A 54,657-nucleotide genomic window follows, 5' to 3' on the forward strand; every position below is an offset into this window, starting at 1 on the left:
CAACGTCGACCGCGCGACGCTGGAGGTGCTGTCGAAGATGTACGAGAACATGAAGAAGGCCCTGCAGTTTCCAGGCGCTGGAGAGGGGACATGACGAGCGAGCTGTGGGGATACTGGTCTGAGAACACAGTCCGCATGGTCGGGGACTACAGAAGCCAGTACTGGCCGGGGCTGATCGTCCGCCTCGTGCAGGGCGGTGCTGAGAAGTTCTTCCGGATCACAGATGTCTCATACGATGGGCAGTACACGTACCTGACGCTGCACGGCGGAGGGCTGTACACGCTTGGGACGGAACCGATCACGGAGCACCAGCATTCGCCGTACCTGGCGCCGAGGGGGTTCCCGATCGGGTTCGACCTGCTGCCACAGTACCTGGCCGATAGAGATCACGCATCCACCAGCCTGCATACGCCTGGCACGGTGGTGCCGGTCGTAACAAGCGTTGGTAACCCGGGCAGTGATTCGAACATCCCCTCGGAGAAGGCGGTGCGCAGCGCGGTCAACGAAAAACTCTCTGTCATTATGACGATAGAGGTCAGATCTGTAGGGCTTTCGTCGCAAGTGAACGAGTTCGGGCGCGGTATCTGGGTGAACGGGACGAGAGTTCTGGAGCAGGGGAGATCGTACGGGCTGGTTGTGATCGATCGAAACACACTTCAGGTAGTGTTCACGGGCACATATGATGTATTCGGGAGTTCGTCGAACGCGGAGGCACTTGCGAACAAGCTGGCAAGCTACGATCAGAACTATATAGTCGCAATCGGGACGTACGACGAGCCGCGAGAAAATCGCACAACGTCGCCGCTGCCATACCAGATCGCTCGGTGCGGAGGGACACGCTCGCTATTTCTATCGTCGGGCTTCAAGTATCGCAGCGCGTACGCGCTCATCGGAGTTCCAGGGTTTTGGGAGGGGGCTGGCTTCGAGGCATATTCTGGAAACACTGACGACGACACGCTCGCATATTGCTATCTCGCGGTATATGTGCTCTCGAACGGATCGCTAGTGAAGGCGGGTCCCATGCGGTAGTAAAAAGGTCAGCTTCTCCGGCACGAAGGCCATATCGCAACCTCGGTCTCCAGGTCGGAGTAGACCTCCAGGTGGTAGAATCGTGATAGGAGATCTTAAGACAAACCTGAAGCTCGAGGCGCACCTCAGGCGAGATCTCGAGGAGTCGATACCTGAGCTGAAGGACCTCGTGATCGAATCTCTGAGATGTGACCCTGATCCGCCTCAGAGAATGAAGATCTTCATGAAGGTCTCACCGTACCTGGCGCCGAGGGGGTTCCCGATCGGGTTCGACCTGCTGCCACAGTACCTGGCCGATAGCGACGCTCAGAGCACATACCTGTCGAAGACAGATGCTCAGGATACGTACCTGTCGAAGTCAGACGCTCAGGATACGTACCTGTCGAAGTCAGACGCTCAGGATACGTACCTGTCGAAGACAGATGCTCAGGATACGTACCTGTCAAAGTCCGAAGCACAGGGGACGTACCTGAAGCAGAGCGATCACGCATCTACAGCCTTGCATACACTTGGGAGTGTCGTGCCAATCATGGTAGCAACAGGAAGCAGCACCGGTACCGGATCGTCCCAGACGATTGCACATAATCTGGGTGCAGTCCCACATATCATTTCTATAGTACCGACTGCCAGCGGTGCAAGCGTTTCCGGTCTGTATGCAAACAGCACAAACTTCTATGTGACAGTCACCCGTGGGGAGACGTATAACTGGTGCTGCGTGCTGTTTCTGTGACTGATGTAACATCATGTGGTGGTAGAATTGATAGAAGTGAAGAGCATAGAACGCATCAAGGCGGAGCTCCAGGCGATCCAGATGAAGCTCCACCCGCTGATGCGGGACTACTCGCAGTACTCCCCGAACACGGTCATAAACGAGTCGATCGCGATTCAGCTTCATATTCTGCAGAAGCTGATCGCAGAGAAGGAGAAGGAGCTGAACGTGCTCACAGCGACTGGAGCTGCGCTGGACGCGCTGGTGAAAGACAGACTGCCTTTCGGCAGGGATCAGGGGACGAAGGCCCGTGGGACTGTGAAGTTCTCATGCATCGTCCCGCCGACGAGAGATATCACGATCCCGAAGGGGACGCAGGTCGGTGCGTATGACGCCGATGGGAACATGTACCTATTCGAGACCGCGCAGGACGCCGTCCTGGAGGCCGGGATGGATCACGTATACGTCGATATCGTAGCTGTCGAGGAGGGCGCGAAGTACAACGTGGCGGCGGGGTCGATCACGCTGATCCTGACGCCCGTCTCAGGGATCGACGCAGTCACGAACGAGTACGACATGGCTGGCGGGACTGACCAGGAGGACGACGAGTCGCTGAGACAGAGATACATATACGCGCCAATAGCGACAGGCAGGGCGACAGTGCAGCTCGTGAAAGAGCACCTGGAAGCCCTGACCGACTCCGACGGGAACCGGCTCGTGAGGGAGGCAGGGGTGCAGCCGATCGGGCTCGGAGACGTGACGATCACAGTCGACCCAGTGAACGGGCCGCTGGACGATGTCGACGCCATATGCAACGAGATCAAGAAGAACATCGCGGCAGGGATCACCGCTTGCGGTGTCAAGACCGCGATCCTGAAGCCGCTGTATCAGGCATACGCCCTCGACGATTCCGCCGGCGGGTACATATGGGTCAGGTGCACCGAGCCGCTGCTGAACAATGTCACGCTCTCGCTGACGTACACCGATACGCTTGGGGCTGAGAGAACCGCGACTGTGAACATCCCCGCGCCAGTCCCGACCGGGTACTGCGTGAAAGCGACGCTTGAGAGCAGCGAGACGCTGGCGAAGGTGGTGACTGCGAGTTCGTATGATGGTGAGGGGTCGTTCGATGTCCTCATCGGCCTGGGAGATTATCCCTTCCTGTACACGACCGCCGAGCTGGTTCCCGTCTCGGTGTATCTCAAAGTCAGAGCGTTCTCAGGGGCAACGTCCGCGCTCAGATCGCAGCTTGAGAACTCGATACAGTCGCTGCTCGGCGATTACCGCATCGGGGAGAGGCTTGAGTACTCAGACGTGCTGCAGGCGGTGTTCGTCGACTACGAGACGAAGACGCCGATCACGGGCATCGACGAGGTGATATCTCTGAACGTGACGATCAAAGACACGACGCTCTACAGCGTAGGGCAGAGCTACGGTCTCGAAGCAGACGAGCGCGTGATCGCCGGGCCTGTGAACGTCGAGATCACATGAGGGTCGAGATCACATGAGGGAGGTGAGAAGGTGGACAAAGAGATGATAGATTCGCTGAAGAGCGTCCTGACCGTCGGGATTCTTGTAGCGTTCACCGCATTCATCTGCACGCTGCAGGATATCCCGACCGAGGTGAAGACATCCGCAATCACGGGAGTGTTCGCGCTGTCCTCAGCGTACATAGGCACGCACCAGATCATCCGGACGCAGCAATGACGCTGACACGGAACCAGAAGCTCGTGCTTGAGATGATACGGAGGTCGGGCGGGATGACCGCTCCAGAGCTTGAAAGAGCGCTGCTAGAGCACACTGGCGAACGATGGACTGAGACCACGATCAGGAACGCCCTGAAGAGCCTACGGAAGTACGGGTACATAGAGAGAGCGTGCCTGTTGATGCGTGGTAAGGGGAGAATGAATATATATGTGACTACAGAAAAATACTCCTACACGGATGGCACATAACCCGTATCATCTCTATCAGACTTTATGCTTGAGGTACAACATCTCTATAGACGATATGCTCGATGCACTGGCACACATCAAAGAGCATCACGAAGTCCCTGACCGGTTCAAGAAGTACACCCGCATGTGGAAGGACAACGGGATCATCCGTCGAGACCGCTCAGCAGAGAAGAGCCGGTGGATGCCTGGGACGATGTTCACAACCTTCCATGCATACCTGCTGGGAAGACGCACGGCGCGTAATGGAAAACAAGCAGCAGCAAAGGTCGCGTAATCGCTTTTTCCAGTTGGTTTTCTCACTGGAAGCAATATTCTCCTATCTGTCCTGGAGAGATCCAGAGCTATAACGCATTTTACGTGGCCGGAACGCATGTCGATTCATGGGAATAACTATATATACATTCAGGGCAATGAGTTCCTGAAAGAGCCGAGGTGGCTGGTAGTATCGAATATACAAAACTTTTTTATGGGTGCGGGTCGAATTCAGCGTGACCTGAAATGGAGGGTGGTATTTGAATAAAGATATTCAAGAACCCGTAGGGATCAAGGAAGTCATGGATTTATACAGACGCACACAGTGCTCTGAGAAGTGCCAGGCGAAGCGGCTTATAAACGCGCTTTGCGATGTGCTCATAGCGAGGGGGGTGATAAGAAGCGATGAGCTCATGACCGCTTATGATATGTGCGGTGAGGGGGTGTATGCTGCGGAGCGGGTCGAAGTTTTGAAGGATTTGATCGCAACCAATAAATAATATCCAGAACTCTCTTTTCTCATGAAGTTCAGGAAGTGGTAGCATGGAAAAAGAAACGTGCGAAACGCGCCCCCGCGAATCGCATCCGCCGGCAATAGCATATGGTGTCGTTTCTGGATATAACGCTTTCGATGATCACAGCGCCGTTCTACGTGACCTGCTGATGCGGGTTTCTGCCATCGAAGAGCAGATCAGGGAGATCCACGGTGAGCTGGAGATCAACACTGACGCGCACTGCAAAATGAGGGAGCAGATCTTCGCCCTCATGGGAAAGCACGTCGCTGAGCTCGGAAGGAGGGAGCAGAGAGTTCTTGAGCTGCTTGATGAAGCCGGAGGGCAGATGTCGTTCGGGGCGCTCGCTGCTGAGATGAACGTGTCGAGGTATACACTGAGAAGACTCCTGCAGAACCTGAAGGGATATGTGGAGACGGGGCGAGACCCGAAGAGCATGAGAAAAAAGTACGTCAGGCTGGTGGTGCCGATCTAGACGAAAACATTTCGGATTGATTACATTTTTTTTTCATAATTTCTCTTTTATTGAAAATATTTATTAGCCAGGAGATCATGAGATCATATAATATGCGGATGAAAATTGCAGATATTAAAGTCCCTGTCAGAAAGCGTGCAGTGAACCCTGAGAAGGTGCAGCAGATCGCGGACTCCATCAAGGTGATTGGGATGCTGCACCCGATTCTCGTGCGCAGGGACGGGACGCTGCTGGCTGGCGCGCACAGACTTGAAGCCTGCAAGCAGCTTGGGATGGACGAGGTGGAGGTGGAAGTGCTCGATGTCGAGCCGCTGATGCAGGAACTCGTAGAGATAGACGAGAACCTGATACGCTCTGAGCTCTCGTATGTCGAGCGCGGGGAGTTTCTGAGACGCAGAAAAGAGATCTACGAGATGCTGTTTCCGGTGGCCGCGCATGGTGGAGACAGAAAGAGCGAAGCCTTCCGGGAGGCCAGGAAGGGCGTGGAGTCGTTCGCTGAAGACACTGCGAAGAAGATCGGGGTGTCGCCGCGCACGATCCAGCAGGATATCCAGATCGCTGAAGAACTCCCTCCGGACGTGAAAGAGACGATCAAGCAGATAGACCTGCCTAAGGTCGAAGCGCTGGAGCTTGTCAAAGTCAAGAAGTCCGAAGGGCCTGAGACAGTCAGGGAGATAGTGAAGAAGCTCGCTGACCAGCCCGAAAAGGTGGGGATCGGCGCGGTGAAGACAGTGAAGCAGCACCTGACGCTGAAACGGCAGGTGGCAGAAGAGCCGACCGCGAAGATCCAGCGCGCCGACTGGCACGAAGCCCTCGCGGGGCTTGAGCATCCCGTCGATGTCGTGCTCTCGGATCTCTCAGTGCAGAGATTCAGCCGGCAGGACTTCTCCGAATTCCTGCGACTTTCCGAGAGCGCGATATCCGAGCGCGGGAGGGTTGTGATACAGGTCTCGGTGCCACAGCTCAGCGACGCGATATCCGCAACGCCACAGGGTCTCGCAGTCAGGTGGGTGTACGCGAATACTCTCGCATCGAGCGCTCAGCCGGACGTGCAGCTTGTGCCACGCTCTGTCTCGGACTTTCTGGTGGAAAAACCAGCAGCACCGCGCGTAAACAACATGTGGAAGCCGATAGTGTTTTACGCGAAGGGCGACGCCGTGCCGCCTCCGGGAGGGGACGTGATCAGCCGCTCGTATACGAGACTGTCCCGCATAGAGGACATGTCGCTGCAGGTGGTTGCCAGGTTCACGAAGCCGGGTGAGAAAGTGCTCGATCCATGCATCCCGGTGCAGAGCTCAGCAGATCCAGCGCTGATGACCGTGATGGCTGCTGTTGTCGGTCGAGATTTCATTGGAGCGACCACGGAGCAGGTCGTGAACGACGAAGTGCCACAGACGCTCTCCAGGCTGAAATACGCTGTGGCATGGGCGTAGCCAGTGCAGAGGCCGCTGCTACCGATTCTTCTCCAGTAGCACCGGTTTCTACATACTTTTTTCTTCCTTTGTGCTACCAAGGCAATTCTTCATGGTAAATTCGCTCTGAGGCGGTCGCGAATATATAAGCAAAGCACGATTTGATATGAATGATCATGATATATACCGAAACTACCATTTCTGACTTCCTAAACCGTGTATACAAAAAGGAAAACTACCATGGAATCTGAGGCATAATAGAGCTCCTTTTAGACCATGTAACACTTTAAGGTAAATATGTGCGCACATATCGCACATATTCCGGCAATCCACCACGCCCACGAGGCCATTCATGCGATGGAAATTATAATTCCAGTTTATCGAGAAAAGTATATATACTAGCTATAACTCTCTCTATCATATCTAGCGAGAGCTAGAGCTCGACTGCTTATCTCTATATCTCTATCTCTCTATCTCTCTCTTATCTCTAATATGTGCGTTATGTGCGCGCCTATCGATACGATTAACAATCAAAGTATTACTAAAGAACGAGGATCATGGCAAATCAGTGTCACGAAAGACATACAGAAATCAAAATCGCTATCAGTAAAGCCTAAGAAAAATCGCTATCAATAAAAACAGTCTCAACCACAGTGTAAAATCGATATCAGAAGGATCTCTCACCTCCTAAACACGGCGCACATATCGATACGATTTTTCAGAATCGTAACACCTTGATTTTAGCACATTAAACCGCATCCATAAACACATATCTATCTCAAAATACTTCTAACGAATCTCTAAATAACCGTTAATTCCATGAAATAAGGTATAAGAATGTTCATTTTCATGAAACGAACGATCTAATACGTCATTTTCGAGGTAGTTTCATGACCGTAACCTGACAAAATAGTGATGGAACTTAAAAAACAGCATCTAGAGACGATGCAAGGAATCGACATCAGTAAATGGTGCCTCATAAAAACGATATGCTCTAACGGTGCACATATCGATACGATTTTGCGCAAATTTCATACCGGCGTGGACGACACAAATGTAAACATGCTTACAACAGAGAAATTCACAAAAACTATATATACTATCTAGGCAGAGAAACTATCATGCAGGATGGACAGATCGAAGCGCTGCTCGACCGATACCGTGGAAGGCTGCTCGATGCAGCAGGAAAAGGGCTGCCGCTAGTGTTCGATGTCGTGGAGCTTGAGAAATACGATATCGACGTTGCGGATTACGCTATCGAGCATCCAGACGATTTTATCACGATGCTCGCTGCTGCGGCGAACAGCTACGATTTTCCCTTCGATCTCGAAGGGGCTGTCAGGGTCAGGATCAGAAACTCCCGTGATGTCCGCCGAATCGGGGGCATTCGCAGCACAGATGTAGGGAGACTGATCGCGGTCGAGGGCGTTGTGAGGTCTGCCAGTGTGGTTTACACTTCGCTGACAGAAGTCTATCTCATATGCAGAAGATGTGGGGCCGGGATGTACGCCCCTGCGGGACAGGTGAAGAGAAACGAAGGGCTGATCTGCCTGGGATGCGACAGGGCAGGGCCTTTCAAGATCGACCGCGACAGGTCGAAGAAAGATGACAGCAGATTCATAGTGCTCCAGGAGTTTCCTGAGGGAGTCCGCGCTGGAAACCTGCCTCGCTCGATCCTCGTGATACTCACGGGCGAGCTCGTTGAGAACATAGGCGCTGGGAACAGAGTTCGCATCACTGGAATCCTGAAGCTCATGGAAGGGCCGAAGAGCAAGGCGAGCGAGACGATCGACTACGACCACTACATCGAGGCGACGCATGTGGAGCAGATCGAGCGGGACTTCGAGGATATAGTGATCACAGACGAAGATGTCGCGAGGATCAGGGAGCTGTCGCGCGATCCGCGCCTGATCGAGAAGATCAGGGACTCGATCGTGCCCTCGATCTACGGGCTGGAGGATGTCAAGCTGGCGATCGCACTGCAGCTCGCATCAGCTCCGGAAACAGTGTATCCCGACGGGACGACCAGCAGGGGAGACATACACATACTTCTCGTTGGAGATCCTGGCGTGGCGAAGTCTCAGCTACTCCGATACGTCGCTCAGATCGCCCCGCGCGCTGTGTTCACTTCTGGGAAGGGCGTGACCGTCGCGGGTCTCACAGCAGCAGCAGTGAAAGACGATGCTGGGGACGGGAAGTGGACTATAGAGGCTGGAGCCCTCCCTCTCGCCGACAAGGGCGTATGCTGCATAGACGAGCTCGACAAGATGAACGAGCGCGACAGGGAGGCCCTGCACGAAGGGCTTGAGCAGCAGATCATAGCGATCGCAAAAGCGGGGATCACCGCGACGCTCCGATGCAGGTGTGCAGTGCTCGCAGCCGCGAACCCGAAGTACGGGCGATTCGATCCTCATGAGCCCGTGGCAGACCAGATCAATCTCCCTCCGACACTTCTGAGCAGGTTCGATCTGATTTTCGTGATCCACGACCGCCCGGAGCCGACGCGGGACAGCGACCTGGCGGAGCACATGCTGAACTGCGAGACCGCCGCCCCTGCGATCGAGCCGGAGCTGCTGAGGAAGTACATAGCGTATATTCGACAGCACATATCGCCGGTGATGACCGAGGACGCCAAAGCGCGACTGAAGAAGTGCTTCATGGAAATTCGCGGGCTGTGCAGATCTGCCTCGCATCCGGTGCCAGTCACCGCGCGACAGCTCCAGGCTCTTGTGCGACTGGCGAAAGCCGTCGCCCGCCTGAGGATGTCCCAGACCGTGACAGGGGAGGACGCTGAGCTCGCAACGAGAATTCTCATGAAATGTCTGGGGGGTGTCGGTATAGACCCAGAAACGGGAATGCTCGATGCAGACGCGATCGAGGTCGGGATGACGAAGACCGCGACAGATCGTAGCATCGCGCTGCAGAGGATCATCGCCGAGCTGGCGAAGAAGTCGCCCGACAGGCTGGCGTCGCATACCGATATCCTCGACGAAGCAGAGCGCATGGGAATCGACCGATACAAAGCCGAGAACCTTCTCAGGAAGATGGTGACGATTGGTGGGATCATGGAGCCGAAGGCTGGAAAATACAGGCCCGTGTGAGGTGGTATGGTGATGAGTAAAGAAGTAGCAGCAGAAATATTGAGGAAGATCCTGCGTGATGACTACACGCGCGGGAACAGATCGCGGCTGGTGGTGCTGAAGTACATGATCGAGAACCGCGCGCCCCAAACGCTCGCGGATATCCGAAAGGGCGCGCGCGTGAACATCTACGACACGGTGAACCCGATGCTGGCAGCGTTGCAGCCGCACCTGCACATCGACGCCTCAGGGCGCAGACGCAGGTACGTGCTCAAAGAAGACATCAGCACCATCGACGTGGTCGAAGCGCTGGACGAAGCCATCCGCGATGGCAGGTGCGGGTCGCTGACGAGAACTCATGCACTTTCAGCGATCGGGCTGAAGTCCACAGAGGCGATGATAGTCGACCTGCTGTGGAACGACCGGGAGCTGAATGCGTCGGAGATCTCGCTGGCGATCATGCACTGCTACACGAACGTCCTGACAACCCTGAGACGCATGATATCTGCAGGGTGGCTCCGCAAGGTCGGGACGAAGTATAGATTATCAGAAGATGCAAAAAGCAGAGTGGAGGAGCTGATGAAGAATGTCACAGCTTAGATACTATCTGTACGCCGGGTTCGGCCTGGCGTTTCTGATCGCAGCCTTCGTGCTGTTCGTGACCGGGATGTGGGTGCTCGGAATAATCGCGGGCATCCTTGGCCTGGTGAAGCTGTCGAACGCGAACGACGTATCTCGCGGGGACTACAGCCCTCCGGGGTCGCTGGTGGGACTGCCTGCGAACAAGCTGTCCGCCAGGATATGGGCGTGCGCCCTGGTCGGCGGACTGTTCATGCTGACGTTCGTCAGCCTGCTCGCTGCAGGGGATCTGATGTCAGCAGCGATCGCGTTCGTGTTTGGCGGGGCGATACTGATGTACGGCGCCGAATGCTGGTTTGTGCTCGTAGATCGCCGCGCTGTGTCTGTGGAGGTGTGAACGACGAACCGCAACGACATCGCCGCGATCGACAGGGAGCTCGACGATGCGACAGCGCGCTGGGAGCTGGCTTTCAGGCAGATGGAGACTGAGCTGCTTGAGATCCAGTTCTGGGGCGTGGTGCAGTCTCTCCCACTGATCATGTGGGTCGCCCGCCGCCATCTGCCTCCGGGAACCGAGCTCTCGATCCAGCCGAGCCGGGACACTGGCGCGCCTCCTCACTACACGATTTTCGCGCGCTTCCCGGATGGAGGGTGTGGGATCGACGCACTGCTCAGCGCGCGCGACGAACTCAGATCACTGATCCAGGGCAGGAGGTTCTACGTGCATCTCACAACAGACTTTCAACCACCTGTCATGGGCGGATGGGCCGAGGTGGAGTCTCCGTACCGCGACGTTGCAGACGAGCCCATCAGGGTCTACGTTGCAGGGCACATCACTGAGAGGATGCCTGCAGAGTCGGACGTGTTCGCAGTGCACACGCGCGGGGAGACACGTAACGCAGCCTGGTTCAAGCTGCGGGACGTCGTTAGGGAGCTAATCACGAACCCTCCAGTTCCCAGCTTCGGGGGTGAACTGCGATGGTCAGCCATCTGAAGTTTGTCAAGCAGGGATACAGACAGCGCCTGAACCGCGTCCCGATCGGGTGGCAGGACGTGCTCGACTGCCTGCCCGCCAGCGAGGACGGGGCGCTGACCCCTGCAGAGATCGCAGACATTGTAGCGAAGAAGCACAGGCTGAAGCGAGATGAGAAACTGTCGATGGCAGTCTATAATCGCCTGACGTATCTGTGCCTGCATGGGCATGCTGAGAAGAAGCTCTGCGGAAGGGCTAACCGCTACTGGCGTCGAGGTGGATCGTCAGATGCACGATGACACCACTGCAATCGTGGTCAGGGACGTACCTGTACAAGTAGCCAGATGGGAGATCAACCGATATATCGACCAGCAGCTAAAGGCTGGAACGCGCACCGTTTCTGCAGGAGAGATCGCTTGTGAACTCGCTCTCGATCTGGACGTGGTACTGAATGTCATGGAGGAGCGGGGGTTCGTCTCCCTCAGAAACCGTGGTAAGCGAACGGTCTCAGCCGACGAGCTCGAAGCCGCCATAGACGAAGCGAAGGGCATATGGGCTGGAGGATGCGAAGATGTCTCAGCATGAGCTGTCTCCACAGCGGGCAGCCGTGGTGCAGATGATGAGAAGACTCCTGAGCCCGCGCAATGGATGGGAGTGCTGGAGACTGCGATCGCAGACAGAAGCGCAGGGAAAGATCACAGTCCTGCTGTCGAGGAATGGGGCGTTCGAGCCTGGGCCAGGGCAGTCGCTTGAGTCAGTCGACAGAGACGAGATCGAGCAGTGCATCACAACCGCGAAAAGGGTATCACTCAGCGCGGTGGCGACGCTCAGAAGACCGACCGTATACGACTACGGGATCTCTCGCCACGTCGAGTTTCTGGAGCCGGAGATAGGTATCAACGTCGACGATGTCGACGCAGCAGATACGATGTGGGTCGACGCATTCATCGAGCACATGGAGATGCGACTGTATGACGAGCAGTGCATCAGGATCGTGGTGGACATTACGTGGATGTCGTAAGACGCCATGGCCATCCTCTTTTTTCAGTTCCCCTTTCATCGGGATACGCACTAGGGCATGTCTGATGTGCATTGCCTTGGTATGGCCATGGCCACTTTCAGTGGCGCACACAAAACACTTGAATCTTGCGGTTTGCGACCAGGTTCATTCCATATGATATGTGAATTTGCCCCTCCCCGCGCGTACACCCAGCCTTCACGGGCCAAAAACATATTCATCCGCTGAGATGAATTTTAATGTGCTTGTGTGACATGGAGTAGCACGGCTTCGCGGCCCTGCATGTCACAGGCGGGCTGGAAACCAGAATCCTCAAAGGTCGCATAATCTCTTTTTCCAGAAAAGTATATATATTTTCGATGCGGGCACTCTTTTGGTGGTTCTCGTGAAGAGTCTAGACCTGCTCAGATTCGTGCCGGTTGGAAGAGAGAACGCCGCCACCGCGAGGGATATCGCCAGGGCGGCGAAGCTCGCTGGATGGAAGGGAGTGAACGTCTACACACACATATACCATCTGCGAACGAAGGGTCTGGTCAATAGGGATGCTGGAACGCCCGACGAGCCGCTCTGCGTATACTGGAGGGAGCCGGGAGTCGAACCGAGCGAGTCCTCCGTTGGGATGTCGAAGCGGAAAGCGATGAGCGAGATCAGTATCGGGTGGCGCGACGTTGTGAAGTTCCTCCCTGACACCGAGGAGGGCGCGCTGACACCCGTCCAGCTCGCGGGTATCGTCGCCAGGGAGTACCATGTCAAAAACACAAGAGCTTTCAGGCGGGTAGTTTTGAAGCGTCTCCAGTACGCGCACAGGATTGGCGCGACGTGCCGCGTCCAGGGCGGGAGGATGTACAAGTATTACAGATGCAGTGATGAATCCGCTGCGAGGGCGACCCCTGCGGTGGGTCTCGAAGCGCTGAAACGAGAGATCGTAGCAGAGATATCCGGGATCGTCGACAGGGTGTTCGAGAAGATTCATGACGATCGTCGACGAGCTGCTTGGGGCCGTGAAGGAAACTCTTGACAGGAAGGAGATCGAGTACTCCACGCCTGACGAGCGGTTCCACAACTTCGATCTCGTTGCCGGGCTGCTTGGGTGCGACAGGGAGGAGGCGATCTTCGCGCTGATGTCGAAGCATATAGTGTCTCTCAGGGACGCGGCGATGAAGTGCACGCCGCTCACAGTCGAGGAGATCAGGGAGAAGGCGATCGACACGATAGCGTACACGCTACTGCTGTATGCAGCGATGTACGAGGCGCGGAAGGGCTAAAAAATATTTTGTGCTTCTCTGGATATGGTAGCAAAAACCACGCGATCGCGAAAGTCAAAGGGTCGCGCCTTCCAGGACGAGATACGCGCCGCGCTGATTGCAGAGCTGGGCGTCTCTGAGAACGACATCATCTCCACGCCTGCGAGCGTGCCTGGGTGCGACCTGAAGCTCTCAGAAGCAGTCCGGGCCAGGTTCCCGTTCGCGATAGAAGCGAAGAGACAGGAGCGGTTGAGGGTATGGGACGCGATGAAGCAGTGCGAAGCGAACGCTGCGAGGGAGGGGCTGCTCCCGCTCCTCGTATTCCGCCGGAACCGGGAGACTGCGTATGCGATGCTACGATTCTCAGATTTCTTGAGACTGTGTAAGGTGGTGGTGGATGGCGAAAAGAAAGATCAGCTTCGGGATGAGTTCAGAAGTGAAGAGCAACACGATCGAGCTTGAGGGCAGCGAATACGACAAGCTGGTCGGCGCTGGGTGGCTGGGCAAGGACGGGATATGCAGATTCCCCGACGAAGTCAGGGCGACCGTCGCTGGGGTCAAGTCTGTGCTGCCACTGACATGGTTCAAGTCGGCGACCGACGCTGATATCGAGGACGCGGTCAACCGTGGCTGGATCATGTTCGTCGACGGGGACGGTATAGCGAGAACCAGAGCTGCCTACAGAGCGAGGTATCCGGGCTATCCCGACCCGCTGCTGATGGCGAAGCTCCTGGGCAGGATTCCGGGACGTGACAAGAAGTTCTTCGAGCTCTCCAGGGCCGGCAGGTGATCGCAGTGGAGTTCCTGACGATGATATGCATCACAGCCCTCGCTGTGGGCGCGCTGATTATGGCGCTGATGGCGTGCCGGTACAACGTGCTGACGAGACAGTACGACGTTCTCATGGAGCGACACACACAGGTGGAGAAAGTCGTATCGCTGGCGATCGAGGACAACATGCGCCTGCTCCTGCTTCTGGAGAAAAAGTCTGAGCTTCAGAACGCGGCAGACATGGTTGCGAAGCTGATGAAGCTCTCAAAGGAGGAGGCCGAGAGGGAACTCCAGTCCGTCGGGCTCGATGCGCTGATAGCGAAAAAAGCAGCCTGCATAAGGGCAGCGCTGGCGACTGTTGTTGATCCTGAGCTGATCCTCAGGCTGGAGAAAGAGATAAAGTAAGCGAGGTGGCGATGATAGACCTCATCGCAGCCAGAAGGGAGTGCAGAGCGTACAAGCACATAGCGATCGCGATCGCGGTGCTGTATATTGGTCTGATCGCCGCGCTGGTGCTCACAGACGCGAACGTGATCGAGTTCCGCGCGACCGGAGAGGGTATGATCTACAGCACGCACAGCTCTGCGAACGCTGGAGAGACTGCCGGCGTCGACACTGGAGAGTTCGCATACACGTACAAAGTCGAGTGGTCGGAGGGCTTCTCAAAGGTCACATCTGTGTTCGTAGCGAAAGCTGAGGGAGGGTACGGAGACCAGTACGTGGTTACCGCTAGGGGCGCAGGGCACACGATCACGTATGAAGCCAGACAGATCGCAGGGAACTTCAGCGGAAACCGAGATTTCACGCTTTACATTCGCCCGGACGACCAGAACGAGAATCTGGATCAGCATATTCTCGTTCAGGGCAACATGACGCTGGTTGCGAAGATCCGCGCGACCGACAGGTTCGGGAGACCGCTCGACAACGAGACCGTGTTCCTGCGCGGGAAGGCGCTTGTGGACTCGTATGTGAACCTGACAAAGCCGTATCCCACGCCTGGTGACTGGCTTGGGTTGTGCACAGAGATCGAGAAGAAGTGGGGTGTCTAGATGGTCGGGCTGCTCTGCCATGACAGTATCCTCGATGAGCTCGCAGAGAGCTTTCCGGGCAGCATAATCAGGATGGACGGCGATAACATGCTCTCTCTGTACACAGAGATGCCTCCGGTGGAAGCACAGAGGGAGCTTGATCGCCTCTGCGACGAGTGGACGAAGTGCAGCAGCGGGGACGAGATGTACATCCGTCTGCTCTGTGTCAAGGTCGCAAAGCTCGTGAGGGTGTGAGAATGCGATTTACGGACATCGACTGGCGGGAGGTGCTGAACGACTGGAGCGAAGAAGACATCGAGTATCTGATGGAGATCTGCAGGGAGAAACTTGAGCAGATCTGGATGGCGCGTCTCAGAAGCGAGAGCGCCGCGCAACGTGGAAGAAACAATATATCGCGAAACAAGGCAAGGTAGAGTGGGGGTATCAGATGGTAGTACTTGAGAAAGCGCCCGCAACCGCACAGCGTGTGGGAAAGAACGTCCTCGTTGAGGGCCTGATCGACCAGCTTCAGCAGGCGATCGAGGCGGCTCAGAGCAGCCTGACAGCGCTGCAGAGCACAGTTACAGCGCTGCAGGGAGCGATCGACGATCTCGAAGAGCTTGTGGGCGAGATACCTGAGGGCGAGACCGTCGCCGACATTCTGGCGGATCATGAAACTCGCATCACCACCCTGGAGGGCGGTGGCGGCGGTGGATCGTAACCGCCCCTGACAACGACTAGCACGCGGTCAAAGCTGTCAGCAGACAGCGACCGGGCGACACACGTCGCAGACCACATCACACATTATTTTTCACAGCTCTTCTGGGAAATCGATATCAGCAAAGGTCGTGTAATCTCTTTTTCCAGCAGGTTTCTCGCCGGAAGCAATATTCTCCTATCTGCTATGGAGAGATCCTTTGCTATAACACGTTTTACGTGGCCGGAGCGTCAGGCGATTTCTCTCTCCTTATGGTCGAAACATATATATACTTTCAAGTCGTAGGGAGTATTGTAAAAACGAGAACCGAGGAGGTTCGTATGAACGCATTCGAGTTTGGTCAAAAACTTGTGAACCTGTTTGGAACCGAAGATAGAGCTGCTGAGGCTCTGAGATACGCCGCTGCTGAATACAGCGAGAAGTTCGGGATCAGGCCCGACAACCCGCTCACAGTCGACGCATCGCTCAGCGTCGAGGAGCGGGCGAGACGTGACTTCGAGCGTGTCGCCGCGATGTATGGCGACATGCTCTGGGAGATGGACGCTGCGAAACTCGCTGCGATCCGCGCCAGGGAGAGCATATATGCGAGAGATCTCTCCCTGCCAGAGAGGGTAGACTTCCAAGTAGCATGGGTAAACGAGTACAACAGGAGGGCAATGTGATGGCAGAGCTCGATCCTGTCGTAGTAGAGGCGTTCGTTGAGGCGCATGGCGCCCTCAGCGCCATTTTAAAAAATGTAGGGCAGCCTGGCGACCGCGAATATATCGCGCTGCACAGACAGCACGCGGCGCGCCGAGCCCTCCAGAAGATCTGGAAAGCAGTGATCCAGGTGGAGGGCAGCGAAGCGATCGATAAGTATGTGAAGCTGTTCGGGCTCGATGAGGTGGATGGAAATGAGTCTGGAGCCTGAAGTCAGGGAGGCGCTTGAGCTGGCGCTCAAAGTGCTGACAGAGGGGCTTGAAGACATCCCAGCGGGGATGAGAAAGACCAAATTCGCGAAGATGAGGGTGGAGGCGAAGCGCGCGATACGCCGCGTGCTTCGTGCACATTCAGAGGTGGTGTAATGAGCCAGATCAAGATGTATGCAGTCAGCAGGCTGTTCGACGCGAAAGACAGCCCGCTCTCCAGCACAAAGCTGGTGGTCGACGCGCGAGGGTTCAGGTGGACGTTCGACCGCCTGAACTCTCCCTACATCTCGCACAAGGTCTGCGAGATAGAGCCAGTCGAGAAGACTGGCTGGCTGGTGATCAGAAACGACAAGCACGCGATCGCTCTGGCGTGCGATCCGAACGCAGCCCCGCCTGCGGGCCTGCTCAGGCCAGGGCGCTCCAGAGTAGTCAAGGAATGGTATGTCATGGAGCACGTGCCTGGGTATGTCGTGCAGGACGTGCTGAACCGCGCTCGCTCTCTGATACCGGCGGGATTCGATCTCGCTGACACAGACCCCGTCAGGCTCGCGGTCGAGACGCCGAAGCTCGCATGGTTCCGCGACAGGGAGCCGGTGTACTGGGGAGCAGTGACAGAGACCATCAACAGTCCCATCGTGGTGGAACTGCCACCGAGAGAGGACTGGGAGATCGACCGCTGGGGCGATGGCATCTGCCTTGTGAACGACGATGCGGGCACGTTCACCGAGAGACTGCCCCGCGCGACCGCCATAGCGTGGCGCGGGTACAGACTTGAGCCCGTTGACGATCATTACCAGTTCGCCGAAGCACCGGTGGCGTTCAAGGTCAGGTTCAACGACAGCGTGCACGACGCCGAGGGATTCGCAGTCCCGCGCGGGAAATACAGGCTCGCCGGGAACGGAATCGATCACGAGATCCCCGACGTGGGCGAGAACCTTGTGTTTATCGGAAGGTAGACACAAGGTGTCTATTTATTTTCGAGGTGTTTATAATGTTCCGTGGAAAGATCAAGGCGCGAAAGCTCTATACCGCCATCAAGGCGCTGTACCCGCTCATGACAAGAGCGAGGGTGCATGTCAGTGATAGATTCGTTGAGCTCGCTGCTATGGATTCTCAGCACGCGGTCGCTGCTTATGTGGAGGTCGACAGCGACGAGTTCGACAGATATGACTATTCTGAGGACGTGAAGTTCGGGCTCAACCTGAATCACGCCCTCGCAGCTCTGAGCGTCGCGGAGAAAGATATTTGCATCGAGATCGAGGGAACGACCGCGAAGCTAAGCACAGGGACGTTCACCGCGACAACACAGAGCGATATGCGGGCGTTTGTGGATGGAATAGACAACACATTCAGTCTGATGCTGGGAAGCAGTATGCTGTTCAACGACTTTATATATCCTGAGGCGGCCTGGAGCTGGGCAGTCTCGATAGTCCAGCGCCAGGGCACGTCCTTCATAGACGAGGACGGGCGCAGAGCGATGCGAGTCCTCGGTCTGGGCATAGAGATCGAGAAGCCGCTTGAGGGGTGGCCCATCCGGGGGTCAGGATGGGACATGCCCGCGCTCGAAGAGTACGCGAAGCAGCTCCTCGATCCCGACCGGCGCGGGTTCTCGTACACGTATGGCGAACGCCTCTGCGGTGGCGAAGTGAACCAGATCGAGCGGGCGATCAAGCTCATGCGAGACCGCCCGACAACGCGCCGCGCCGTCGCCACGACGTGGAAGACTGTGAGGGACACGTGCACGTCCGCGCGAGGGCGTCATGCGCCGTGCCTGATCGCTCTGTGTTTCCAGGCCCGTAGGGACAGCGTCATGGAGCGTGACATGCTCGACCTGACCGCATTCTTCCGGTCGTGGGACGTGCAGCGAGCCGCGCCCGCGAACATGTACGGGCTGGCGAAGCTGCTTGAGCACGTCGCTCTGAACGTCGCCAGGACTCCTGGGAAGCTCAGGATCATGGCAGCCGACGCTCATATCTATGTGGACTGAAGACAGTCACATATGAGAAAAAGGTCGGACGAAGAGAACAGGGTGTTGAAAGAGCTCGAAGCGTGCAGCCTGCGACAGATGGAGGAGATCCGGTCGCTGAAGTTGGAGCTGGAATCAGCTCGAAAAGATTGCAGCTTGAAAGACGCCGAGATCTCCAGACTCCAGCAGGAACTCCGGGTCGCGCTCGAAGCGAACGAAGAGCTGCGACGCCTCGCGGAGGAGGTCGCGACGCTGAAGCGCGACCTTGAGCACGCGCGGGAGCTGTTGAACGTCCGCGCTGCAGAGGTGGCGTGGCTCAGAGAGCTGGTCATGCACACGACAGCAGTGCAGTCCCGTCCACAGCTCCCGGCTCCGGAACCACAGACCGCGCCGCCTCCATCCGTGGCGAGCAGGTTGCGTAAGCTGATCAGACTGTGAAAGCCGCCCCCCCAGGGCGGAGATTAAATTTTGCAGAGGTGCATAAAAATGAAGGTCGCTCGTAGCGACGGCAGTATCTCTGAATGGAACAAGAAAGCAATAATAGATCAGCTCACAGCGGACTCCGAACTCGCATCTGAGCTGTTCGGGGCTGAACCGCTCTCGAAAGATCTGATCAAGGAGATTGCAGACGAGACAGAGCGTCGGGTCAGGCAGACAGGCCTGAAGTGCGTGACCGGCGCGCTGATCCGGGAGGTCGTGAACAACGTGCTGCTCGAACGCGGGTTGATCGCCGTGAAAAATGCGAGCACGCGCGTGGGTGTGCCGCTGGCAGACGCGATCGATATCGATCTCGGTCGAGGGTTCGAGCACAACGAGAACGCGAACCTGCAGGACAACGCCGAGACTTCGCACAAGAAAAAGGCGGACAGGCTCTGCAAAGAGCAGTACCTGCTCATGCTGCCGGAGAAGCTGGCGAAAGCTCACCGCTCCGGAGATATCCACGTCCACGACCTGGAGTACTTCGGGACGAGACCTTTCTGCCAGGATCATGATCTGAGATACTTCTTTTACTACGGGTTGATGCCGGACGGGCGTGGTAATAAAGCGTCCGTCGCAGGCCCTGCGAAGCGGCCTGAGGTTGCGATCCTGCACGCTGTGAAGGCCCTGGGCAGCGCTCAGACGAACTTCGCAGGCGGACAGGGCTTCTATAACTTCCTGACCTTCGTGGCGCCGTACCTGGAGGGGCTGAGCTATGACGAGATCAAGCAGCTCATGCAGATGTTTGTGTACGAGATGACCCAGATGATGGTCGCGCGCGGCGGGCAGCTCGTGTTCTCCTCAGTCCAGCTCACTCCAGGGGTGCCGAAGATATGGAGAGACAAGCCAGTCGTTTACAAGGGCCGGGTGTGGAATGGAGAGCAGGCGCCGCTTCGCGTTTATGGAGAGTTTGAGAGAGAAGTCCGTCTCTCCTTCAAAGCTCTGATGGAGGTCATGCTGGAGGGGGATTACTGGGGCAAGCCGTTCAGTTTCCCGAAGCCGGAGATAAGCATCGAGCCTGACTTTATGAAGGAGGACGAAGCGTTTAACGCAGCCCATCCCGACCTGCCGGCATACAGAGACCTGTACTTACTGGCGTTCAAGCTGGCAGCGAAGTATGGCGCGCCCTACTTCGACAACCAGCTCCCTGAATACCGTGGCGCTGGAGAGGGGATATCGTGCTACCAGTGTCTCACAAGCGGGACGCGTGTTGCGATCCAGACGCCTGCGGGCGTGATAAAGATAGAGACGTTTCATAACCTGTTCGAGCAGGCAGCGACGATAGGGAAGGTCACGACAGACATCACGGGCGGGGAGTACGTCGACGTGAACTTCGATGTGTTCGGGGTGGACGTAAAGTCTCTCACAGTCGCACGCAGAAACGTGCGCGGGATCGTGCGAAGGAGGTACCGTGGCGATATAGTCTCGATCCATCTCGACACGGGCTATCGCAGGCTGGTAGCGACGCCTGATCATCCTGTGTTCGTTCACAGGAACGGCGCGACGATCAAGACCAGCGCTGGAGAAGTCCGCGAGGGTGACGGGATGATAGTCCTGCACCGCACATACTCCAGGGCGACGATAATGCATGTCGCAAACGTCAAGCGCTACAGGTACGATGGGTACGTCTACGACTTCGTTGATGTGGCGGACGTGCACAACTTCGCGACCGCCGACGGAATCGTGGTCGGGAACTGCTGTGCCTATCAATTTTCTTCGACTGCGTATAATGATAAAGACTTCCACGACAAGCTATATTTCCGGAACGGGAAGCACTTCTCGATGGGATCGTGGCAGGTTGTAACGCTGAACTGTCCCCGCGCTGCCTACATCGCAGAGCACGACGATGGGAAGCTGATCAAGACGCTGAAACAGCTCATGGATCTCGCTGTGGAGGTGTTCGCAGCGAAGCAGAAGCTCATGCAGATGGCACTGGGCGCAGACAGGATGCCATTCGCAACGCAGCGCCCGCGCGACCCCTCGACTGGCGAGCCGGGTGCGATCGCAGTCGATCTCGATGGCCTCGTTTACACGATAGGTGTCGTGGGAATCAACGAGATGGTGCAGTACCACACCGGGAAGCAGCTCCATGAGTCGAGAGACGCATGGGCGCTGGCGATCAGGGCGATAACAGAGATGAAGATGTACGCAGCAGAGCTCAGCCGGAAGCATGGGATGCAGATAGCGCTCGCTCGAACGCCCGCCGAGACCGTGGCGCAGAGGTTCGCAGTGCTTGATTTGCGTGACCGCCGGTTCGGGAAGAAAGCTGCGACGGTCGTAAGGGGCGATGTCGAGAGAGCGAGAGCGATGAAAGGCATGGATCTGCCAGTCTATTACACGAACGGGACGCACGTGAACGTGTCCGCGCCCGTCCCGCTCCAGAGGAGGGTCGAGCTTGAGCACGTCTTTTTCCCGATACTGGACGGTGGAAACATTTTTCACATCTTCCTTGGGGAAGGTGATCCCGACCCAGAAGCGCTGATGCGGTTCGGGCTGAGCCTGGCGACGAAGACGCAGATAGGTTACTTCGCTTTCACTAGGGATTTGACTGTGTGCCTTAACTGCTACTCGATCCAGCCTGGGCTCCACGACAGGTGCAGCCTGTGTGGGTCTGAGCACGTCGACCAGATCAGCCGCATCACCGGGTATTTGCAGGCGGTCAGCGGCTGGAACGAAGCGAAGAAGCAGGAGCTCCGAGACCGCACGAGGGTCAGCGACGTGCGAATCTGAGAGGTCGTAACTTATATATACTTTCCAGATACACATATTTTTATGTCATCGAAGTACGAAGTGATTGAAGGATACAGCCAGTCAGTGTGGAAATCGCTAGTAGTGAAGTCCATCAGGCTTGGCTGGCTGGATGGACTGCTCGCAGCCCGCGCGAGGCTTACGCAGAGCGCTTTCGCTAGATTATTCGAGCGTGGCGTTTTTGAAGACATTTTGCCGCGCAGAGAGGACGTGTCATGGATTCTTGAGATCATCCACAGCGACGACATCGATCGATTCAGCGAGGTTCTCTCTGTCGAGACATATCATGGCAAATTCTCGTACTCGTGGTACAACCGCGACTACGAGCGAATAGGCGAGCTGTTCAAGCAGGGCTACCGCGACGAAGCAGTAGCCCGCACGAAGCAGGCAGTACCACAGCTCATAGATCCAGTAGGCGCCGCCGCAAACGTGACAGCATGGATCTGGCACCTGCACGAGATTCCCGAAGAAGATCTCAGGAGACCGGTCGACAGAACTCCCTTCGCAGGCCCAAGGGAGCCGTTTGTAGATATGCACCCGCTCGAAGGCAAGCGATCTGGGCGATGGCATACGATCCTCTGTGGCCATCCGCGCGACCACGACCGACTGCGAGCCGAGGTGCACAGGATCGGGTGGGAGGGTGTCAGAAAGCAGGTGCATGAATCGCCGATAGTCCCGCCATCATTCCCAGTCCTAGCGCCGCCGACTTTCTCAGAGACGAAGCCGAAGAGGGCGACGCCTGGAAAGCGCGAAAAGAAACCGGAGCAGGTCACGTTCTCGTTTTTCTGAACGCTTGAGAGAAGATACGCCGCGCCCGTCGACTGGGGAGAGCACGTCAGAAAAGTGTGGGGAAAATATATATCATGTTCCACAAAAAAGTATCTCTGAGGTGGTTTGGTGGAGGACAAACTCGATGAGAGCCAGTCTGGAACCGAACAGGGTGTGAGCGAAGTCGAGATCACGAGAAAGGTCGAGCTGCTGGAGGTGGATATAGACCAGCTCGAATCAAACGTATTCTCTGCGAACGAGGAGGACGACAGCACTTTCACGCGCCTGCAGGACGAGATCAAGCGGCGTGGGCTGATCGAGCTGCCTGTGGTGACGAAGAAAGACGAGAACCGCTACACGATCATCGCAGGACACCACCGCGTGAACGCGCTCCGGTCGCTGGGCGTGAAGCGAGTGCCTGTCGTGCTCTACAAGGGTAGGATCGAGACCAGGGAGGACATGTTCAACCTTGTAAACAATATGAACCTGATCCGAGGGACGATAAGAAAGTCCGAGCTGATCAGAAAGATCCGGGAGTTCGACCTCGACCCCACGAAGCTGGATCTGCACAAGAACCCGTGGACGCTGCTGGTGCCGAAAGTCACCGAGGAGGACATAGCCAGACGCGACGCTGAAGCGATGAGGAACGCGAAGATCCAGGATATGGCGCTGAAGATAGCGAAAGAGATAGCAAAAACTCTGATCATGGAAAAAGACGAATTCCTGACGTTCATTGTGGTGCACGACAGACCGGCAGCCGTGATAAGGATCCCGTTCAAGTCCATGAAGATGGCGCGCGATAGGTCAGTGGAGATCAAGAAACGCATCGAAAGCGCACTCGCAGACATCAGGGAGATCGCTGCGGAGATGGAGGAAGAAGAGTAAAAATGCAGATCCTCCGGAGGCGAAGGCGAAGCATGTCGGTTTCTCATAAAATCGAAAAGATATATACTATCCGATACAATTCGTAAAATCGATATCAGCAGGTGGTATGTAATGAGCGAGAGCGATATAGGAGATGTCACGAATAAGGAGCAGAAGAAGACGAAGCGGGGCAGGAGAAAAGACCAGACGTGGGTGTTCACGCAGGCGAAGCGTATGCAGTTCCTTGAGCTTGTGAGGAGGGGCAGCACGCTGACGTATGCAGCCGAATCGATCGGCGTCCCGTACGCGACGATAGACAAGTATCGCAACCGGCACAAGAACTATGATAAAAAAGTCCGTGAAGCGATGCGGGTGAGAGTGACGTACCTGTGGGACTCGCTCTACAAGAAAGCGATGGAGGGGAACGTGCAGGCCCTGATGACCTGTCTGCTGCACGCGACGCGGTTCCTGCCACTGGACGATCCTGACAGGTTCCTGAGCACGCAGCGCATCGAGGTCGGGCTGCAGAACGACCCGCTTGCGTCGCTTTCCACGGAGGAGGTGCACGCAATGATCAAGCGTATGCTGAAGTCAGTCACAGCGAAAGATGGCAAGAGCGAGACAGAGACAGCAGACCAGAGCGCGGACGATGGTAACGGAGCAACAGATTGACAAAACCGCTCCACTACATTTATCACCGGATCGCAAAAATCCCGGTGTTTCAGCACAGCGACCCAGCAGATTGATAAGATCTGCTCCGGATGGTTATCACATTGATGCAGCGCACCCGCATGACGGAAGGCGCTGTGAGAGCAGACCGTCGAATTTCCAACACAATGTAAAATATGGCGTCGGAAAATTCACGTCGACCCAGAAAAACGCCGGAGATTTCAAAGACCAAAGCAGCAAATTGTAAAATCTCAGACATGCTCAGCAGCCTGGAGGAGGTGGACAGACAGTACGAGCAGATACTGTCAAGGTGTCGCACGGAAGCCGAGGTGGATCAGCTCAGAGCAGTCTGTCTCACTGCGATCAGGAGGGCGTGCGAGTCGAGCCTGGAGACGTTCGTCCGCGTGATGTGGCGGATGGTGGAGCCCAACGTCGAATACCTGCATAACTGGCACATGACGCTGATCTGCGAATATCTGCAGGCTGTCACAGAGGGAAAGATCAACAGGCTGGCGATAAACATCCCGCCGCGATACTCAAAGTCGACGCTCGTCTCTGTCATGTGGCCGTGCTGGGAGTGGGCGATCAACCCTGCACAGAAGTGGGTATTCAGCTCGTACTCCGCCGCGCTTTCGGAGTATATGTCGCGGAAGAGAAGAGACCTGATCAAGTCGCACGACTATCAAGCGCTCTGGGGAAGGAGCACAGTGATCAGGCCGGACTACGACCGGCTCAACGTCTTTATGTCCACGCGCGGCGGGCTCATGTACGCGACCTCCACGGGAGGGTCTGTCACAGGCATGGGCGGAAACCGCCTTGTGATCGACGATCCAGCCAGCCCCATGGCCGCCCTCTCAGACGCAGGAAGGGAGACTGTGAACGAATGGTTCTTCAACACGTTTCTCTCCAGGCTGGACGACAAGTCACGCGGGTCGATAGTGCTGATCCAGCAGAGACTGCACCAGAACGACCTCACGGGGTTCCTAACTGGGATCGAGTCCGCCGATCTCGTGGGCAGCGTCATACGAAAAAACGGCTGGACGCTGCTGAGGCTGCCTGTGATCGCAGAGATCGACGAAGTGCTCAGATCGCCCCTGGACGGACGCGTCATAGTCGAGCGCCACGCCGGGGACATACTCTGGCCTGCGCGCGAGGGGCCGGAGCAGATCGAAGAGCACAAGCGCGATGCGTTCACCTTCGCGGCGCAGTACCAGCAGCGACCGACGCCCGCAACGGGCGCGATATTCCAGCGGGAGTGGTTGCAGTTCTACGACGAGCTGCCGGAGCACGCAGACAAGCCGGTGTGGGCTATATCCGTCGATGCGTCCTTCTACGGGAAGGATCTCTCGAACTACGTAGCGATAGGTATCTGGGCGGGGCTCAGACCGAACATGTACCTGCACGAAGTCGTTCGCCGGAAAATGTCGTTCACAGAGACCGTCAGCACGCTCCGGGCGCTGCTGAAGCAGTACCCTGCGACTAGCGCGGTGCTGATCGAGTCCGCCGCGAACGGGCCTGCCATAATCGACGAGCTCCAGCGCGACGTTGGTGGCGTGATCCCGATAAAGCCTGCAGGGAGCAAGGAAGCGAGGGCGTTCGCAGTCACGCCGTATTTCCAGGCCGGGAACGTGTACATCAGAAACGCGCACTGGACGCCCGACTACATCAGCGAGCTGCTCGACTTCCCGGCTGGCGCATACGACGATCAGGTGGACATGACCACGCAGGCGATCAGCTACATCCAGCACACGTTCAACCGCCGCCCCGCTGGGAAGCATAGACTGATAATCACGAGACCGCGGTAGCTCACGGATCACTATCCGCTTCGAGTATGCACCTGCCAATATACTCCACTATCTGTGGAACTACTGCGTTCCCTAGCGCTCTAAGTCGGTCCATCCTATGGGAAACCCCATCAGCCACTCGACCCACGTCTGGTTCAGCCGCCCACCACTCTGCAAAGCTTCTGGGAGCGTGCCCCGACGCTGTCCGGGGACGTAGGATCCTTTGTAATCTGTCGCATTCGGCGTCGGGAGCAGCCGCACAGCTACCCCCAAGGGCATTCCGCAGCCGTTTCCGTTTTTTCTCAGTGCCCGCAACTTCTCCCGGCGAGCCAGCCACTTCTCCACCGCCTCTCCGTCGTTCGGGCAGGAGGCTGCTGGGGTAGGCCACAATGAAGACCCTGTCACGGAGGTGCGGGGCGCCAAAGGCAGCAGCCGGTAAACAATCCCATTCCGCATCATACCCGATCTCGGCCAGCGATCCGAGAACTTCGGACATTCCTCGTCTAAGCAACGCTGGAACGTTCTCCATGATGATCCATCTCGGTCGTACCATGCGAATGATTCTATACATTTCCCAATATAACGCTGATTGGCTACCATCTAACCCCCTCGCCATCTGGTTTGCATAGCTTATATCCTGGCACGGAAACCCTCCTGTTATGACATCTATCGGCAGTAGCGGTTCAAGCTCTCGTTCACCGACAAACCTGATATCCTCAAAAATTTGCACAGTCGGCCAGTGCTTTTTAAGCACGCGCTGACAGTAAGGGTTGCGTTCGCAGAATGCAACTGTATTGAAGTGCCCGGTCCGCTCTAATCCAAGGCTGAATCCACCGATCCCGGAAAATAGATCCAGAACTCTGAAAGCTCTGCGATCAGGCATAAATCCTCCGGACTCGATTACTCCCAAAATGTGGTAAACTGCAACCCAAAATATATCTAGCTATCGGCGCCTTTACAATCAGCCGAAGTGGTGGTTTCATGGCTGGAAGAAAGAAGACAGATGTGGAAAAGAAGAGCAGAATGATGCTCCCTGTGGCGAGGGCGATATCGTTCCAGTCGAGCAACGCGGCTGGGCCGGATGTCGTATCGCTGCAGAGCGTCATAGTGCGCGATGCGAAGGCGTTCCTGTACGCCGTGCCAGACCACACGAACAGGTTCGCCTACTACCGATTGATGGAATCCTTCGACCCGATGCTCCAGTTCGGGAGAAACTACATCGCGATGCTGGTGCAGCGCTCATATCTCGGCCCAAGGCTGGACACGAGCGACGAGTCTTACGTCCCGACGCTGGACTTTCTGAAGAACGTGAACGAGCTACTGGCGGAGATAAAGTTCGCATCGATCATCGGAGCGGTCGTGAAAGACCTCATCCGGCACGGAAACAGCTTTGTGAGACTGCACCGCAACCCCGACGGGTCGATCGCCCGCGCTGAAGTCATCCCGCCCGACGCGGTGACGATAATCTCAGAAGAGATGTACCGCGCCGGTAGGAAGGGTGGTAGCCGTCCCGCGCTGATTTCGAGCCGCGATTATTTCGTTTTGAACGAGGGCACTGATGGCGAGTACAAAGTGCACGACCCGACCCGCCCCGACCCGAAGCCGGGAGATGACGGCAAGCCGCCGGAGATTGTGATCGCAGCCGAAGACATGATCCACTTCGCTTGGGATCGCGAAGGCTCACAGATGAAAGATTCGCTAGGCAGAGATACGTATGGCGTCTGGGGAAGGTCTGTCTACGAGTCCGTGATAGTCTATGTCAAGGCAAAGCTGACGCTCGTGGTCGACTTCATACGCTACATGCGGTTCTCGATGCCACGGTGGGTGGTGAACGTCGACCTGTCCGAAGTCCTCGATCTCTCGCAGTACACGGGCTCCTTCGATGACCGTTACAACCAGGCGATGGAGCTGATCAGAAAGATCATGCAGGATTTCTACAACAGTCTGTACTACACAGACACAGATCCGACATCCCCCACGTACAGGAAGACCCTGCCAATCGAGCCCGACGCATTCATCTTTCTGAGCAATGGCTGTCAGATGGATCAGCGCGGGAGCGGTCTGAGCGCGACGCCCAACGTGCTGGACATGATCAAGCAGTGCGATCGCGCGATAGCGAGCGCGCTTGGGGTGCCGCTGACGATGTTCGGGTATTCCGAGGGCAACACATACGCGACTTCCAAGGTGACTGCGAAGTTTCTCGCAGCTTACGGCGGCGGGCTGATCCGTTCGATCGAGACCGAGCTGAAAGAGTTCCTGCGGAGGGAGTTCTCCAGGCGCGGGCTGATCGCATTCGATGAGGACTGGGAGAACCTGTACATCGAGTACGACCGCGACGATGTGGAGGAGATGCAGGCACGCACAGAGGTCGAAGTCAGACAGGCCCAGATCTCCGGGTATCTCAGCAACGTAGTCTCAGCGCTGTATGGTTCCGGGATCATCACGATGAACGAAGCCCGCCGCATCATGAGCGGTGGTGTAAAAGCGATGCAGCAGCTCGAAGAAGTCGAGGGCGGCGACGTGCTGAAAGCGCTCCAGCCGATGGTTCCCGCCACGGCGCTGATGAGCCGGGAGCTGAGCCGCCACGAGTTCAAGCCTGATGCAGCCCCTGCTGACGGGCGCGTGGATCTGAGCGATGCGGAGATCGAGAAGTTACTCACACTGGACGAGAGAGAGCCACAGCTTGAGGAGCTGATACGCAGAGCGTTCCGCGACGCGCTGGAGTGGTTCGCAGACGAGCTCGCGGGACGCATCGCGCGCGGGGAGCTGAGCCTGAAAGAGCTCGTAAAAGCAGCGAAAGATCTGCCGGAGGGGACAGACTGAGCCGGAAGAGATATAACTGAAGTCGATAGATACGGTTTGGAGGTCGATATGCAGATCATAATGCGACCCAGATCTCTCCTTGACTGGATCAAGGCGTATGTGTTTGGAAGGTATCCGACTTACCACTGCCAGAGCCTCGCTTTCGGGCCTGCGATGATCGAAGCCGCGAACGGGGACGAGTGCCTGATGGTGCCGTACTCCGAAGTGCTGTACATCTTCTGGGAGGCGGGATACGCTCGTGCGATGTCGAAAGTAGCGAAGTTCCTGCACATGGCGAGCTCCGGGGAGGACGAAGAGCCAGACGATGAGCCGGGCGCGAAGCCGTCGGGCCAGCCAGCACCCGCGCCTGTCGTTGGCGGCGGGATGTACATATGAAACGCTGAGAGAGACTGCCTCAAATGATGGAGGTAGTAACATGGCACAAACTCTGAATATAAAGTCCACGTGGGTTCAGTATGCGGTAGCACAAGTAGCGCCAACAGTATCGCCTGAAACAACTACTTGGGCGCCATTTGGTGTACCACCCGTAACGCCGGTGGTGCAGCCAGAAACTGTTACATGTCCACACAGCCGCACCATTTTGTTGGTTGAGCGGAACGGTGGATAAAGTAAAATTATACCGCATCTGAGATTGTTTCAAGCGATCATGGCGACCGACGTGCAGCAGCTAACGGGCGACTTTCACCAGCGCCTGACGCTGAACCTGATCAACGCATTCGCGAACTGCTACCAGGTCGGTGTCGAGGACGCTGCGAAGCTCGTGGAAGACAGTAAACAGCGCAACGCAGTGCTGCTCAGCGGGTTCCAGCAGATCCGCGACGGCAAGGTGGCGACGCATCCTCTGTACAAGCTGACAAAAGAGCTGCTGGGGCCCGTGCGAGACCACAGCGAGGCAGCCGTCGAAGCGATACTCAATGGAGTCAGAGAGAAGTCGAAGAAGAAGGGCAAGTACGTCGAGCCCTCAGAGCTGGCTGGAATCATCAAGACAGAAGTAAAAGCGCTCTGGAAGGATCAGCCAGTCACAATCCAGCGTCCGGGAAAGCGACCAGTGCAGTTCACCGTCGAGACATACGCTGATATCGTCGCCCGCACGGTCTCATACGCCGTCCGGAACCAGGCGTACATAAACACGATGCGAGCGAACGACCTCGCAGACGGCTGGGTCTGGACTGCGATGGGCGACGAGAGAATGTGCGATGAATGCGGGAGCCGGCACGGCAAAGTCTACTCCTGGAACGACCCCCCACCGCCGGCGCATCCAAATTGCCGGTGCCGGCCCATTCCTCACTACAGGGAAGATTTTGAGACAGTCACGAAGAAGGTAGCAGAAGAGACCGCCGCGAAGAAAGCTGAAGTCGAAGCGAAAGCTGCTGAGCCCGCGCCCCAGGAGGAGGAGCCGCTCCAGCCCAAACCCGCCGCCAAGGGGCCACTGGCGCCGTGGCTGAGCCGCCACCTGCCAACGTATGTGGAATCCGATACAGTCGACGGCCTGAAGGTCATAGATATCAAAAATTTCCCCCCTGACACGGTAGACCGCATCAAGAAACTGTTCACAGATGCGGACGCACATAACCAGATGTATGATCTGCTCTACAAGGTGTCGAAGTCGAAGAAGTCGCTGCTTCAGTCAGACGTTCCGGTGGATCATATCATCAAGCTATACAGCTCAGCATTCGATACCGCCAGGTCTCTCGATATTCTAAAAGCGTATTACGGCTACACGCCCGACGAGGACGTGACCGTATACGTCCGTGCCAGGGCGGTGGAGTTCGAGAGCTACCTGAACGAAGTCACCAACAAGGGCATAAAATTCACGCTCAACTGTCCGCTGGTCGGGACTACGGATATCGATTATGAATCAGTCGAAAGCGATGAAATCGTTGTAAGGGTAAACATCAATTCGCTCAACGCTGAGAACATCTTCGGCGTAAAGATCGGGGACAAGACGCACGTCGCCACCGGGACGCTCTCGATACTGAAGCCGACCGGGAAAGAGACTATCAAGCTCCCCTCAGGGAAGAAAGTGATAGTGTATAACGTCGACCTTGTGAGCGACCTCACAGAGTACTCATCGAAGAAATACAGCGATTTCCAGCAGGAGTTCGGGATCACAAGAGATAAGTTATGGAATGAGGCGCTGCTTGAGCCAGAAGCCCCGCCGGAGGAGCACAAACCAGAGCCCGCGAAGCCGTTTGAGGGGCCGATCCCCATCGATATGAGCCTGCCGGGAGCGATCAAGAGCTTCCATTACGACGATATAAGAGAAGTCGCAAACTCTCCGGAACTGTTACGCGAGGTCAAAAAGTACAAGTGCAAAGAGTTAAAGAAGTATTTCAGCGACGCTGATTATAACGACGCCAGGGCAGCCCTTACCGGGAAGGTTTTCAAGCCGCAGGATCCTGTCAACGCCATATCCATGGCGATAAAGAACTACACCGGAAGCGATTACAAGCGCATAAACAAGTATCTCCTGAACCCGAACGAATACGCGAAAGATCCGGACTGGTTCACATGGCTGGCACAGCACGTGCGATATATTGACATGGCGTATCAACGCGTCCCTCCTGCTGATAAGAAGTTCTACCTCTACAGAGGTGTCAAGGGCGACGCATACGATTCCTTCAACGTGCACGAGGAGGGCGAGGTGTTCACGATAGCGCCGTACCAGTCCTCATCATACGATTTCAGGGTTGCGCATAACTTCTCATCCGGAGGGGAGGGGCGAGCAGTAGTAGTGTTTGAAGTTCAACCTGGGGCGAGGGTGCTCAGCATAGAAGACATATCAAACATCCCGGAGGAGCGTGAACTGCTGATCAAGCACGGGTCTGTCATGAAGATGAAGAAGAAGCTGCCTAAGGCAGGGCCGGGCGGAGTCGATATATTCATAGTCGAGCTGCATTCTGACACTGCCAAACCTGATGACCTGGTCTAGCACCAAATCTATATATACATTCAACACAAATATCTCTATCATGAGTCTGGAAGAGAGATGGAGCGAACCCGCGTTCACGTTCACGCTATACTCGCCGGCACGGACGGTCGGGAAGCGACTGCGTGCAGCGCGCGACGTGATCCTGAGGAATGGCTGGCTCACAGAGCAGCAGCTCGATAAGCTGATCGAGATGTACGCAGACGAGCCAGACGTGACCAAAGTCCCGGAGACATTGCGCCGAATCCTTCATGACGCCGAAGTGGAGGAGTTCAACAGGAAGTACGCCAACAAACTCTAGCATGGTGGCGACCGATAGCCGTCACGGAGCCACCAGATCTTTTTCGCTGGACTTTAGCGCTGGAGGCAATATTTTCCCACATATCCCAACAAGAAACTCGATTATAACACATTTTACAGGCCCGGAACGCATATCGATTTTGTATCTTCTAATGGTCGAAACGTATATATACTTTCAAGGCGAAGGGAGTATTGTAAAACAAAAAGATCCGAGGAGGTTGTGATATGAAGCATGTGATTGAGTTCATGTGTCCCATCGATCTCGATGGGATTGAGCATATAAAGGTGCAGTACAATATGAAGAACGCATCCGGATTGCCCATTGTTATGATCGAAAAGAATGGCAATGGGTGGTGCGTAGTCGAGCACAAGATCCGCTCCCATTCTTCCAGACCAGGACATGGGCCGTATGAGCACGTCCCCATCGAGGGCGGCGAGAACTTCGATAGCATTGTGCAGGCGAAGATATTCGCCCAGAGGTACGTGATGACGCTGATACAGAACCAGGAGCAGATGTGAGGTGAGCTGAGATGGCCGCGATAGTGCGCGTCCGGGAAGTCTCTGATTTCGCTGTCTCAGACAGCGAGTGGGGCGGGCTCCGTGGGGAGCTCGCAAACGCAACAGCAAATGTGCTCGGTTGCAGAGCAGCGGGAGGCCCTCAGCCGATCTATCACGCGCTGTGGGACGTGAACTACCACAGCTTCGTGGAGCCGGTCGAGATCGCAGGGAAGTCCGTCCGCCTGCAGAGCGGGGCTGAGGCGATCGCTAAGCTCGACGCGCTCTGCAGGAAGCTCAGGAGCTGCGAGCCGTCGCCGAAGCCCGCCCCCAAAGCGCTCTCTGAAATAGTCATGGGAGCGTACAAGAACGCGCTCCGAAAGGCGTGGATCTCCACGCGCCTGGGAAGGCGCTACCTGCACCCCAACGAGATCAGGTGCGGGCTGCTGATTGCAGTCCTCGACCTGGTAAAGGCGCTGTACGTCGATTACAACAATTCGCATGGACTCGAAAAACTGGTGCAGGATGCAAGAAACGCCGTCAATGAGTACGCTTACGATCTGGATGGATTAATATGGGCCTCAAGGTAATCCCCTCTGTAAACGTTTTTATCGGCAAGGACGTGGTCGTAGTCGCTGACCGAACCGAAGTTCAGGCGAAGCTGATCGGGACTGACGATCATTACATCTTCCTAGCAGTCTGCAATGAGGATGGCGCTCATGAATACGTTGCCATTCCTCATGGCAGGGTCAGGATGCTGAGGATCAAGCCGTAAACTTTTCGCCATTTTTTCCTTCATATTTTTATACCGGAAGTTTCCCGATCTTGTTTTGTGGTGGGGATGATGGGTCTCATTGAAGATCTGTACTCTGACGAGAATATCATGCGTATCAAGGGCGTAATCCTCCGGGAGGGCGTCTGGAACGATATCTACGTGCCTGGGGACGTGCTTGAGAGCTCAGCGACCTCGCTCCTTGGGAAGTACGTGATGCTGGGGCATCCCGCCGCTGACACCGAGCCGAACTGGCCGGAGCAGGCCCTGGGACAGGTGGTGAACGTAGAGTTCGATCCTGAGGCTGGGGAGCTCTGGGCCGAGATGGTGCTGTGGAAGAACCGCATCCCCGAAGACCTGCTCAGACGCCTGGAGTCTGGTGAAGTCATACCAGTCTCCTCCGGACATCTCAGCTACGACGACGATGAGACAGGTACTGTGGGAGGGAAGACGTACACGAAGCGCACCAGAAAGATGTACTTCGAGCACGTCGGGATCGTGTCCGCTGGGGCGTGCGATGTCGCCGACGGATGCGGGGTGTTCCTCGACACAGAGCCAGAGAGCGAGCTGATAGAGGGAGAGGGCGCAGACGAAGTCCCCTCCGGGACTGCGGTAGCTCAGCCGACGAGATTCGCGTGCCCGACCGGTCGGGTTACGATGCTTGTGAAATCGAATTCAAAAGAGGTGGATAGAATGGGAAGCGATTCCGTGACCAGGACGCTGTTCGCGTATCCTGTGATCGATAGCAGCAGCGGAGAGATCGCCTGGCAGACCACAGACAGCCAGGAGGTGGCCGCTGCGAAGTCGACCGAGCTCGTGAAGAGCCTGGCAGACGAAATGAAGACTGCAAAGATCGAGGCAGAGAAGCTGAAGGGCGAGCTCGACAAGCTCACTGGGGAGGTGAACGTGGTCAGGGAGACGCTTGTCGGGGAGCTGAAGAAGCTCATGCCCGGAGCTCCTGACGATGTCATCAGCAGGTACGCCGGGATGGGCGTATCGAAGCTAAGAGAGTTCGTTACAGACCTGAAGACATACGTAGCCGTGAACGGCACCGCTCCAGCCGAGAGCGCGCCCGCCGCACAGACAGAGCCGGTGAAGACAGAGACAGTGCCCGCTGTTTCTGAGCCGGATAGGGTGCTGAACTCCGACGCGCCGACCCGTGTCACGATTCAGTCGGTGTGCGCGAAGAAACCGGTATCTGTGAAAGACGCGATCAACCGGCTCAAAGCCGAGACTGGGATTAAGAAATTCATGAGGTGAGTTTGGATGGGACTCATGGGCACCGTAGCTGGCGACTTCAAGCTTGGTGGCAGATGCACCGCGTTCCTTTATGAGGGTGCAGTCACCCCTGCAGAGATGGAGGACAACTTCGGGAACTACCGGCCTGCAGTGACCAGAGCCGCGCCGATCAAGGAGGGAGATCTGGTCGAGCTGTTCGATGACACTGCGATCACATACGAAGCCACTTGCGGTCTCCCTGTTGTGAGAAAGATCGGCGGGGCCGCAGGGAGCGCGTATGTTGGCCGCGTGCTGAACATCGAGAAAGCCGAAGTGCTGGTGCCTCCGACACAGGTATCCGCGCTCAGCGACCTGATCGCGATGAAGCTGCTCCGGGTCGCAACAGTCGAGTTCGCTGGCATGGACGGTATGACCGTCATCGAGGCGACAGTGCCTGCGAACGTCGCTGGCGCCGACTCGATCGACATCGGGAACCCCGCGACGCTGATCTACGACAAGACCGCAAAGAAGTGGAAGTTCGGGAACGGGTCTGGATCGCAGTTCGTCCCCATGACGCACCTGGAGGGCTCGACGAGCACAGACGTGACAGGCCCGGTGCTGCTTGGGATCGGGCTTGTTCCCGTGGAGATAGTGTAACTGAGGTGGAGTAAAATGACATACGTAACCCTCACAAACGACTGGATTCTGCAGAAGGAAGTGTTCGAGGGGCTGATCGCCGCAAGGCTCGCTAAGAAGTTTGAGTGGCTGGACGCCATACCGAAAGTCTCCCTCGACGGGGCAGAGTCTGTGGCGTGGGCCGTGGAGGAGTACACGCCTGATCTCGACCCGATGAAGAGATTCCCGCGCAGGGCCGCTGCTGGAACTGAGTTCCCGCGCATCACAATCTCCAGGCTCAGGGAGAACCAGGCGGCGCTGACCAGGTACGGGTTCGAGATTGCAGTCTCCGAGAGGTACAGGAGATACAAGACACAGATCGACAACCTGATGAGGACGATCCGCCGCGCCGCTAGCTGGATGGGCGACTGGCAGAATGCGAAGATCATCGCCGCGCTCACAGACCAGAACACGGGCGTGCAGCGCCTGACTTCTGACATGGAGTTCTACAAGCGCACCGCTGTAAAGTGGGGCACACAGAACGCCGACCCGATTCAGGATCTGCTCCTGCTCCAGGAGGACTTCGAGGACACTGCCTCCCCTGGATATGTCGCAACCGACTTCTACGTATCTAAGAAGAAGTTCAGGCAGTTCCTCAGGGCGCTCGTAGCGATGGACGTCGACTACGATACCAGATCCGCGCTCTACGGGGAGCCGGTGGCGTCCGCTTCGTCGCTGTACGTCCCGCTGCTTGATGCGACCGTCCACGGTATGACCGCCGGGATCGAGGACGGTGCGATCCTCGTGCTCGATAACAGCATAGCTCCGGCGACCCTGTACTACGACTTCAATCCGGAGTACGGGCCCGCGCCTGCGTTCGAGACCGAGGAGGGCGAGACTATCCAGAACACGTTCGGGCTCCACACGAACGAGTACCGCGACGGAGCTCAGCGCGATCTCATAAAGCAGATCTGGCTGGAGAACGTCATAGCCGTCAAAGACGGTAAGGGAGGGCTCTTCGTTCCGAACGGCGAGTACGGGATCTGAAGTCGACAGGCTGGGGCTCAACCCAGCCCTTTATGCTTTATGGTGGTATCGATGCCTGTGAAAACGTGCACAAGCAACGGCAAGCCAGGTTTCAAATGGGGCGATTCTGGAGAGTGCTACACGTATGAGCCTGGTAGCAAATCTGCACAGGCCAGGGCGAGAGAGAAGGCTCGAAAGCAGGGCATCGCAATCATGATCAGCCAGGGAAAAATCAAGGTGAAGTGAGATGAGCAAAACGCCGGTGAAGCGACTGCAGGACCCGGTCGCAGAGCGTATAATCAGAATGTACACGCCCGTCCCGACGCTTCTGGAAGACACCGCGACGATCGACGGGCTGATCGACCTGCTGATCGTCAAGGGCGTGATCCAGGGCGAGGGCACGCCTGGTGAGCCGGGATACATCCCGCCGGAGCGAGTCGTGATGAACTACATCGACCGCTACGGGTCAGCAGTGAACGGGCTGTGTATGCTGCTCTACGAGAAGGGCGTCGTGACAGAAGACGAGCACCGTATCGCAATAGGGGTCTACCACGACGCGATCAGACACTTCGGGACGAGAGCCTGCACGTTCGACGAGGTGCAGTCGTTCCGGAAGAACCTGCTAAGAAAAAGGCTGGAGGAGGCCAGGAAGTGATCGACCCGATCCAGCTTTTCGACCAGGCGTGCGGGGAGCTTGAAATTGCAGTCGTGAAAAAGATACTCTCGAACATCCCGCCGCCTAACGCGCCGTCGACCGTCAGAAAGAAGGGGTCGAGCAAAACGCTGGTCGACACCGGCGCGATGGTCGGAGCGGTCACGCATCGCGTTTCCGTGGAGGGGGAGATGATCGTCGGGGAGGTCGGGATCTTCGATCCTGCGATCGCTGAGTACGCAGCATACAACGAGTTCGGGACGAGGAGGATTCCTGCGCGCCCGTTCCTGCGAAGCACGTGGGAGGAGAACGTTGAGAAAGTATCCAGCAAGCTGCTCAGCGCGTTTGGGGACGGCGTGGCAGCCGAATGGTCGAAGTGAAGTGATGTAATATGGCGAGGAAGCTGTTCGCATACCGCGATGGAACCGACGAGCAGCGCGCGCTCGTATGCAACGACGCCGGCGCGCTGAAAGTGTCTATGGCCGGGATGGACTACCGAGCGCGGGTGCAGGTGGTCGACCCGTTCGCAGACCCGCTTGTGGTGAGCAGCGCGCAGCCGCTTGTAGAGAAGGCTCTGCCGGAGGGATACACAGCAGGATCTGTGTATACGTTCCGAGTGGTATACAAGAACGTCGACGTATACCCGAAGACTGTGCTAGTCCGCGTCATAGGGAAGAATGCGGACGGTGATGTTTACTTCCAGATGTATCGCAGTCCGAGCGAGGTGATGGCGCCCGTGCTCGATAACTGCACGTGAAGTTTATGTTTTGCATGTTAACAAGGTAGAAAGAGGAGCGGGATATGGCAGCAACAGTAACGATAGTCGAAGCGAACGGCCCGACGGGCAGCCCGACCTGGTCGCCTGTCACAACCGTGAGGTACTGCACAGCAGACACGTACAACCCTGGGAACTCGTATCCGTGCGTAGTTCCGACGAGCGGGTACAACTACAGCTACTGGAAGCACCTCGCGGCCGAGTTCTCCGGTACGTTCACGCAGCTCAGCAACTGGCGCTGGTACGGGCCGGGAACGATCAAGTCGACATGGCAGCTTGGAAGTGGCGGTATGCTCCTGCTCGCTCGCAGGGACGCCGGGGATCATGGTTGTCCCGCTGCGAACTACGCGCAGGCGACCGGGACGCAGGGCCAGACCGGGCATTACCTGAAAGACGCGACGAACGGGCACCCGTACTACAAGACGCAGACGATAGACCCTGGGGACGCTGACTCGTACACGTCAGCGAACCCGTTTCCGTTCGATTCCACAACATACACCTCGGCTGGCAGGACGAAGTCGCTCGTGTCGCAGCTCCGTATCGGGGTTGGCGCTGTCCAGGGCGAGAAAGCGACGCTGACCGGCACGATTATCTGGGACGAGATCTGAGCAGTCTCCAGGCCGGGCTGTGGTGCAGAGCATCCCAGCAGACGCCATAGCCCGGCCTGTGAAGCCAGCCCTGTCGCTGGCGGGCCGGTGGTGAGCGATGCAGACGCTGACGCATCAGACTGTCCTGAGGTATTTCTGGGCGCGCGTACTGGAGGATGGCGAGACTGCAGAGTGTCAGTTTGACCTCGACACTGGGGAGCAGAGGTACTGGTACCCGTGCGCTGGAAGATACAGTAAGCTGATGTGGGTGCCGTTTGACGAAAGACTCGCACGGCTGGTCGCAGCGCAGGGCGAGCGCGTCGAAGTCGGCGCCGGGCCGGCGATCGAAGTCGAGCTCGACCCGTACAGGGTGCACGAAGAGATCGTACCGCAACCGACTGCGAGAATGTTCTGGGGCTGCACGTATGGGTTCCGGAGAGAGAAGTACATCGGCGACCGTCCCGTGATGTACCTGGAGCAGCACCTGCGTGTCGTCGAATACATACACTGTCACGAGTGCGGGAACGACTACGAGCTCACAGCCGACACTAAGAGCCAGTGCCCGCAGTGCGGCGCCCGCGACTGGTGGCTCTGCAGGAGGTGTGGCGAAGTCGAGCTGGGACAGTACGTCTGCAAATGTGGGTTCATGTACGAGCGAGAAGGCCCTTACACGGGAGTCCAGGTGGTCTGTCCTGCCTGCGGAGCGACCGACCTGCTGCCTGTCGGGATAAGGAAGAGCGACGATGCCTGCCTAAAGCTTCCCGACGGACAGGCGCTCTGTAAAGACTGCCTCGACAGAAACATGCGGTACGGGCTTGAGAGAGTGATCGTTCTTGAGCGCCGGCTTTTCTCGTGGCTGGAGACGAAGTACGTCGCCGGGTACGAGGACGGGCCTGAGCTGGTGGTGTCAGACGAGGGGATCAGACTGCGTCGCGGTGGTGGTTGCGCATGGTGAACATCATAGTGGGCTGGTCGAAATCGTATGACCCGCCACTGCCATGGCGCGTGCTGAACGACTACAACGGGAAGTACATCAAGTTCACGTCCGACCCAGGGTACGCGACGCAGCAGGGCGGAAGCGATACGCACACGCACACGCTGTCGATTACGTCGATCGGGCCGCCGAGTACTGGCCGTATCGGTGGTTCTTATTCAGAAGTCGCAAAATACTCACACACCCATCCGCTTGGGACATACTCCGTAGGTGCCGCATCGAACGCCATACCGTATTTCACGTTCCGGCTGATATACGCAGACCTGTCGACGCTTGAGAGCCCTGCGAACAGGTTCCTGCCAGAAGGCGCGATAGTATTCGCAGAGTCTACAATCGACTGTAGCGAACTGACGCGACTGTCAAGCGCGGACGAGTATTACGCAAAAGCAGATAGCACGTATGCGAGCACCGGCGGGTCTCTGGCACACACGCATTCAGTCACGTTTAATCTCGGCGCGTCACCAGCGTCTGGGTGGGATGCGCACCATGTATCTTACGGGCCAAGCAATGTTGCTCATAAAAACCACGCACATCCCAACAACGTATCAGTCACGTCCACATCCGGCAACCTCTCCCCACGGACGCTGACAACACGGTGGTACCTAGTGAACACCAACACCAACCGCCTGCTCGCTGGTATCGTCTGCCTGTTCGATGGCACGCCATCTAGCAACTGGAGCATCCTGACTGGATGGAATGGAGGGTTCTTGAAGTCAGGCGGACAAAATGCTGCTATTAGCGAAGGAAGCGCACATACACACACAGCGAGTGCTACATCCAGCGCGAGCGACCCTGGTGGGTTCAGGTACACTCAATCAGGGACAGAGACTGCTGGAGGTAATCACACACACAACGTCACGCTAAGTCTCGCATCGGCGTCGCCTGAGCCGCCCTACGTGCAGCTGGTTCCGGCGAAGCTGAACGTGACGCTGGTGCAGCAGCAGACGCGCTCGCAGACGTACAATATCGGGCTGTACATGAAGGCAGTGCGCTCCAGCGACCACCAGATCTCGACCCGTCTCAGGGTTGCACAGTCTGCGATGTACGACATGGGCACCCGCGCGATGGCGACGTTCACGCAGGATCACGGGATGCGAACCGATGTCATGGTCATGCGTAGCACGTCGCATAACCTGTCGACGAGATTCAAGACGCGCCGGTTCGTCGCCCACATGGCCGCCGTCACGCTGAAGTCGTATGCTACACCGTATGAATTCACGACCAGACTGATCCGGACGGCGATCGAGCCGCCGCCCGTGATAGATACGCTGTACCGCTCTTTCATCGAGGAGCTGAACTGGACGTACCAGCAGCTCCAGAAGCTGGACGCTGCGAGAAACATCGACGCGAACGTCGGGAGCGACCTCGATGAGAAGTGGGGGCGGGTGTACGGAATTCCGAGACTGACTGCGAACTCGAAGGGGATCGCGACGCTGTACAACCACGGGCCGTACCGCAGGGTCGTCAGGATCTCCAGCAGTCAGCCATACGCCGATTTCGAGCAGAAGCTTGAGCTCGACCTGAGCGACGAGCTGAACAGTGGGATTGTCAGGCAGGATCTGACCGACCTTGTGGTCGTCGACGAGTTCGGGAACGCGCTGTCTCACTACGTCGAGTCGTTCACCGGCGGTACTGCGACGGTGTGGGTGAAGATACCGTTCGTCGACGCGGGCGAGACAGAGCTGTACGTCTACTTCGGGAGTCCGCTGATGGTGAACCGCTCGCAGCCCGACGAATTCAGCCAGTTCCCCAATCCGCTGGAGTACGAAGTTTTTGGCACTGAGTTCGTGGGCTGTGTACACGACGAGCAGATCAGGGACGAGTCGACTGCATACGACGAGACGGACGACGAGTACCGCGCGCGCCTGAAGACGTACATGAGCGCGACCACCGGGAGCGGGACGATCGACGCCTGCCAGAAAGTCGTTGACACGATCGTGGGGAAGCAGGGTGCGACTGAAGTCACGTCCAGATATCCAGCGATCGCGGAGATCAGGTTCCGCGACTTCGACGCCATGGTGCGAGCGAAGCAGCTCAGGTGGCTGGTCTACGACGCTCTGAGCCGAGCGCTGGCGGCGGGAGTGACGCCGGAGCTGTACACGCCCGTGACGTGGTACTGGTACACGACGTACCTGCGGGGCCAGAACTGGCGGGACTACGAGATGACCGCCGCGCTGATCAAAAAGCTCAGCACGTCCCACTCGATGTGGACGAAGCTCGTAGCGAGTAAAGCCGCAAACTTCAGTCTGGCAGCCTCCCTGCGGGACGTACTGAGAAAATCGCTGTACATGAACGCGCGCCTGATGGCGGTCGGATCGAGACCAGCCCCGATGAGCTCGCGGGTGAGGGCGACGCTGAGCGCGAACGCAGACATGTCCTCACGGGTGAAGGCAGTCAGAGAAGTCTCTCACACGCTGAGGGCTGGCGTGCTGAAGACCTGCGTTTCAAACGTGGATCTCGATACAGCCCTGCTCGCAACCCGTGCGCGGTCGCTGCCTCTCATGCTGACGCTTGTCACGCAGCCGAAAGTCACACACTCGCTATCGGCGGCACTGTTCGCGTATGATATCCGACGAACGTACCCCTTCGCTGCCAGGGTGATGAAAGTCGAGACCAGGCAGATCGATATTGGGTCGGTGGTATCGAATAACTGGTGTATGCCACTTGATATCTATGGATCGAATGAGGATCTGTACGAATGGGAGCAGAAGATCAAGATAGATTTCAAGGACAGGTACTTCAGAGTCTACAAATGTGCGTTCCTGGACGAGAACAACAACGAGCTGCCATGGGTGCTCGAAGGTGAACCCGAAGGAACCGTATACACGTTCTGGGTGAAGATCCCTTACGTCCCAGCCAGAGGGGTTGTCAGGATATATCTCGCGCACGGCGATGCGTTCGCAGATGACCAGAAACCCGAAGAGTTTGGCGAGTACCCCACAGAACAACTCGTGGTGGCATGTGACAATATCGTCCCGATCTACATCGAAAACTGGCAGATGTACCTAACCATCTTCGGAACCGATGAAGACCTGTACGAATGGGAGCAGAAGATCAAGATAGATTTCAAGGACAGGTACTTCGACATAGAGAAGTGCAACCTCACATACGAGAACGGGCAGGACGTAGAGTGGGCTGTCGAAGACACGCATGAAGGGAACGTATATTCGTTCTGGATAAAGATGCCTCTCGTGCCTGCCAGAAGTGTCACCAGGATTCGCCTCAGGCATGGTGCCGCGTTCGTTTCAAACAGAACAACCATGGACATCTTCGAGGAGTATCCCGACCCGCTCGCCGTGGAATGCGGGCCGATTAAACCGATTTATCAGGTGGGCTGAATGAAACCAGTCGTTCTTGTAAAACTGCCATCCCAGAACAGGTTCCTGGGGACGTTTGACACTGACAGAATGCAGAACTGGTGGATCTCGCAGCCGCTGCCTGACAGCGTCGCGGAGGTCATATCGAGCTCGATGATATACGCTCAGTACCACGGGTGCCTGTGCCGCATGACTGATGGAAGTTATGCGGTCTTTCGCAGCGAAGACTACGGGTACACGTGGGCGGAGGCGTACCGCACTGACAAGACAATATACTCGATGAGCGTGCCCGACTACGGGCGAGTTCTTCTCTCGCAGTCCGACGGCTGGTGGGAGTCGCAGAATACAGGCCTGGACTGGGCGAAAGTATCGTCACAGGCTCCGGGCTGCAAGAAAGTCGTTTCTGTGTCGAGAGATATCCTGCTGGCGCACGATGGCGAGCGCGTCTGGAAGTCAGAAGACTTCGCCCGGAACTGGCGCATGGTGTTAAATTGCCGTGACTTCATGCATTATAGGCCAGGCGAATACGCCTCCAGGGGGCTGCCTAAGCACAATACGAAGTACAACGGGCCGCTGTACCCACATGCATTCGATGCGGTGTATTACCAGGTGCTCGTTGGGATAGGCAACATGTTGGTGATCTCCGATTCGCAGGGAGAATTCTGGTTCACGACAGGCACATCGTTTAATGGAAAAAGCGGCCGTATATTGCAGATAGTTCATTCAGACAGCTGGGGGCCAAGCGTCGAACACAACCGGTGGCTTCTCAGATTCTATAATACCGTAACCGGACGAGTAACATACTATACATCAACAAACCCACATGGCAAATGGACGGCGAAGTTCGATGGAATGTATCTCGGCGAAGAAGCAGGGCTTGTTGCAGCGTATGATGTGATCAGGGTTGGAACGATTTATCACGATAGGTTGATCGTGGCACCGGTTGCAGTGTATTATTCTAAAAAGGAAACGTTCGTACCGTCGCTCAGGTTCTCGACAGATGGTGGCGAGACGTGGAGCGAGCTTCCAGTTGACAGAGTAGTCGTATACGATCCGTCGACCGGAACGAACCTCGAAGGAGCGTATTTGGAGGATTCGTATGCGAAGTTCACATGGACTGGAACCGTATGCCACAACAGTGGCCGGTGGGTCGGGGATTTCAAGTTCGAGCGAGCTCAGAGCGTCGACTTCGATACCGTGCTGAAGAGGATGACCACGAAGCACGATTTTGATGTCAGAACGACGCTGGCAATCCTTGGGAAGAACAACGTCAACATGAACACCAGGGTGCGGAAGGCGATCGACAGACAGCACAGCATACGGGTTGCAGTCCGGAGGACGATTGATAAGCAGTACCCAACTGACACGCGACTACTGAAGACGATCAGTGCCAACTATTCGATGGCAGCGAAGGTTGTCCGCGTGAACGACCTCCTGCACATGATGAGGGCAGCGGTGCAGAGGGCGATCGCACAGAAGTACGAGATGAACTGTCCGATCAAGGGGCCGGTGGAGAAGAGCTACGGGTTCAAGACGCTGCTGGTCTCAGATGTGAGCGACACGATCTACAGACACATCGAGGAGCTGTCGCCACAGGCGTGGGATATCCGCCCGCCGAACAAGGCCAGCCGGGTGGTGCCGACACACGCGATAGACGATATGATAGACTCGTATCTGGAGGAGCTGAAATGACAGTCACCGTTGAGGATGTGCTGAAGTGCCTGAACATGGAAGGGCACGAGTTCCAGGATGGAGCTATAGAGATGCACATCCAGTCCGCGACTGTATACGTCCGGACTATAGTGGGCGGGAACGTCCCGCCTGACCTGTTCGATGAAGCTGTGATGAGATACGCCGCCTATCTGGCGTATCTCTCGTATGCAGACCACGCGATCAACAACCTTCCGGTGCAGATCGACGAGCGGACTGGAGAGATGCGCCCCGCTCAGACCGTGATCAACCGCACGATCGAGACGCTGGATCACCTGCGGGAAGCAGCGAACAACGCGATCGCCCTCGCAGTCCGAGCTGGAGCCGGGCCGAAGCGAGTACCACTGTTCAAGTCTAAGCAGGTGTGGTGATGATACCGCCCGAAGTCGTGCAAAAGATCTACGATTTCATACCCTCTGAATACACGGTGGGAGATAAGCCAGTAGAAGTCACGAAGTTCAAGGCAGGGGAGGTGATCAACCGCCCTGTCTATCCGCACGTCGCTGTCGGGTTCGTCTCCTGCACCGCTGGATTCCGTGGGTCGTATGGCCCGTGGGAATCGTACCGCACCGAGACTGGAGATTACGAAGAGATCTACGGAGCAGCGATGACAGCGACCGTCGCCGTGACAGTAAGGGCGAAGTCGAGACTTGAGCGCGACAGCATAATGACACAACTGCTAACTCATGTCATGGCAAACTCTGACATGTACACGCTTGAGACCGACCGCCTCCGATTCGTCGAGATCGCCGGAGGGGCGTACAACACGACAGAATATGATCCGGCGGTATCGCAAAACGTTTTTAGCGCTACGGTCGACATGAGGTTTGAGTATCTGCTGACGTGGACTGAGCAGGTTGGTGAATTCCTGAGGTACGACGCGCGGGTGGGCTCAGAAGATGCCGCGCTGAGAGACCTGCATGGTGAAGCCAGCGACGATGAATCACCATGAGAGTGATTGACATGGCGAGAAGGAAGGAGGGCAAGAAAGTGAGAATGAAGATGAGACTGATTGACTTCTACCGGCGAGGGTACATCTCGCAGGAGAAGTACATTGAGCTGGCGAGCGAGAAGAAGAAAGCTGGACTTGATCCGGTGAACACAATCATAGAGCTCGAAGTCTGAATCTGGTAGGGGAGTGGGGTTATGAGACTTGGAGATCCGTCGAAGTATGTGCATCACGTACTCGATATAGAGCCGGTCGGGAGAGTAGCACCTTTCGTCGGGCGTGGAATCTGTCTGATAATAGGCACAGCAGACAGGGGGCCTGGTATGCGCCCGATAGGGCTCGCAACCGAAGCCGAAGTCTCCATGACGTTCGGGAGCGGCGAGCTTGTAGATCAGGCCAAGCTGGCGCTGAGAGAAGGGTGCAACATGCTGTACCTGATCCGCGTCATGGGGAACGGGTACAGCAAGGCGTATGTCGACGCCACAGCCGTCTCCAGTGGCAGCACCGCCGTTGGAAGGTTCTGGGCGACATCTGACGGGAACTGGGGCAACAGCCTCTCGCTGAAGATCGAGAAGGGAGATCTGAAAGCGACCGACACAGAGACGTTCGCCGGGGATGGTACCGTGGGGCCGTACCACCTGAAGTACGACGATTACTTGGAGTCTCCGTACAACATGGTGACTGTTGGCGGAGTATCGAAGACGATCGTTTACAGCCAGGAGCAGCTTGGACAGGGCAAGGTCTACCTCGACAAGCAGAACGGGACGCTGACCTTCTACACCGGCGAGGAGCCGAAGACAACAGACCAGATCAAGGCCGTGCTGAAGTACTCGACGAGAAAGATCTCGCTGTACTACGGCGGGCTGCACATAGCGACTTACAACAATATAGACACTGTCATGGAGATGGAGGCCCGGATGGGCTATTCGCCCTACGTCCGATACGTCGGGACGGTGGGAGAGACGAGACTGCCTAAGTATGGCGTGACGCTTGAGCTGACCGGTGGCGCAGACGGCAGCCCGATCACGTATGGTGACTGGGAGCTAGCTTTCGAGCAGGCCCTGAACCTGCCTCCGGGCGTGTACCCGAACACATGCTGCATTACGCAGCATGAAGCCGAAGAGGGGACATACGACCTCGTGGCGCTGCTTAGCGGTTATGCAGAGCAGATGGCGGACAGGTTCCGACCGTGCCAGTGCTTCGTAGCGATCCCGTACCTGTCCGCTGCTGAAGGCGGGTATGACATAGACGCAGCCACGCAGCTTGGAATGTCGTACAACAACCCGTGGCTTACGATCGGGGCGAACTACTACAACGCGAACGGCGACCTGATTGTCGGCGCTGTCGCTGGAAAGCAGGCTTCGCTCCAGCTAGGTAGCAGCATAGCCGAGCCGATCAACGCGCTCAGCTCTGCTGGAGGGCTGCTCTGGCAGTTCAACGACAGCCACAGAGAGCTCCTGAACAAATGTGGTCTTGATGTCCTCGTGAAGGATCAGGGCATCGCCTCCGTGTCGGGCGTCGCCGAAGTCGGCCAGGGCGTCAGGCCCTACGTCGGAATCTCGACGAACAAGGACACAAGCAATGCCAGCGATGTATTCAAGCTACTGGTGGATATGGCTACGATTTCACACTGCATACAGCAGCTCGACATAACGGTCTCTGCATTCTATCATGCGAAGAGGACGTGGACGAACCTGAAGAGAGTGCAGTCTTCGATGGAGCTCTGGCTGGCGTCTCTCGCTGAGAAGAGCGTGCTCGATGACTACAAGATCACAGTGACGCCGAACCCGCTGGACAGGAACGCTGCGAAGATCCAGATGTGGGTTCAGCCGGTCGGGCACATCCTGAGGTGGGAGACAACGATGTACGTCGGGCACTGGTCTGATAAAGTTGCTGAGTGAGGTGGTGGTAAATGCCTGAAACCGAGAGCCTGATAAACTATGGGCAGATCCCGCCTGGCCCCAACGTCTTTGACGGGCTGCCGAATACGTCGCAGACCGTGAAGCTCATAGCCAGGTCTATACACGATGTCGTGATAGTGATCGCCGGGGTGTACTTCCCGCTGAGATCGCTGACGTACACCAAAGCGATCACAGTCGACGAGGAGGATGGGAGCGGGAGCCATCTGCCATGGACGCTGACTGTGAAGAACATGAGATTCAGCGGGACGTTCGAGTTCGGTAGCTTCCTGATGAACGGCGCGTCCGCGATGTCGCCAGAGGATATAAACTACCTGACAACGCTGCTTGAGAACCAGGCGGACGAGGGCCAGCCGAACTACTTCCATATAATAATACATCCAAGAAAGTACGGCGGACTCAGCGTGCCCATCGGCGGCGGCGAATGGACGTCGCCGACTCCGAACCTTGGGCAGCTACCTTTCATCGAAGCACTGATGTACTGCAGGGTAACAGAGCACGCCCGCAGGTACCAGGAGAACAACACGATAGTGAACTCATATAACTTCAAGTTCCTGAGGAGGAGGCCAAAGTAAGGTCGAAACGAATATATACTATCAATGCGTAGTATCGATTGCCAGGGGGCATCTGTTTTGCTCCCTTCATTACAACCTCCTTGGGTTCTTGGCAGCGCCCTCTGGCAATCTTCGTTTTAGGTAATCTTTTTCTGGTGCGCGTGACATACTGTTTCTGGGAGTGGTGGTGCGATGAGTGCAAAGCTCACACGTGACCTTATTGTGCTGGGTTCGCAGTTCCGGAAGACCGTACACGTGCAGGCGTATGATGCTGATGTCGACGTGCGTCCCCTGAAGACGAGGGAGCTGGCGCAGATAGTCAGCGCGCTTGGGTACACGATAGACGAAGCCATGGGAGAGCTGGTGACTGCGAACATATCGTCCGATTCCGTCGACAGGCTCAGAAACGGGGTCGTCGACGAGACCGTCGCCCGGATGGTGACCAGGGGCGCTCTGTCCGAGAAGTTCATGAGATACATGATCGAGATGTGCCGGTACGGGATCGTGGACGACGATGTGAGAGCCGCCGTCGACGATCTCATCGGGCTCGCTGCTGTCGAGATCGGCGCGGCGATAATGTCCTTGACGTTCGTCCCGCAGGAGCACATTCTTGATTTTTTCAGAGCTATGAAGGACTCCACTGGGCAGCAGTCCACGCCGCAGGATACAGGTTCTGTGGTGGAAACGTCGACGAGCTGACGCCCGCTCAGATCGCCTTCGCTTCAATGGTTGGGTTGGAAATGGCCCACGTTCACACCGGGAACATGTTCATAGATCGCAGCCGCACGCCGAGCGTGCAGGACGCCGGATGGATGGACGTAGAGACGTATGCTAAGATGCGTGACCCTGCAGCGCTCAGGGAGTACCTGAAGAGGAAGCGCGCTGAGCAGAAAGACATGATCGAGAGCATCGAGGCTGGACTGAAGATGCTGATGGAAGACGAAGAAGACATACTAGCGTGATGGTATGGACGCAGTCAGATCTCTGGTACTGAGACTGGTTCTTGAGAACCAGCAGGTGATCCAGAAAGTTCAGGATCTGAAGAGACAGGTAGCCGAGCTCAGTGGGAAAACAGTAGCTGCGAGCCTGAACCTCCAGACATCTGGTGCTGTGGCCAGCGCTAACAGCTTCGCAGAAGCAGTTTCTGGCGCGATCGAGTCGGTGGACGATGCTTCTGATGCAGCGTCTGAGACTATAGAGCAGATGTCCAGCACGGCTGTGGTCGCAGCGTCCAGCATAAGCAGCGCCATGCAGGGAACGGCTGCTGCTATGGAAAACGTGCAGAGTGCCGCGACCAGTGCGATCGAAGCTGTATCATCTACCACCAGCCAGGCGGCTGGCGCCGTCTCCAGCGCTACCAATTCGATGACTTCTGCACAGACCAAGGCAGCGACTGCAATATCCTCGACAATGTCCAGTATAAGCACGATGCAGACCCGTATATCGTCGATTGGAGCCACGATGCTGGGTGCAGTCTCACGGACTGGCAGTGCGTTCGATGTCGTACACAGTGCCGTTGGGAGGGTGCAGTCCGCGTTCGGGCAGCTAGGACATGCGATATCTACATCGATGACTACCGGCATCCAGAAGATAGGGCAGCTTGGAAAGAACCTGAAAGATATAGATTCTGACATAAGCACGATCCTTGGAACACTGGGCGGTTCAGCAGCCATCTGGGGTGCAGCGCAGGCGTTCGATTCGCTTGAGACCACATTAGGGGCGATCGCGACGATGCGTGGGCCGGAAGTAGCGGATGCAGTAAGAGAATGGGCAAGCGAAGCTGACAAAATAGCAGGTGCGACTGCAGAAGGTCGCGCGGTAGCATTCTCTGATGTTATCCGCAGGTCAAAAAGTATCACAGCCGAGCAGGCGAAAAGCTTGGTCGAGATCCTGGAGAAAGAGTCGATACGAGAAACAGGGGCCGCTGATGCTGGATATGCAGTCGCGCAGGCGATATTCGAGGGCAGGAAGGAGATGATAAAGAACATCCTGCCTGGGCTTGGTCAGATCGTAGATCTCGAAAGACTGCGTGAAAAAGCGGCTCAGATGGCGGAAAGGCCGTATTACAAGCGTCGCGGGATGTCTGAAGATGAAATCTACGGGATGCTGATCACCGAAGAGCTTCAGAGAGCATATCAGACAAAGGAGCTGCCGGGAGGAGGCACGCTCGCAGAGTTCAAGCCTGAAGTGTCCGGGTTCGCGAAGCTCAACGAAGTGCTCCGGGAGATAGCGAAGACGCTAGGCGAGGGGCTTATGCCATATATCAACTTGTTCATTGGAGCAATGGCAGCGCTCTCGTGGGTGCTGGAGAACATACCCGGAGCGAAGGAGTTCGCCGCGCTCGCTCTGATACTGCTCACCGTCCTGTCGGGCATCGCTGCAGTGGCGGCAGCCGCTATGGCGATGACAGGGGTGCTTGGAGCGCTGGGGATCACGACCGAGACCGTCGCCGGAGCGTTTGGAGTGCTGCGCGGGGCGATGACCGCGCTAGCAGCTCATCCGCTGCTGCTGGCTCTGATGGCAATCGCTGTCGTGCTGTACATGGTGGAGCAGCGCACGCATATCCTCAGCAGGGCGTTCAACGCGCTGAAGAACGCGCTGGGAGGCCTGAACCTGTCCGGAGGCGGGGTGCTGACGCTGGCGCTGACCCCGATCGGCATGGCGTTCACTGCGATCTCGAAGATCATCGAGTTCGTCAAGCAGCTCCTCTCGCACAGCGAGCTCGGGGTCGCCTTTATCGAGCTTATAAATAGCTGGATCGAGGCGATCTACAACCTGCTCCGACCGTGGGCGGAGTGGTTGCGCGGGCTGTTCATAAAGTTCACATCGTTCTGGGAGTGGGTCGTATCGCTTCCCGATAAGATCGTGAACGGGATCGTGAACGGCCTGAAGTCGATCCTGGGGCTCGGAGGGGACACAGAGCGCCGTAAGTCGGTGTACGAGACCGCACGCAGCGAGCTTGAGCAGCGCTTCGGGGAGGAGATGAAGCGCACTGCCAAATCGAAAGAAGAGTACCAGCGCGGGCTTGACTGGCTGGCGGGCTACGCTGTCGGAGCTCCTGTCGGGGCCGAGAACCGACCAGCACACATCACAGACACGCATCTCAACGAAGCCCGCAGGATCGGTGGGCGGCTTGGGGTCACAGAGTTCGACCGCAAGGCAGTCGAAGAAGCGTTCGGGAACCTGCTGAAGGACTATGGCGACGTGTATGGCACCGACCTGCTCAGAGCTGCATACCTGCAGGAGTTCTTTGGAATAACTCCCTCAGCAGAGCTTGCTCAGCAGATCTCGCCGGAGCTGATCAAGATCATCAAGAATTACGCGCCGCCGAAGATGACGCTGCCACCGAGCGAGGTGCCGAAGAGTGGCGCGGTGAACGCGCCTGAGGGCACGCCCGAACCGATCCAGCAGCCGCTGACTGGGGCGATGAACCAGGCGCAGCAAGCCGCTGAGGGCAACTATGGCGCGGGAGTCACAGCGCAGGTGAACCCGCTAGCCGCGCTGGGAGCAGCGAAAGATACGCTGGGAGCGATGGTCGGAGGGCTATGGGGCGGCGGGATGACCGTCACGATAGGGAGCAAGCAGTACCGCATAGGCGGAGGGGGCGTGCAGTCCGCTGAACCAGCCGCAGCTAGTGAGGGCAGCGTGCAGTCCGCAGAACAAACCGCCGGTGGTGGCACAGCTCCTAAACCCGCTGAGAACGCCGTACCTGCGATGCAGACAGGAGGGATCATCACCGAGACAGGCCTCGTGCTCGCTCACAGAGGCGAGGAGATCGTGCCCGCTGAAGTCGTGAGGGAGTCGACTTCGCTTGAGCGGATTCTTGAGAAGCAGAGCGAGACAGCCAGCGCGCTCTCCAGCGTGAGCGGGATCGAGATCAACGGGCCGTTGATCGGTGAGGCGCGTATAGACAGCGACTACGATATCGAAGACCTGGCGGACAAGCTGTTCCGCGCGCTCAGATCGCGGCTTGAGGAACTGATGATGAGAAACATAGGCCATTACAGGGGGTGAGCTCTGGTGGTAGATATAATAATAAAAGAATCACCCGATGAAGCGCCGTTCCAGGTCAAGATAGGGAGCCTGGAGCTGGGAAAGTTTGACCCGGAGAATCCAGACCGCAGCCGCCCGAACCCGGTGCGGATCAAGTGGTCTCAGGAGAACAACGTGAAAGAGCACGATTGCCCTGGGACGCGCCCGAAGACGCAGTGCCTGAACGACTACGGGCTGTGGACGCTGACGATAGAGTTCGTGACGCTGCAGCGGGATCTGCTCGAAGCCGTCCGCGTCATGCGCGGCGGGCCGCACGTAGTGAAGACGTACTTCCAGACCCTGTGCATGTACCTGGTCGGGAAGGACGTGACCCAGGAGGGTGGTACCAAGGACGCGAAGCAGAGAGTCACGCTCCGATTCCGGGAGGCGAACGACTGATGATAAAGCCGCACCTTGAGATCGCGGGCTGGGACGTGTCAGAATACGTGAAGTCGATCCGCGCCGAGCTATGCTCTGATGTCCCGTCGGAGGCGAACAAGATAGACATAGAGCTCGTGAACTGCCGGCAGCAGTTCTACGGGGCGTTCGTGCCCGAGGACCCGATATCGTGCAGCGTGACGGTCACGAAAGACAAATGTGTGACAGTAGAGACGCGCGAGTGGAAGTGGTTCGAGGGGCACGTGCAGAAGGTCTCTGTGCACGAAGACATATGCAAGATCGAGGCGTCTGGAACGCACGGTGGTTTTTCCGGGAACCTGAAGAAGACGTATCAGTACTCGGCGGAGGAGCTGAACGTCTATAGAATCGTGAACGACCTGCTGAACGACTACGGGTGGACTGGTGGCAGGGTGATCGATACAGCAGTGAAGCACATCCCGAAGAACGGGATGAAGTTCGAGGCGGGCAGCGACTACTTCAATGCGTTCAACCGTCTGCAGGATCTCACTGGTGCGATATATTTTGTGGACGAAGATAATACATTCTATTTTATAGATCCGAACAAGGCTGCTCGCCATGCGATCAACCTCGACGGGTATCTCCTGAGGGGAACGCAGGACGCGAACATCATAGGATACCGCAACGTGATCACCGTGATAGGGAGCTCGCCGCACGACCCGATCACCGATCCGGATGGGGCGGCGATACCGTCGCAGTCGCCGACGCATCGCTATATGAAGGTCGGGACGAAAGAAGAGCTCGAAGAGAACGGCGTGCTGTACGCCCCGCCCGTCTACCTGATCGGGGCGAACGCAGCTAGGTGCAAGCAGGTTGCAGAGAACCTGTACATATACTACCAGGACAGGGAGGATGTCTGCAAACCCACGGTGGTGAGCATGATCCCGCCCGTGGCTTCTGTGGTCTCGTACACGCCAGCGAACCGCTACGGGATTCCTGGAGCTGACTGCATTGAGCACACGCGGTACGGGCCGAGCATGAAGATAGTCGGGATCGTAGTGAAGGCTGTGACCACGCTCGACTCCTCCGGGCTGGTCTCTGAACTCGAAGTCGATACGCATTCACTGAGCTCATCATATGTCGAGATCGATAAGGTCGCCCCTGACCAGGTGGTGGAGCTGAGCGACGAAGACCTTGAGCGACTGAACGAAGCGCTGACGAGTCCGGGTGGTGAATGATGAACGTCCGCAACAGAACGTATGACAACGCAGCCAGAAACGATGCATCTGACATTGGAAGACTGCACGTCTACCAGGTGCTCGATGTGGAGCCGCACGTCGAACCGTATCCGGCGGACAAGAAGTGGAACTACGTGACGATGCTCCTGAAGCACCGCATCCCGGCGCTGAAGCCGCAGGACGAGTACATAGTGAGAAAGAGGGTGCTCTGCCTGCAACGATACAGCGGGAAGTACCAGGGGGAGGTGTGGACACCGCGCATCGGTGACATGATCCTGGTCGCACATCCCTACGACGATATGCCTATAGTCCTGGGCACGATCCCGAACCTGGAGCAGGAGCCGCTGTGCCGCCCGAACTCGACACGGTACTGCTACGACTACGTGCACAAAAGAGCGCAGTGGGAGCCGCCGGAGAGGACTGCTGGAGACCTGCCTGATTTCACGTGGTTCCCCGATCCGAAGCTGCCAGACTGTCATAAATGGTGGCACGACTCGCTCGACGAGGTATGGTGCTACGAGTGCCCGCTTGGGCACCAGACGCCGGACTGCAGCAAATGCGACAACATAGACAAAATCCAGGGATGTACGTACCTGAAGTACTTCGGCAGGAATACCTTCTCGAAGCTGGAACCGAAATACAGAGTGAAGTTCCACCACCGCTGCGGGTCGATGTTCTGGTTCGATGACGACGGTCTCATACAGCTTGAGAACCGCGTGCGCGAAGATCCGCGCTCGCACATGGTGTTCTGGCAGAACGGCGATATAGAGCTGCACACCAGCCCGTATGACCACATCGGAGCGCGGGCGATACTGCGAGGGCACTACAGTCAGCGCGTTGGAGAGGTTGTCATTGAGAACCTTGAGATCCCGAACTGCTACATCCGGATATGGCCGCACGGGATGATCGAGCTCAGGCATGGCGAGACTGCGATCGAAGTTCATAAAGACGGCGTGGTTATAAAGGGCGGGCTGTCCGTGACTGGAAACCTGAGTGTGTCAGGCAGCGGGAGCGTGTCCGGAGCGTTTAGCCATGGCGACGGCCCGTGCTGCGGGCTTGGAGCTGAGGGGTGGTGCGGGAGCGTGTCCGGAGCGTTTAGCCATGGCGACGGCCCGTGCTGCGGGCTTGGAGCTGAGGGGTGGTTGTAGAAGTCAGAATCAGGTGGTAGAGAGTAGCATGGCGCAAGCTCCGGTCTTCGGGCCTGGAGAGGAGGTCACAGAGATGGCGTATGGATGCCTTGTAACGAACGGAAGAATCTTCGAGACGGGCGAGTGCAGATGCCACGGCGCGCTCGATATCGCTCTGAACTCCAGCGGAGCGATGCAGATCACCGCTGATCCCTCGGAATGCGTTCGCCAGCGCATCCTGATGTGGCTGGCGACGAAGAAGGGCGAGCGATATGACCCGCGCCTGGGATGCTGCCTGCACAGCTACCTGCACAAACCGATCACAAAAC

The 54,657-nt window shown here is 56.9% G+C and carries 67 protein-coding genes; 66 read left to right on the top strand and 1 reads right to left on the bottom strand.

The genetic code is table 11. The annotated features are described in order from the left end of the window. The first annotated feature begins 90 nt into the window (after positions 1-90). From QHG98_07190 to terL, 36 genes are all read left to right on the top strand, one after another. Positions 91-1,029 carry an interleukin-like EMT inducer domain-containing protein gene (locus QHG98_07190; GenBank protein ID MDH7597501.1) on the top strand — a complete coding sequence of 313 codons (939 nt, stop codon included), beginning with the start codon at positions 91-93 and terminating at the stop codon, positions 1,027-1,029. Positions 1,030-1,111: 82 nt separating this feature from the next. Continuing rightward, a complete protein-coding gene (locus tag QHG98_07195) occupies positions 1,112-1,759 on the top strand; it encodes a hypothetical protein (GenBank protein MDH7597502.1) in 648 nt (215 codons plus the stop codon). Between the two features lie 36 nt (positions 1,760-1,795). After that, positions 1,796-3,229 (top strand): baseplate J/gp47 family protein, encoded by a 1,434-nt coding sequence (locus QHG98_07200; protein MDH7597503.1) that lies wholly within the window; start codon positions 1,796-1,798, stop codon positions 3,227-3,229. Between the two features lie 30 nt (positions 3,230-3,259). Then, complete coding sequence (locus QHG98_07205; GenBank protein MDH7597504.1) at positions 3,260-3,445, top strand: hypothetical protein; 186 nt, start codon at positions 3,260-3,262, stop codon at positions 3,443-3,445. Further along, positions 3,442-3,693: a hypothetical protein gene (locus QHG98_07210; protein MDH7597505.1), complete on the top strand. Its 252-nt coding sequence runs from the start codon at positions 3,442-3,444 to the stop codon at positions 3,691-3,693. The genes QHG98_07205 and QHG98_07210 overlap by 4 nt, the downstream gene beginning before the upstream one ends. Next, the gene (locus tag QHG98_07215) at positions 3,683-3,967 is read left to right on the top strand and encodes a hypothetical protein (GenBank protein MDH7597506.1); all 285 of its coding nucleotides are present in this window, start codon (positions 3,683-3,685) and stop codon (positions 3,965-3,967) included. Before QHG98_07210 ends, QHG98_07215 begins: the two co-directional genes overlap by 11 nt. Positions 3,968-4,247: 280 nt before the next feature. Beyond that, positions 4,248-4,445, top strand: a complete 198-nt coding sequence (locus QHG98_07220; GenBank protein MDH7597507.1) for a hypothetical protein — start codon at positions 4,248-4,250, stop codon at positions 4,443-4,445. Positions 4,446-4,608: 163 nt separating this feature from the next. Further along, positions 4,609-4,932: an HTH domain-containing protein gene (locus tag QHG98_07225; GenBank protein ID MDH7597508.1), complete on the top strand. Its 324-nt coding sequence runs from the start codon at positions 4,609-4,611 to the stop codon at positions 4,930-4,932. A gap of 92 nt (positions 4,933-5,024) precedes the next feature. Further along, positions 5,025-6,365, top strand: coding sequence for a ParB/RepB/Spo0J family partition protein (locus QHG98_07230; GenBank protein ID MDH7597509.1), 1,341 nt, complete (start codon positions 5,025-5,027; stop codon positions 6,363-6,365). Positions 6,366-7,465: 1,100 nt separating this feature from the next. After that, the gene (locus QHG98_07235) at positions 7,466-9,445 is read left to right on the top strand and encodes a minichromosome maintenance protein MCM (protein MDH7597510.1); all 1,980 of its coding nucleotides are present in this window, start codon (positions 7,466-7,468) and stop codon (positions 9,443-9,445) included. Positions 9,446-9,457: 12 nt separating this feature from the next. Then, positions 9,458-10,024, top strand: a complete 567-nt coding sequence (locus QHG98_07240) for a hypothetical protein (protein MDH7597511.1) — start codon at positions 9,458-9,460, stop codon at positions 10,022-10,024. After that, complete coding sequence (locus tag QHG98_07245; protein ID MDH7597512.1) at positions 10,011-10,400, top strand: hypothetical protein; 390 nt, start codon at positions 10,011-10,013, stop codon at positions 10,398-10,400. Before QHG98_07240 ends, QHG98_07245 begins: the two co-directional genes overlap by 14 nt. A gap of 81 nt (positions 10,401-10,481) precedes the next feature. Continuing rightward, the gene (locus tag QHG98_07250; GenBank protein MDH7597513.1) at positions 10,482-10,997 is read left to right on the top strand and encodes a hypothetical protein; all 516 of its coding nucleotides are present in this window, start codon (positions 10,482-10,484) and stop codon (positions 10,995-10,997) included. Next, positions 10,982-11,275, top strand: a complete 294-nt coding sequence (locus tag QHG98_07255; protein ID MDH7597514.1) for a hypothetical protein — start codon at positions 10,982-10,984, stop codon at positions 11,273-11,275. Before QHG98_07250 ends, QHG98_07255 begins: the two co-directional genes overlap by 16 nt. Further along, positions 11,265-11,561, top strand: a complete 297-nt coding sequence (locus QHG98_07260; GenBank protein MDH7597515.1) for a hypothetical protein — start codon at positions 11,265-11,267, stop codon at positions 11,559-11,561. Before QHG98_07255 ends, QHG98_07260 begins: the two co-directional genes overlap by 11 nt. Beyond that, positions 11,548-11,997, top strand: a complete 450-nt coding sequence (locus tag QHG98_07265) for a hypothetical protein (protein MDH7597516.1) — start codon at positions 11,548-11,550, stop codon at positions 11,995-11,997. Before QHG98_07260 ends, QHG98_07265 begins: the two co-directional genes overlap by 14 nt. A gap of 373 nt (positions 11,998-12,370) precedes the next feature. Continuing rightward, entirely contained in the window at positions 12,371-13,012 is a 642-nt protein-coding gene (locus QHG98_07270) for a hypothetical protein (protein ID MDH7597517.1), read from the top strand. Beyond that, entirely contained in the window at positions 12,966-13,259 is a 294-nt protein-coding gene (locus QHG98_07275) for a hypothetical protein (GenBank protein MDH7597518.1), read from the top strand. Before QHG98_07270 ends, QHG98_07275 begins: the two co-directional genes overlap by 47 nt. A 24-nt stretch (positions 13,260-13,283) precedes the next feature. Further along, on the top strand, positions 13,284-13,700 hold the full coding sequence (locus tag QHG98_07280) for a hypothetical protein (protein ID MDH7597519.1): 417 nt from the start codon (positions 13,284-13,286) through the stop codon (positions 13,698-13,700). Then, complete coding sequence (locus QHG98_07285; GenBank protein ID MDH7597520.1) at positions 13,663-14,028, top strand: hypothetical protein; 366 nt, start codon at positions 13,663-13,665, stop codon at positions 14,026-14,028. The genes QHG98_07280 and QHG98_07285 overlap by 38 nt, the downstream gene beginning before the upstream one ends. Positions 14,029-14,033: 5 nt before the next feature. Next, positions 14,034-14,414, top strand: coding sequence for a hypothetical protein (locus QHG98_07290; protein MDH7597521.1), 381 nt, complete (start codon positions 14,034-14,036; stop codon positions 14,412-14,414). An 11-nt stretch (positions 14,415-14,425) separates the two neighbouring features. Further along, positions 14,426-15,058 (top strand): hypothetical protein, encoded by a 633-nt coding sequence (locus tag QHG98_07295; protein MDH7597522.1) that lies wholly within the window; start codon positions 14,426-14,428, stop codon positions 15,056-15,058. Next, positions 15,059-15,292, top strand: a complete 234-nt coding sequence (locus tag QHG98_07300; protein ID MDH7597523.1) for a hypothetical protein — start codon at positions 15,059-15,061, stop codon at positions 15,290-15,292. It abuts the gene before it with no gap. A gap of 2 nt (positions 15,293-15,294) precedes the next feature. Next, entirely contained in the window at positions 15,295-15,471 is a 177-nt protein-coding gene (locus tag QHG98_07305; GenBank protein ID MDH7597524.1) for a hypothetical protein, read from the top strand. 14 nt (positions 15,472-15,485) lie between these two features. Continuing rightward, complete coding sequence (locus tag QHG98_07310) at positions 15,486-15,758, top strand: hypothetical protein (protein MDH7597525.1); 273 nt, start codon at positions 15,486-15,488, stop codon at positions 15,756-15,758. Positions 15,759-16,075: 317 nt separating this feature from the next. Beyond that, complete coding sequence (locus QHG98_07315; GenBank protein MDH7597526.1) at positions 16,076-16,417, top strand: hypothetical protein; 342 nt, start codon at positions 16,076-16,078, stop codon at positions 16,415-16,417. Continuing rightward, a complete protein-coding gene (locus tag QHG98_07320) occupies positions 16,417-16,665 on the top strand; it encodes a hypothetical protein (protein ID MDH7597527.1) in 249 nt (82 codons plus the stop codon). Before QHG98_07315 ends, QHG98_07320 begins: the two co-directional genes overlap by 1 nt. Next, on the top strand, positions 16,649-16,819 hold the full coding sequence (locus tag QHG98_07325) for a hypothetical protein (protein ID MDH7597528.1): 171 nt from the start codon (positions 16,649-16,651) through the stop codon (positions 16,817-16,819). Before QHG98_07320 ends, QHG98_07325 begins: the two co-directional genes overlap by 17 nt. Then, the gene (locus QHG98_07330; GenBank protein ID MDH7597529.1) at positions 16,819-17,619 is read left to right on the top strand and encodes a hypothetical protein; all 801 of its coding nucleotides are present in this window, start codon (positions 16,819-16,821) and stop codon (positions 17,617-17,619) included. Before QHG98_07325 ends, QHG98_07330 begins: the two co-directional genes overlap by 1 nt. 35 nt (positions 17,620-17,654) lie before the next feature. Further along, a complete protein-coding gene (locus QHG98_07335) occupies positions 17,655-18,650 on the top strand; it encodes a thymidylate synthase (protein MDH7597530.1) in 996 nt (331 codons plus the stop codon). 12 nt (positions 18,651-18,662) lie between these two features. Continuing rightward, positions 18,663-19,067 (top strand): hypothetical protein, encoded by a 405-nt coding sequence (locus QHG98_07340; GenBank protein MDH7597531.1) that lies wholly within the window; start codon positions 18,663-18,665, stop codon positions 19,065-19,067. 48 nt (positions 19,068-19,115) lie between these two features. Next, positions 19,116-21,836, top strand: coding sequence for an anaerobic ribonucleoside-triphosphate reductase (gene nrdD / locus QHG98_07345; GenBank protein ID MDH7597532.1), 2,721 nt, complete (start codon positions 19,116-19,118; stop codon positions 21,834-21,836). Between the two features lie 42 nt (positions 21,837-21,878). Continuing rightward, positions 21,879-22,643: a hypothetical protein gene (locus QHG98_07350; protein MDH7597533.1), complete on the top strand. Its 765-nt coding sequence runs from the start codon at positions 21,879-21,881 to the stop codon at positions 22,641-22,643. 108 nt (positions 22,644-22,751) lie between these two features. After that, entirely contained in the window at positions 22,752-23,507 is a 756-nt protein-coding gene (locus QHG98_07355) for a ParB/RepB/Spo0J family partition protein (protein MDH7597534.1), read from the top strand. 111 nt (positions 23,508-23,618) lie between these two features. Further along, a complete protein-coding gene (locus tag QHG98_07360; protein ID MDH7597535.1) occupies positions 23,619-24,158 on the top strand; it encodes a hypothetical protein in 540 nt (179 codons plus the stop codon). Between the two features lie 254 nt (positions 24,159-24,412). After that, positions 24,413-25,960, top strand: coding sequence for a phage terminase large subunit (terL, locus tag QHG98_07365; protein ID MDH7597536.1), 1,548 nt, complete (start codon positions 24,413-24,415; stop codon positions 25,958-25,960). A 1-nt stretch (position 25,961) separates the two neighbouring features. Here the strand turns inward: terL and dcm are convergent, their stop codons facing one another. Beyond that, a complete protein-coding gene (gene dcm, locus QHG98_07370; GenBank protein MDH7597537.1) occupies positions 25,962-26,849 on the bottom strand; it encodes a DNA (cytosine-5-)-methyltransferase in 888 nt (295 codons plus the stop codon). A 71-nt stretch (positions 26,850-26,920) separates the two neighbouring features. Between dcm and QHG98_07375 the strand changes: the two genes are divergently transcribed. The 30 genes from QHG98_07375 to QHG98_07520 all read left to right on the top strand — a co-directional run. After that, positions 26,921-28,762 (top strand): hypothetical protein, encoded by a 1,842-nt coding sequence (locus QHG98_07375; GenBank protein ID MDH7597538.1) that lies wholly within the window; start codon positions 26,921-26,923, stop codon positions 28,760-28,762. 48 nt (positions 28,763-28,810) lie between these two features. Then, positions 28,811-29,137, top strand: a complete 327-nt coding sequence (locus tag QHG98_07380) for a hypothetical protein (GenBank protein MDH7597539.1) — start codon at positions 28,811-28,813, stop codon at positions 29,135-29,137. A gap of 271 nt (positions 29,138-29,408) precedes the next feature. Further along, positions 29,409-31,694 (top strand): minor capsid protein, encoded by a 2,286-nt coding sequence (locus QHG98_07385; protein MDH7597540.1) that lies wholly within the window; start codon positions 29,409-29,411, stop codon positions 31,692-31,694. A 40-nt stretch (positions 31,695-31,734) separates the two neighbouring features. Further along, positions 31,735-31,992 (top strand): hypothetical protein, encoded by a 258-nt coding sequence (locus tag QHG98_07390; protein ID MDH7597541.1) that lies wholly within the window; start codon positions 31,735-31,737, stop codon positions 31,990-31,992. 224 nt (positions 31,993-32,216) lie between these two features. After that, positions 32,217-32,510: a hypothetical protein gene (locus QHG98_07395; protein ID MDH7597542.1), complete on the top strand. Its 294-nt coding sequence runs from the start codon at positions 32,217-32,219 to the stop codon at positions 32,508-32,510. Positions 32,511-32,521: 11 nt separating this feature from the next. Next, entirely contained in the window at positions 32,522-33,076 is a 555-nt protein-coding gene (locus QHG98_07400) for a hypothetical protein (protein MDH7597543.1), read from the top strand. Then, on the top strand, positions 33,061-33,261 hold the full coding sequence (locus QHG98_07405; GenBank protein ID MDH7597544.1) for a hypothetical protein: 201 nt from the start codon (positions 33,061-33,063) through the stop codon (positions 33,259-33,261). The genes QHG98_07400 and QHG98_07405 overlap by 16 nt, the downstream gene beginning before the upstream one ends. A 69-nt stretch (positions 33,262-33,330) precedes the next feature. Then, positions 33,331-34,518 carry a DUF2213 domain-containing protein gene (locus QHG98_07410; protein MDH7597545.1) on the top strand — a complete coding sequence of 396 codons (1,188 nt, stop codon included), beginning with the start codon at positions 33,331-33,333 and terminating at the stop codon, positions 34,516-34,518. 6 nt (positions 34,519-34,524) lie between these two features. Continuing rightward, positions 34,525-35,133 carry a hypothetical protein gene (locus QHG98_07415; protein MDH7597546.1) on the top strand — a complete coding sequence of 203 codons (609 nt, stop codon included), beginning with the start codon at positions 34,525-34,527 and terminating at the stop codon, positions 35,131-35,133. Between the two features lie 15 nt (positions 35,134-35,148). Beyond that, positions 35,149-36,138 carry a hypothetical protein gene (locus tag QHG98_07420; protein MDH7597547.1) on the top strand — a complete coding sequence of 330 codons (990 nt, stop codon included), beginning with the start codon at positions 35,149-35,151 and terminating at the stop codon, positions 36,136-36,138. A gap of 51 nt (positions 36,139-36,189) precedes the next feature. Then, entirely contained in the window at positions 36,190-36,363 is a 174-nt protein-coding gene (locus tag QHG98_07425; GenBank protein ID MDH7597548.1) for a hypothetical protein, read from the top strand. Between the two features lies 1 nt (position 36,364). Continuing rightward, the gene (locus QHG98_07430; protein MDH7597549.1) at positions 36,365-36,772 is read left to right on the top strand and encodes a hypothetical protein; all 408 of its coding nucleotides are present in this window, start codon (positions 36,365-36,367) and stop codon (positions 36,770-36,772) included. Continuing rightward, positions 36,769-37,149: a hypothetical protein gene (locus QHG98_07435; GenBank protein ID MDH7597550.1), complete on the top strand. Its 381-nt coding sequence runs from the start codon at positions 36,769-36,771 to the stop codon at positions 37,147-37,149. The genes QHG98_07430 and QHG98_07435 overlap by 4 nt, the downstream gene beginning before the upstream one ends. A gap of 11 nt (positions 37,150-37,160) precedes the next feature. Then, positions 37,161-37,526, top strand: a complete 366-nt coding sequence (locus tag QHG98_07440; protein ID MDH7597551.1) for a hypothetical protein — start codon at positions 37,161-37,163, stop codon at positions 37,524-37,526. Between the two features lie 44 nt (positions 37,527-37,570). Further along, positions 37,571-38,152, top strand: coding sequence for a hypothetical protein (locus tag QHG98_07445; GenBank protein ID MDH7597552.1), 582 nt, complete (start codon positions 37,571-37,573; stop codon positions 38,150-38,152). Between the two features lie 97 nt (positions 38,153-38,249). Further along, complete coding sequence (locus tag QHG98_07450) at positions 38,250-39,086, top strand: hypothetical protein (GenBank protein MDH7597553.1); 837 nt, start codon at positions 38,250-38,252, stop codon at positions 39,084-39,086. Between the two features lie 935 nt (positions 39,087-40,021). Then, the gene (locus QHG98_07455; protein ID MDH7597554.1) at positions 40,022-42,463 is read left to right on the top strand and encodes a DUF2341 domain-containing protein; all 2,442 of its coding nucleotides are present in this window, start codon (positions 40,022-40,024) and stop codon (positions 42,461-42,463) included. After that, positions 42,464-44,134 carry a hypothetical protein gene (locus tag QHG98_07460; GenBank protein ID MDH7597555.1) on the top strand — a complete coding sequence of 557 codons (1,671 nt, stop codon included), beginning with the start codon at positions 42,464-42,466 and terminating at the stop codon, positions 44,132-44,134. After that, the gene (locus tag QHG98_07465; GenBank protein ID MDH7597556.1) at positions 44,131-44,523 is read left to right on the top strand and encodes a hypothetical protein; all 393 of its coding nucleotides are present in this window, start codon (positions 44,131-44,133) and stop codon (positions 44,521-44,523) included. Before QHG98_07460 ends, QHG98_07465 begins: the two co-directional genes overlap by 4 nt. Further along, the gene (locus QHG98_07470; protein ID MDH7597557.1) at positions 44,523-45,104 is read left to right on the top strand and encodes a hypothetical protein; all 582 of its coding nucleotides are present in this window, start codon (positions 44,523-44,525) and stop codon (positions 45,102-45,104) included. Before QHG98_07465 ends, QHG98_07470 begins: the two co-directional genes overlap by 1 nt. Beyond that, entirely contained in the window at positions 45,101-45,277 is a 177-nt protein-coding gene (locus QHG98_07475) for a hypothetical protein (GenBank protein ID MDH7597558.1), read from the top strand. Before QHG98_07470 ends, QHG98_07475 begins: the two co-directional genes overlap by 4 nt. 21 nt (positions 45,278-45,298) lie before the next feature. Further along, positions 45,299-47,002 carry a hypothetical protein gene (locus QHG98_07480; GenBank protein MDH7597559.1) on the top strand — a complete coding sequence of 568 codons (1,704 nt, stop codon included), beginning with the start codon at positions 45,299-45,301 and terminating at the stop codon, positions 47,000-47,002. Between the two features lie 11 nt (positions 47,003-47,013). Continuing rightward, a complete protein-coding gene (locus tag QHG98_07485) occupies positions 47,014-47,595 on the top strand; it encodes a hypothetical protein (protein MDH7597560.1) in 582 nt (193 codons plus the stop codon). Positions 47,596-47,766: 171 nt separating this feature from the next. Continuing rightward, positions 47,767-48,273, top strand: coding sequence for a hypothetical protein (locus QHG98_07490; protein MDH7597561.1), 507 nt, complete (start codon positions 47,767-47,769; stop codon positions 48,271-48,273). A gap of 26 nt (positions 48,274-48,299) precedes the next feature. Continuing rightward, on the top strand, positions 48,300-48,536 hold the full coding sequence (locus QHG98_07495; GenBank protein MDH7597562.1) for a hypothetical protein: 237 nt from the start codon (positions 48,300-48,302) through the stop codon (positions 48,534-48,536). A 4-nt stretch (positions 48,537-48,540) separates the two neighbouring features. Continuing rightward, the gene (locus tag QHG98_07500; protein MDH7597563.1) at positions 48,541-51,588 is read left to right on the top strand and encodes a hypothetical protein; all 3,048 of its coding nucleotides are present in this window, start codon (positions 48,541-48,543) and stop codon (positions 51,586-51,588) included. Positions 51,589-51,594: 6 nt separating this feature from the next. Next, positions 51,595-52,005 carry a hypothetical protein gene (locus QHG98_07505; GenBank protein ID MDH7597564.1) on the top strand — a complete coding sequence of 137 codons (411 nt, stop codon included), beginning with the start codon at positions 51,595-51,597 and terminating at the stop codon, positions 52,003-52,005. Beyond that, positions 52,005-53,201 carry a hypothetical protein gene (locus QHG98_07510; GenBank protein MDH7597565.1) on the top strand — a complete coding sequence of 399 codons (1,197 nt, stop codon included), beginning with the start codon at positions 52,005-52,007 and terminating at the stop codon, positions 53,199-53,201. The genes QHG98_07505 and QHG98_07510 overlap by 1 nt, the downstream gene beginning before the upstream one ends. Then, on the top strand, positions 53,201-54,349 hold the full coding sequence (locus QHG98_07515; protein MDH7597566.1) for a hypothetical protein: 1,149 nt from the start codon (positions 53,201-53,203) through the stop codon (positions 54,347-54,349). The genes QHG98_07510 and QHG98_07515 overlap by 1 nt, the downstream gene beginning before the upstream one ends. A 28-nt stretch (positions 54,350-54,377) precedes the next feature. Continuing rightward, positions 54,378-54,657: hypothetical protein (locus tag QHG98_07520; GenBank protein MDH7597567.1), on the top strand; the 280-nt coding region annotated here is incomplete at its 3' end.

It is taken from the genome of Methanothrix sp., assembly GCA_029907715.1.
In the GTDB taxonomy this organism is placed as follows: domain Archaea; phylum Halobacteriota; class Methanosarcinia; order Methanotrichales; family Methanotrichaceae; genus Methanothrix_B.

Coding starts and splice junctions, on each gene's coding strand:
- QHG98_07190 (MDH7597501.1), top strand. CDS start 91: ATGACGAGCGAGCTGTGGGGATACTGGTCTGAGAACACAGTCCGCATG.
- QHG98_07210 (MDH7597505.1), top strand. CDS start 3,442: ATGACGCTGACACGGAACCAGAAGCTCGTGCTTGAGATGATACGGAGG.
- QHG98_07215 (MDH7597506.1), top strand. CDS start 3,683: ATGGCACATAACCCGTATCATCTCTATCAGACTTTATGCTTGAGGTAC.
- QHG98_07220 (MDH7597507.1), top strand. CDS start 4,248: ATGGATTTATACAGACGCACACAGTGCTCTGAGAAGTGCCAGGCGAAG.
- QHG98_07225 (MDH7597508.1), top strand. CDS start 4,609: ATGCGGGTTTCTGCCATCGAAGAGCAGATCAGGGAGATCCACGGTGAG.
- QHG98_07230 (MDH7597509.1), top strand. CDS start 5,025: ATGCGGATGAAAATTGCAGATATTAAAGTCCCTGTCAGAAAGCGTGCA.
- QHG98_07235 (MDH7597510.1), top strand. CDS start 7,466: ATGCAGGATGGACAGATCGAAGCGCTGCTCGACCGATACCGTGGAAGG.
- QHG98_07240 (MDH7597511.1), top strand. CDS start 9,458: ATGAGTAAAGAAGTAGCAGCAGAAATATTGAGGAAGATCCTGCGTGAT.
- QHG98_07245 (MDH7597512.1), top strand. CDS start 10,011: ATGTCACAGCTTAGATACTATCTGTACGCCGGGTTCGGCCTGGCGTTT.
- QHG98_07250 (MDH7597513.1), top strand. CDS start 10,482: ATGGAGACTGAGCTGCTTGAGATCCAGTTCTGGGGCGTGGTGCAGTCT.
- QHG98_07255 (MDH7597514.1), top strand. CDS start 10,982: ATGGTCAGCCATCTGAAGTTTGTCAAGCAGGGATACAGACAGCGCCTG.
- QHG98_07260 (MDH7597515.1), top strand. CDS start 11,265: ATGCACGATGACACCACTGCAATCGTGGTCAGGGACGTACCTGTACAA.
- QHG98_07265 (MDH7597516.1), top strand. CDS start 11,548: ATGTCTCAGCATGAGCTGTCTCCACAGCGGGCAGCCGTGGTGCAGATG.
- QHG98_07275 (MDH7597518.1), top strand. CDS start 12,966: ATGACGATCGTCGACGAGCTGCTTGGGGCCGTGAAGGAAACTCTTGAC.
- QHG98_07280 (MDH7597519.1), top strand. CDS start 13,284: ATGGTAGCAAAAACCACGCGATCGCGAAAGTCAAAGGGTCGCGCCTTC.
- QHG98_07285 (MDH7597520.1), top strand. CDS start 13,663: ATGAGTTCAGAAGTGAAGAGCAACACGATCGAGCTTGAGGGCAGCGAA.
- QHG98_07295 (MDH7597522.1), top strand. CDS start 14,426: ATGATAGACCTCATCGCAGCCAGAAGGGAGTGCAGAGCGTACAAGCAC.
- QHG98_07300 (MDH7597523.1), top strand. CDS start 15,059: ATGGTCGGGCTGCTCTGCCATGACAGTATCCTCGATGAGCTCGCAGAG.
- QHG98_07305 (MDH7597524.1), top strand. CDS start 15,295: ATGCGATTTACGGACATCGACTGGCGGGAGGTGCTGAACGACTGGAGC.
- QHG98_07310 (MDH7597525.1), top strand. CDS start 15,486: ATGGTAGTACTTGAGAAAGCGCCCGCAACCGCACAGCGTGTGGGAAAG.
- QHG98_07315 (MDH7597526.1), top strand. CDS start 16,076: ATGAACGCATTCGAGTTTGGTCAAAAACTTGTGAACCTGTTTGGAACC.
- QHG98_07320 (MDH7597527.1), top strand. CDS start 16,417: ATGGCAGAGCTCGATCCTGTCGTAGTAGAGGCGTTCGTTGAGGCGCAT.
- QHG98_07325 (MDH7597528.1), top strand. CDS start 16,649: ATGAGTCTGGAGCCTGAAGTCAGGGAGGCGCTTGAGCTGGCGCTCAAA.
- QHG98_07330 (MDH7597529.1), top strand. CDS start 16,819: ATGAGCCAGATCAAGATGTATGCAGTCAGCAGGCTGTTCGACGCGAAA.
- QHG98_07335 (MDH7597530.1), top strand. CDS start 17,655: ATGTTCCGTGGAAAGATCAAGGCGCGAAAGCTCTATACCGCCATCAAG.
- QHG98_07340 (MDH7597531.1), top strand. CDS start 18,663: ATGAGAAAAAGGTCGGACGAAGAGAACAGGGTGTTGAAAGAGCTCGAA.
- nrdD (MDH7597532.1), top strand. CDS start 19,116: ATGAAGGTCGCTCGTAGCGACGGCAGTATCTCTGAATGGAACAAGAAA.
- QHG98_07350 (MDH7597533.1), top strand. CDS start 21,879: ATGTCATCGAAGTACGAAGTGATTGAAGGATACAGCCAGTCAGTGTGG.
- QHG98_07360 (MDH7597535.1), top strand. CDS start 23,619: ATGAGCGAGAGCGATATAGGAGATGTCACGAATAAGGAGCAGAAGAAG.
- terL (MDH7597536.1), top strand. CDS start 24,413: ATGCTCAGCAGCCTGGAGGAGGTGGACAGACAGTACGAGCAGATACTG.
- QHG98_07375 (MDH7597538.1), top strand. CDS start 26,921: ATGGCTGGAAGAAAGAAGACAGATGTGGAAAAGAAGAGCAGAATGATG.
- QHG98_07380 (MDH7597539.1), top strand. CDS start 28,811: ATGCAGATCATAATGCGACCCAGATCTCTCCTTGACTGGATCAAGGCG.
- QHG98_07385 (MDH7597540.1), top strand. CDS start 29,409: ATGGCGACCGACGTGCAGCAGCTAACGGGCGACTTTCACCAGCGCCTG.
- QHG98_07390 (MDH7597541.1), top strand. CDS start 31,735: ATGAGTCTGGAAGAGAGATGGAGCGAACCCGCGTTCACGTTCACGCTA.
- QHG98_07395 (MDH7597542.1), top strand. CDS start 32,217: ATGAAGCATGTGATTGAGTTCATGTGTCCCATCGATCTCGATGGGATT.
- QHG98_07400 (MDH7597543.1), top strand. CDS start 32,522: ATGGCCGCGATAGTGCGCGTCCGGGAAGTCTCTGATTTCGCTGTCTCA.
- QHG98_07405 (MDH7597544.1), top strand. CDS start 33,061: ATGGGCCTCAAGGTAATCCCCTCTGTAAACGTTTTTATCGGCAAGGAC.
- QHG98_07410 (MDH7597545.1), top strand. CDS start 33,331: ATGGGTCTCATTGAAGATCTGTACTCTGACGAGAATATCATGCGTATC.
- QHG98_07415 (MDH7597546.1), top strand. CDS start 34,525: ATGGGACTCATGGGCACCGTAGCTGGCGACTTCAAGCTTGGTGGCAGA.
- QHG98_07420 (MDH7597547.1), top strand. CDS start 35,149: ATGACATACGTAACCCTCACAAACGACTGGATTCTGCAGAAGGAAGTG.
- QHG98_07425 (MDH7597548.1), top strand. CDS start 36,190: ATGCCTGTGAAAACGTGCACAAGCAACGGCAAGCCAGGTTTCAAATGG.
- QHG98_07430 (MDH7597549.1), top strand. CDS start 36,365: ATGAGCAAAACGCCGGTGAAGCGACTGCAGGACCCGGTCGCAGAGCGT.
- QHG98_07440 (MDH7597551.1), top strand. CDS start 37,161: ATGGCGAGGAAGCTGTTCGCATACCGCGATGGAACCGACGAGCAGCGC.
- QHG98_07445 (MDH7597552.1), top strand. CDS start 37,571: ATGGCAGCAACAGTAACGATAGTCGAAGCGAACGGCCCGACGGGCAGC.
- QHG98_07450 (MDH7597553.1), top strand. CDS start 38,250: ATGCAGACGCTGACGCATCAGACTGTCCTGAGGTATTTCTGGGCGCGC.
- QHG98_07460 (MDH7597555.1), top strand. CDS start 42,464: ATGAAACCAGTCGTTCTTGTAAAACTGCCATCCCAGAACAGGTTCCTG.
- QHG98_07465 (MDH7597556.1), top strand. CDS start 44,131: ATGACAGTCACCGTTGAGGATGTGCTGAAGTGCCTGAACATGGAAGGG.
- QHG98_07470 (MDH7597557.1), top strand. CDS start 44,523: ATGATACCGCCCGAAGTCGTGCAAAAGATCTACGATTTCATACCCTCT.
- QHG98_07475 (MDH7597558.1), top strand. CDS start 45,101: ATGAGAGTGATTGACATGGCGAGAAGGAAGGAGGGCAAGAAAGTGAGA.
- QHG98_07480 (MDH7597559.1), top strand. CDS start 45,299: ATGAGACTTGGAGATCCGTCGAAGTATGTGCATCACGTACTCGATATA.
- QHG98_07485 (MDH7597560.1), top strand. CDS start 47,014: ATGCCTGAAACCGAGAGCCTGATAAACTATGGGCAGATCCCGCCTGGC.
- QHG98_07490 (MDH7597561.1), top strand. CDS start 47,767: ATGAGTGCAAAGCTCACACGTGACCTTATTGTGCTGGGTTCGCAGTTC.
- QHG98_07495 (MDH7597562.1), top strand. CDS start 48,300: ATGGTTGGGTTGGAAATGGCCCACGTTCACACCGGGAACATGTTCATA.
- QHG98_07500 (MDH7597563.1), top strand. CDS start 48,541: ATGGACGCAGTCAGATCTCTGGTACTGAGACTGGTTCTTGAGAACCAG.
- QHG98_07510 (MDH7597565.1), top strand. CDS start 52,005: ATGATAAAGCCGCACCTTGAGATCGCGGGCTGGGACGTGTCAGAATAC.
- QHG98_07515 (MDH7597566.1), top strand. CDS start 53,201: ATGAACGTCCGCAACAGAACGTATGACAACGCAGCCAGAAACGATGCA.